The sequence below is a fragment of the Paracoccus binzhouensis genome, assembly GCF_016446475.1.
GTDB lineage: Bacteria > Pseudomonadota > Alphaproteobacteria > Rhodobacterales > Rhodobacteraceae > Paracoccus > Paracoccus binzhouensis.
On the sequence record NZ_JAEHFP010000021.1, the window covers coordinates 1 to 45256 of the forward strand.

47 protein-coding genes are annotated in these 45256 nt (G+C 69.6%); 22 read left to right on the forward strand and 25 right to left on the reverse strand.

The window, feature by feature from the left end; translation table 11 throughout:
• The 3 genes from I9P22_RS07415 to I9P22_RS07425 form a co-directional block, all read right to left on the reverse strand.
• The coding region (locus I9P22_RS07415) for a DNA translocase FtsK 4TM domain-containing protein (protein WP_199258724.1) at positions 1-729 on the reverse strand (729 nt) is incomplete at its 3' end.
• A 3-nt stretch (positions 730-732) separates the two neighbouring features.
• Positions 733-1926: an aminotransferase class I/II-fold pyridoxal phosphate-dependent enzyme gene (locus I9P22_RS07420; protein WP_199258726.1), complete on the reverse strand. Its 1194-nt coding sequence runs from the start codon at positions 1924-1926 to the stop codon at positions 733-735.
• A gap of 128 nt (positions 1927-2054) precedes the next feature.
• Positions 2055-3380 carry an amidase gene (locus tag I9P22_RS07425; protein WP_199258727.1) on the reverse strand — a complete coding sequence of 442 codons (1326 nt, stop codon included), beginning with the start codon at positions 3378-3380 and terminating at the stop codon, positions 2055-2057.
• Positions 3381-3509: 129 nt separating this feature from the next.
• Between I9P22_RS07425 and I9P22_RS07430 the strand changes: the two genes are divergently transcribed.
• Together I9P22_RS07430 and I9P22_RS07435 are read left to right on the forward strand one after the other, a co-directional pair.
• Complete coding sequence (locus I9P22_RS07430; RefSeq protein WP_233253274.1) at positions 3510-4733, forward strand: UbiH/UbiF/VisC/COQ6 family ubiquinone biosynthesis hydroxylase; 1224 nt, start codon at positions 3510-3512, stop codon at positions 4731-4733.
• Between the two features lie 138 nt (positions 4734-4871).
• On the forward strand, positions 4872-5468 hold the full coding sequence (locus I9P22_RS07435; RefSeq protein ID WP_199258731.1) for a LolA family protein: 597 nt from the start codon (positions 4872-4874) through the stop codon (positions 5466-5468).
• A gap of 139 nt (positions 5469-5607) precedes the next feature.
• On the opposite strand, the gene I9P22_RS07440 is transcribed toward I9P22_RS07435, so the two are convergent.
• The 5 genes from I9P22_RS07440 to I9P22_RS07460 form a co-directional block, all read right to left on the reverse strand.
• Positions 5608-6186 (reverse strand): transglycosylase SLT domain-containing protein, encoded by a 579-nt coding sequence (locus I9P22_RS07440; protein WP_199258733.1) that lies wholly within the window; start codon positions 6184-6186, stop codon positions 5608-5610.
• 75 nt (positions 6187-6261) lie between these two features.
• Complete coding sequence (gene modC / locus I9P22_RS07445) at positions 6262-7305, reverse strand: molybdenum ABC transporter ATP-binding protein (protein WP_199258808.1); 1044 nt, start codon at positions 7303-7305, stop codon at positions 6262-6264.
• Positions 7305-8009 (reverse strand): molybdate ABC transporter permease subunit, encoded by a 705-nt coding sequence (gene modB / locus I9P22_RS07450; RefSeq protein ID WP_199258735.1) that lies wholly within the window; start codon positions 8007-8009, stop codon positions 7305-7307. Before modB ends, modC begins: the two co-directional genes overlap by 1 nt.
• A complete protein-coding gene (gene modA / locus I9P22_RS07455) occupies positions 8006-8746 on the reverse strand; it encodes a molybdate ABC transporter substrate-binding protein (RefSeq protein WP_199258737.1) in 741 nt (246 codons plus the stop codon). The genes modB and modA overlap by 4 nt, the downstream gene beginning before the upstream one ends.
• Positions 8747-8812: 66 nt before the next feature.
• Entirely contained in the window at positions 8813-9169 is a 357-nt protein-coding gene (locus tag I9P22_RS07460) for a winged helix-turn-helix domain-containing protein (RefSeq protein WP_199258739.1), read from the reverse strand.
• 104 nt (positions 9170-9273) lie between these two features.
• Here I9P22_RS07460 and I9P22_RS07465 point away from each other — a divergent pair, with 104 nt between their 5' ends.
• Positions 9274-10455 (forward strand): acetyl-CoA C-acyltransferase family protein, encoded by a 1182-nt coding sequence (locus tag I9P22_RS07465; protein ID WP_199258741.1) that lies wholly within the window; start codon positions 9274-9276, stop codon positions 10453-10455.
• A 414-nt stretch (positions 10456-10869) separates the two neighbouring features.
• Here I9P22_RS07465 and I9P22_RS07470 read toward each other — a convergent pair whose 3' ends face one another.
• From I9P22_RS07470 to I9P22_RS07490, 5 genes are all read right to left on the reverse strand, one after another.
• Complete coding sequence (locus I9P22_RS07470; RefSeq protein ID WP_199258743.1) at positions 10870-11484, reverse strand: VUT family protein; 615 nt, start codon at positions 11482-11484, stop codon at positions 10870-10872.
• Positions 11485-11611: 127 nt separating this feature from the next.
• Positions 11612-12580 carry an esterase-like activity of phytase family protein gene (locus I9P22_RS07475; RefSeq protein ID WP_199258745.1) on the reverse strand — a complete coding sequence of 323 codons (969 nt, stop codon included), beginning with the start codon at positions 12578-12580 and terminating at the stop codon, positions 11612-11614.
• On the reverse strand, positions 12553-13425 hold the full coding sequence (mepA, locus tag I9P22_RS07480) for a penicillin-insensitive murein endopeptidase (RefSeq protein ID WP_199258746.1): 873 nt from the start codon (positions 13423-13425) through the stop codon (positions 12553-12555). The genes I9P22_RS07475 and mepA overlap by 28 nt, the downstream gene beginning before the upstream one ends.
• Positions 13422-14780, reverse strand: a complete 1359-nt coding sequence (locus I9P22_RS07485) for an MFS transporter (protein ID WP_199258748.1) — start codon at positions 14778-14780, stop codon at positions 13422-13424. The genes mepA and I9P22_RS07485 overlap by 4 nt, the downstream gene beginning before the upstream one ends.
• A gap of 51 nt (positions 14781-14831) precedes the next feature.
• A complete protein-coding gene (locus I9P22_RS07490; protein ID WP_199258750.1) occupies positions 14832-15404 on the reverse strand; it encodes an acyl-CoA thioesterase in 573 nt (190 codons plus the stop codon).
• A 145-nt stretch (positions 15405-15549) separates the two neighbouring features.
• Between I9P22_RS07490 and I9P22_RS07495 the strand changes: the two genes are divergently transcribed.
• Both I9P22_RS07495 and recQ read left to right on the forward strand, forming a co-directional pair.
• Positions 15550-15843, forward strand: a complete 294-nt coding sequence (locus I9P22_RS07495) for a YggT family protein (protein WP_028711586.1) — start codon at positions 15550-15552, stop codon at positions 15841-15843.
• Positions 15844-17877, forward strand: coding sequence for a DNA helicase RecQ (gene recQ / locus I9P22_RS07500; RefSeq protein WP_199258751.1), 2034 nt, complete (start codon positions 15844-15846; stop codon positions 17875-17877).
• Positions 17878-18361: 484 nt separating this feature from the next.
• Here recQ and I9P22_RS07505 read toward each other — a convergent pair whose 3' ends face one another.
• From I9P22_RS07505 to fliF, 7 genes are all read right to left on the reverse strand, one after another.
• Positions 18362-21457, reverse strand: coding sequence for an efflux RND transporter permease subunit (locus tag I9P22_RS07505; RefSeq protein WP_199258753.1), 3096 nt, complete (start codon positions 21455-21457; stop codon positions 18362-18364).
• Positions 21454-22551 (reverse strand): efflux RND transporter periplasmic adaptor subunit, encoded by a 1098-nt coding sequence (locus tag I9P22_RS07510; protein WP_233253271.1) that lies wholly within the window; start codon positions 22549-22551, stop codon positions 21454-21456. The genes I9P22_RS07505 and I9P22_RS07510 overlap by 4 nt, the downstream gene beginning before the upstream one ends.
• Complete coding sequence (locus I9P22_RS07515; RefSeq protein ID WP_199258757.1) at positions 22551-23615, reverse strand: efflux RND transporter periplasmic adaptor subunit; 1065 nt, start codon at positions 23613-23615, stop codon at positions 22551-22553. Before I9P22_RS07515 ends, I9P22_RS07510 begins: the two co-directional genes overlap by 1 nt.
• Positions 23616-23757: 142 nt before the next feature.
• Positions 23758-24492 carry a flagellar type III secretion system pore protein FliP gene (gene fliP / locus I9P22_RS07520; RefSeq protein ID WP_199258759.1) on the reverse strand — a complete coding sequence of 245 codons (735 nt, stop codon included), beginning with the start codon at positions 24490-24492 and terminating at the stop codon, positions 23758-23760.
• A complete protein-coding gene (locus tag I9P22_RS07525) occupies positions 24489-24746 on the reverse strand; it encodes a FliM/FliN family flagellar motor switch protein (protein ID WP_199258761.1) in 258 nt (85 codons plus the stop codon). The genes fliP and I9P22_RS07525 overlap by 4 nt, the downstream gene beginning before the upstream one ends.
• 2 nt (positions 24747-24748) lie before the next feature.
• Positions 24749-25246, reverse strand: a complete 498-nt coding sequence (locus tag I9P22_RS07530) for a hypothetical protein (RefSeq protein WP_233253272.1) — start codon at positions 25244-25246, stop codon at positions 24749-24751.
• Between the two features lie 59 nt (positions 25247-25305).
• Positions 25306-26886 carry a flagellar basal-body MS-ring/collar protein FliF gene (fliF, locus tag I9P22_RS07535; protein WP_199258765.1) on the reverse strand — a complete coding sequence of 527 codons (1581 nt, stop codon included), beginning with the start codon at positions 26884-26886 and terminating at the stop codon, positions 25306-25308.
• A gap of 117 nt (positions 26887-27003) precedes the next feature.
• Between fliF and I9P22_RS07540 the strand changes: the two genes are divergently transcribed.
• The 12 genes from I9P22_RS07540 (at position 27004) to I9P22_RS07595 (ending at position 36070) form a co-directional block, all read left to right on the forward strand.
• Entirely contained in the window at positions 27004-27489 is a 486-nt protein-coding gene (locus tag I9P22_RS07540; RefSeq protein WP_199258767.1) for a flagellar basal body-associated FliL family protein, read from the forward strand.
• Positions 27486-27833, forward strand: coding sequence for a hypothetical protein (locus I9P22_RS07545; protein WP_199258769.1), 348 nt, complete (start codon positions 27486-27488; stop codon positions 27831-27833). The genes I9P22_RS07540 and I9P22_RS07545 overlap by 4 nt, the downstream gene beginning before the upstream one ends.
• A complete protein-coding gene (locus I9P22_RS07550; RefSeq protein ID WP_199258771.1) occupies positions 27826-28365 on the forward strand; it encodes a MotE family protein in 540 nt (179 codons plus the stop codon). Before I9P22_RS07545 ends, I9P22_RS07550 begins: the two co-directional genes overlap by 8 nt.
• Positions 28366-28372: 7 nt before the next feature.
• Entirely contained in the window at positions 28373-29239 is an 867-nt protein-coding gene (motA, locus tag I9P22_RS07555; protein WP_199258772.1) for a flagellar motor stator protein MotA, read from the forward strand.
• A 5-nt stretch (positions 29240-29244) separates the two neighbouring features.
• Entirely contained in the window at positions 29245-29502 is a 258-nt protein-coding gene (locus I9P22_RS07560; protein ID WP_233253277.1) for a hypothetical protein, read from the forward strand.
• Positions 29499-31592 (forward strand): FHIPEP family type III secretion protein, encoded by a 2094-nt coding sequence (locus I9P22_RS07565; RefSeq protein WP_199258776.1) that lies wholly within the window; start codon positions 29499-29501, stop codon positions 31590-31592. The genes I9P22_RS07560 and I9P22_RS07565 overlap by 4 nt, the downstream gene beginning before the upstream one ends.
• Complete coding sequence (locus tag I9P22_RS07570) at positions 31589-32344, forward strand: flagellar biosynthetic protein FliR (protein WP_199258778.1); 756 nt, start codon at positions 31589-31591, stop codon at positions 32342-32344. The genes I9P22_RS07565 and I9P22_RS07570 overlap by 4 nt, the downstream gene beginning before the upstream one ends.
• Entirely contained in the window at positions 32344-33447 is a 1104-nt protein-coding gene (flhB, locus tag I9P22_RS07575) for a flagellar type III secretion system protein FlhB (protein WP_199258780.1), read from the forward strand. The genes I9P22_RS07570 and flhB overlap by 1 nt, the downstream gene beginning before the upstream one ends.
• Positions 33444-33833, forward strand: coding sequence for a hypothetical protein (locus tag I9P22_RS07580; RefSeq protein WP_199258782.1), 390 nt, complete (start codon positions 33444-33446; stop codon positions 33831-33833). The genes flhB and I9P22_RS07580 overlap by 4 nt, the downstream gene beginning before the upstream one ends.
• An 847-nt stretch (positions 33834-34680) precedes the next feature.
• The gene (locus I9P22_RS07585; protein WP_199258784.1) at positions 34681-35325 is read left to right on the forward strand and encodes a TetR/AcrR family transcriptional regulator; all 645 of its coding nucleotides are present in this window, start codon (positions 34681-34683) and stop codon (positions 35323-35325) included.
• 117 nt (positions 35326-35442) lie between these two features.
• Complete coding sequence (locus tag I9P22_RS07590) at positions 35443-35781, forward strand: hypothetical protein (protein ID WP_199258786.1); 339 nt, start codon at positions 35443-35445, stop codon at positions 35779-35781.
• 10 nt (positions 35782-35791) lie between these two features.
• Positions 35792-36070: an I78 family peptidase inhibitor gene (locus I9P22_RS07595; RefSeq protein WP_199258788.1), complete on the forward strand. Its 279-nt coding sequence runs from the start codon at positions 35792-35794 to the stop codon at positions 36068-36070.
• A 138-nt stretch (positions 36071-36208) separates the two neighbouring features.
• Here I9P22_RS07595 and I9P22_RS07600 read toward each other — a convergent pair whose 3' ends face one another.
• Positions 36209-36838 carry a ribonuclease T2 family protein gene (locus I9P22_RS07600; RefSeq protein ID WP_199258790.1) on the reverse strand — a complete coding sequence of 210 codons (630 nt, stop codon included), beginning with the start codon at positions 36836-36838 and terminating at the stop codon, positions 36209-36211.
• Positions 36839-36997: 159 nt separating this feature from the next.
• Between I9P22_RS07600 and I9P22_RS07605 the strand changes: the two genes are divergently transcribed.
• Positions 36998-37744 carry a DUF1013 domain-containing protein gene (locus tag I9P22_RS07605; RefSeq protein WP_199258792.1) on the forward strand — a complete coding sequence of 249 codons (747 nt, stop codon included), beginning with the start codon at positions 36998-37000 and terminating at the stop codon, positions 37742-37744.
• A 45-nt stretch (positions 37745-37789) separates the two neighbouring features.
• Here I9P22_RS07605 and I9P22_RS07610 read toward each other — a convergent pair whose 3' ends face one another.
• Both I9P22_RS07610 and I9P22_RS07615 read right to left on the reverse strand, forming a co-directional pair.
• Positions 37790-39262, reverse strand: a complete 1473-nt coding sequence (locus tag I9P22_RS07610) for an NAD-dependent succinate-semialdehyde dehydrogenase (protein ID WP_199258794.1) — start codon at positions 39260-39262, stop codon at positions 37790-37792.
• Between the two features lie 220 nt (positions 39263-39482).
• Positions 39483-40466: a P1 family peptidase gene (locus I9P22_RS07615; protein WP_199258796.1), complete on the reverse strand. Its 984-nt coding sequence runs from the start codon at positions 40464-40466 to the stop codon at positions 39483-39485.
• Between the two features lie 139 nt (positions 40467-40605).
• Here I9P22_RS07615 and msrA point away from each other — a divergent pair, with 139 nt between their 5' ends.
• Together msrA and I9P22_RS07625 are read left to right on the forward strand one after the other, a co-directional pair.
• Entirely contained in the window at positions 40606-41190 is a 585-nt protein-coding gene (gene msrA, locus I9P22_RS07620; protein WP_199258797.1) for a peptide-methionine (S)-S-oxide reductase MsrA, read from the forward strand.
• Complete coding sequence (locus I9P22_RS07625; protein WP_199258799.1) at positions 41191-42060, forward strand: 50S ribosomal protein L11 methyltransferase; 870 nt, start codon at positions 41191-41193, stop codon at positions 42058-42060.
• Positions 42061-42189: 129 nt separating this feature from the next.
• Here I9P22_RS07625 and I9P22_RS07630 read toward each other — a convergent pair whose 3' ends face one another.
• Positions 42190-42384, reverse strand: a complete 195-nt coding sequence (locus I9P22_RS07630; protein ID WP_199258801.1) for a DUF1127 domain-containing protein — start codon at positions 42382-42384, stop codon at positions 42190-42192.
• A 238-nt stretch (positions 42385-42622) separates the two neighbouring features.
• Positions 42623-43342, reverse strand: a complete 720-nt coding sequence (locus I9P22_RS07635) for a 16S rRNA (uracil(1498)-N(3))-methyltransferase (protein ID WP_199258803.1) — start codon at positions 43340-43342, stop codon at positions 42623-42625.
• Positions 43343-43358: 16 nt separating this feature from the next.
• Here I9P22_RS07635 and ubiA point away from each other — a divergent pair, with 16 nt between their 5' ends.
• Both ubiA and I9P22_RS07645 read left to right on the forward strand, forming a co-directional pair.
• The gene (gene ubiA, locus I9P22_RS07640) at positions 43359-44330 is read left to right on the forward strand and encodes a 4-hydroxybenzoate octaprenyltransferase (protein WP_199258810.1); all 972 of its coding nucleotides are present in this window, start codon (positions 43359-43361) and stop codon (positions 44328-44330) included.
• Positions 44331-44392: 62 nt separating this feature from the next.
• Positions 44393-45256: BON domain-containing protein (locus I9P22_RS07645; protein ID WP_233253273.1), on the forward strand; the 864-nt coding region annotated here is incomplete at its 3' end.

Sequence of the window (45256 nt, forward strand, 5' to 3'; positions counted from 1 at the left end):
GGCGGCGCCGGCGCGGCCGACGCGCTCGCGCCGGGCCTCGGCCCGGGTCTTGATCCCGCGCGCCGCGCCCGAGGACAGCCGCGCCCCGCGATCCACCGCATGCAGCGCCAGGATGCGGGCGGTGGCCAGCCCGTCGCGCAGGAAGCCGCGGATCGCGGTCAGTTCCTTGCGGTCGAAGCCCAGCACGAAGGCCAGGAAGGCCAGCGCGCCCGCCGCGGTCAGCAGCGCCAGCACCTTGATGGCGACGGATGCCTTCATCGGCATGGCCGAGAGCATGCCACCCATCAGCATGTCGCCCAGATGCCCGCCCAGGCCGAAGCTTTGCGTCCAGTCCGGGGGCGGGGTCATCGAGGTGGCATAGATCGACACCAGCACCATGGCGATGGGCAGGAAGATGCCGCGCATGATGCGTTCCTCGCCCCGGTGCAGCATCAGCCGCAGGCCCCAGCCCACGGCACCGACGACCAGCACCCAGGTGCCGTAGCCGGTGATCATGAACAGCGCCGAGGCGACATAGGCGCCGAAGCGGCCCAGGTAGTTCTGCGCCGGCTGGTCGGTCGCCGACATGAAGCTGGGATCGTCCGGGGAATAGCTGACCAGCATCATCGCGATCAGCACGCCCAGGATGACCAGGCCCGCGCCCAGCAGCTCCTTGCCGCGCCGTTCCAGCGCCGCCTGCGTGCTCTGGTCGAATAGCGGATCGCGGTGTTTCGCCTGCCAGCTCGCCATGCGTCAATCCCCTTGATACAAACAGTTTTTCAGGCGGTTCAGCGCCGCCTCGGTCTGGTCCGCCGGGGCGACCAGCGCCACGCGGATGAAATTCCGGCCCGGATTGCCGTCCTGGCCGTCGCGGGCCAGATAGGCGCCGGGCAGCACTTGGATGCCGGCCTCGGCCCAAAGCTTCCTGGCCGCCGCCTCGCCGTCGCCGACGCTTTCCGGCACCGGCAGCCACAGGAAGAAGCCGCCCGCGACCGGCTGATAGCCCGGCACATTGCCCAGCACCCGGTCGGCGATGGCGTATTTCTGCTGATAAAGCGCGCGGCTGGCCTCGACATGGCCCTCGTCGCCCCAGGCCATGGCGCTGACCCGCTGCACCGGCAGGGGCAGGGGGGCGCCGGCATAGCTGCGCAGCCGCCGCATCTGCGCGATCTGTGCCGCGCCGCCCGCCGCGAAACCCGAGCGCAGCCCCGGCAGGTTCGAGCGTTTCGACAGCGAGTTGAACATCACCACCCGGTCGGGCAGGCCCATGCGCGTCGCCACGGCCAAGGCGCCGGGCGGCGGCGCGTCGCGCCAGATCTCGGAATAGCATTCGTCGGAAAACACCAGGAAATCGTGCTTTTCGGCCAGCGCGATCAGCTCCTCGAGATAATCCTCGGAGGCGATGCTGCCCTGCGGATTGGCGGGCGAGCACAGATAGGCCACGGTGGCGCGGTCCAGCACTGCGGCGGGCAGGTCGGCAAAGCGCGGCAGGTGGCCGGTTTCCGGAGTGGCGGGCACGAAGACGGGCTCGGCGCCCACTGCCGCCGCGGCGACGGCATAGACCTGATAGAAGGGGTTCGGCACCAGGATCGCCGGGCGCTGGCCGTTCTTGCGTTCCGGCGCCAGCGCCAGGGCGGCGTTGAACAGCCCCTCGCGCGTGCCGTTCAGCGCCATGATCCGTTCGGGCGCGACATCCAGCCCGTGCCGGCGCTTCAGCCAGCCCGAGATCGCCGCCAGCAGCTCGGCCGTCCCCTCGTTTGAGGGGTATTTGCCGAAATCGGCGATGCTCTCGGCCATGACCGGGCCGACGAAATCCGGCAGCGCATGGCGCGGCTCGCCGATGGTCAGGATCAGGGGATCACCCCCGGGCTCGATGCCCGCGAGCAGTTTCCGCAGGCGCGGAAACGCGTAATCCGGCAGGTTCGAGAACCGCTCGGGAATTGCCATGACTGCCTCTCATTCGGGGTCGTTGCGCCCCGTTCGCCGGCAAGATTACCGGCAATCCCCCCATGCGTCCAGAGTTTCGCGGCCGCGCCCCATCGGTTTGCCGGGAATTTTCCCAAGAAATCCGGGGTTCAGCGCAGGGCGGCCTCGGCCGCGGCGGCGGCGGCCAGCAGGGCGCGGTCCTGGCCCGGGCGGCCCATCAGCATGATCCCGCAGCCCGGATGGCCGGTCGGCAGGCTGATCGAGGGCAGGTTCAGCAGGTTGCCGATGCGGGTGTTGCGCAAGGTCAGCAGGTTCTCGCGCGCGAAGAAATCCGGCTCGGTCAGCAGCCGGTCCACCGGCGGCGGCAGGATCGGCGCGGTCGGCAGGATCACCGCGTCGAAGCCGGCGACCAGCTGGCTCCAGCCGGCGCGCAGCCGGGCCAGCTCCTCCCAGCCGCCGACATAGGTGGCGGCCAGCACTTCCTTGCCGCTGCGGAAGCGGTCCAGGATCGGCGGATACATCAGCTCGGGCGCGTCCTCGATCTGGTCGCACCAGAGGCCATAGGCCTCGGGGGCGAACAGGATCGCGGCCAGCGCCATCGCCTCGGCCACGCAGGGCGGCGCGGCATGGGCGATGCGGGCGCCGGCGCGGGCCAGCCGGCCCACCGCATCCTCGAAGGCCGCGACCGGCGCCTCGCGCGCCTCGTCGAAGGGCACGCCGTCCAGCACCATCAGCCGCAACCCGGCCGGGCCGGTGTCGGAAAGGTCCGGCGCATTCTCGCCGCGCAGCACCGCGAAAAGCTCGGCGCAATCCTCGACCGTGCGGGCGATGGGGCCGGCCACGTCGAAGCGCGGGCACAGCGGCACGATGCCCTCGCCGCGCAAGGCGCCGGTGGTGGGCTTGAAGCCGACGAGGCCGTTCCAGGCCGCCGGCACCCGGATCGAGCCGCCGGTGTCGCTGCCGATCGCCGCCGCCGCCAGCCCCAGCGCCACCGACACCGCCGCGCCGGAACTGGACCCGCCGGGCGCCAGGGCCGGGTCGATGCTGTTCGGCGGCGTCGCGGTCATCGGGTTCACGCCCAGGCCGGAAAAGGCCAGCTCGGTCATGTGGGTCTTGCCCAGGCAGACCAGGCCGTCCAGCGTGGCGCCGGCCAGGATGGCGGCGTCGCGTTCCGGCACCCGCCCGGCCAGCAGGCGCGAGCCGGCCTCGGTCGCGATGCCGGCGCTGTCGATATTGTCCTTCCAGCTGATCGCCACCCCGTCCAGCAATCCGCGCCGCAGCCCGGCGCGGGCGCGGTCATGGGCGGCGACGGCTTCGGCGCGGGCGCGTTCCGGGGTCAGCCGGGCGTAGATGCGCTTGCCATAGGGGTGGCGCGCCGCGGCCTCGAGATAGGCTTCGGCCTGTTCGACCGGGCTGATCAGCCCGGCAAGGATCGCCCGCCCCTGTTCCGCCGCCGACGCCCTGAGCCAATCCATCTGCTTCCCCGACATTCCTGCACAGCCAGTCCGGGCTCAGGCTAGCCCGGCGCGGGGGCGCCCGCAATGGCGCATGGCGCGCGGCTTTGCTACATGGACATTGTTCAGGCGACAGGCATAGTGCGGGCCATGATGACGGATTTCGACGTGGTGATCGCCGGCGGCGGGCTGAACGGCCCGGCCCTGGCGCTGGCGCTGGCGGATGCCGGCCTGACCGTGGCCGTGGTGGACGCGCGCCCCGCCGACGCCCGCGCCGGCGAGATCTTCGACGGCCGCGCCTATGCGCTGGCCCTGGCCTCGCAGCGGCTGCTGGCGGCGCTGGGGCTGTGGCGCGATCTGGCGGACAACGCGCAGGAGATCCGCAGGGTCGAGGCCACGCAAGGCGCGCCCGGCGACGGCCCCGGTCCCTTCGGCCTGCATTTCGACGGCGCCGAGATCGAAGAGGGCCGGCTGGGCTACATGCTTGAAGACAGGTTCCTTTATCGGGCTCTGCTGGCCGCGATGCGGGACCGGGTGACGCACCTTCCGGGCGTTTCGGTCACCGCGCAGCAGGCCGAGGGCGCGGCCATGCGGGTGGCGCTGTCGGATGGCCGCGACCTGCGGGCCCGGCTGCTGGTGGGCGCCGACGGCCGGCAATCGGGCGTGGCCGAGCGCGCCAGCATCCGCCGCATCGGCCGCGACTATGGCCAGATCGCGCTGGTCGCGGCGGTCGATCACGACCTGCCGCATCACGGCACCGCGCATCAGTATTTCATGCCCACCGGCCCGCTGGCCATCCTGCCGCTACCGGGCAATCGCAGCTCGATCGTCTGGTCCGAGGCCGAGACCCAGGCCCGCGCCGTCATCGCCCTGCCGGACGCGGAATTCCTGGCGGCGCTGCGCCCGCGCTTCGGCGATTTCCTGGGCGAGATCCGGCTGGCCGGGCCCCGATTCTCCTATCCGCTGAACCTGACCCTGGCCGAGCGCTATGTCGATGCGCGCCTGGCGCTGGTCGGCGACGCGGCGCATGGCGTGCATCCGGTGGCGGGGCAGGGGCTGAACCTGGGCCTGCGCGACGTGGCGGCGCTGGCCGAGGTTCTGGTCGCCGCCCGCCGCCGCGGCGAGGATATCGGCGCCGAGCTGGTCCTGGCACGCTACCAGGACTGGCGGCGGCCGGACGCGACGGCGCTGGCGCTGGGTATGGACGGGGTGAACGCGCTGTTTTCCAACGCCAATCCGCTGCTGCGCGCCGCGCGAGAGATCGGCATGGGCCTGGTCGATGCCATCCCGCCGCTGCGGCGCGGCTTCATGCGCCAAGCGGCGGGGCTGAGCCTCGATCCGATGCCGCGGCTGCTGACCGGCCGGCGGCTGTAAGGCACCTCCCGCAGAATCGGGCGCCGGCTTGCGCCCGGGGATGCCCGAAGGAACGCTCACGCCGCCGTCAGCGTTGAAAGGCCGCGCATCCAGCGAACGTGATGTGCAAGACATCCAAGGATCGGTATCATTCCGCCCATGAAACTGAAAACGCTCGCCCTTGCGCCCGTCCTGTGCCTTGCCATGGCTTTCCCCGCCCTGGCTGAGAAGATCCCGCTGAACGAGATCTCGCGCTATCTCAACGGCCTGAAGACCGCCACGGCGGATTTCACCCAGGTGAATGCCGATGGCTCCATCTCGACCGGGGTGCTCTATATCCACCGCCCGAACCGGGTGCGGTTCGAATACAAGGGCGATCGCACCTTGGTGCTGGCCTCGGCCGGGCAGGTGGCGGTGTTCGACGGCAAGACCCGCAGTGCGCCGCAGCAATATCCGCTGTCCAAGACGCCGCTGTCGCTGATCCTGGCGCCGAACATCGACCTGGGCCAGGCGCGAATGGTGACCGGCTATGCCGAGAAGAAGAACACCACCGTGGTGACCGCGCAGGATCCGCAGCATCCCGAATATGGCAATATCCAGATGGTCTTCACCGCCAACCCGACGCAGCTGCGGCAATGGGTGGTGACCGACGATGCCGGCCGGCGCACCACGGTGATCCTGGGCGACATGAGGACCGGCCTGTCCTTCAAGCCCTCGACCTTCGTCATCGAGAACGAGATCGCCCGCCGCCGCTGAAGGCCGCGGGCGCCGCGCCCGTGAAACGGCCGGCATGGGTATTTGCAAAACGGAAAAGACGCCAGGGCGTCCGCGCGGGTCTTTCCGTTTCCCAAATACCCATTTGCAGCCGCGCCGCTGCGGGCGGCCGCCGGCCGGGTCAGCGGCAGGAGGCGAGCTGCATGCGGTAAAGCTCGGCCCGGGTCTGGACCTTGCCGGCCACGTTCATCAGCCAGGGCTTGGAACTGTGCGAGCCGCGGGCGAAGCCGTTGCGGCCCTCGTGATAAGCCAGGTATTGCGCGCCGGCATCCCATTTCGAGATGCCCAGCATCCGCGCCGAATCGTTCATGTACCAGCCCATGAAATCGGTGGCGTCGCGGATGTCGTCGCGTCGGGCGCGGCGGTTGCCGGTCTGCCGGCGGTAATCGTCCCAGGTGTCGTCCAGCGCCTGGCTGTAGCCATAGGCCGAGCTTTGCCGGCCCATCGGGATGATCCCCAGCGCATAGCGATGCGGCGTGCGCGCATCGCCGATGAATTTCGATTCCTGGTGGATGGTCGCCATCTGCACATGCACCGGCACGCCCCAGCGTCGCTCGGCCGCCTTCATCGCCCGCATATAGGCGGGGCGCTCTGCCGCCAGGGCGCAGGCGTTGTCCAGATTGCGCGGTGCCTTGTAGTTTCCGCCCCCTCCGCAAGAGGCCACCAGCCCGACAATGGCGAGCTTGAGAAACCTGTTCATACTGCCCTCATGTTTTTTGCAGGCAGCTTAAGCGAATTTTCGGGTGCGGCGCAAATGACAAAGCCTCGACCGCGCCTAGCTGGGCAGGACCGAGACCGATTTCACGATGGCATGGCAGGCGCTGCCGGGCTGCAATTCCAGTGCCTTGACCGAGCGCGGCGTGACTTGCGCGAGCATCCGCTCATTCCCCAGCGCCAGCTGCACCAGCCCGCCTTCGACCCGGGTCACCCTGACCGGCAGCACGTTCAGCGCCGAGAGGCCCTGCGGCGCCGCGCGCGCCAGGATCACCTCATGCGCCAGGATCCGCAGCCGCAGCACCCGGCCGGGCGGCAGGTCCGGTTCCGGCAGCAGCATCGGCCCGCCGGCGGTGGCAAGGCGGATCATGCCGTCGGGCTCCCGCCCCTCGACCGTGGCGCGGATCAGCGCCCCGGCCTCGCGCGCGCCCAGTTGCGGGGCCAGTTCCGGATCGGCCAGGATCTCGGCCAGCGGGCCGGAATGGGTGACGCGGCCCTGCCGCATCAGCACCACCGTGGTCGCCAGCCGCAGCACCTCGGGGACCGAATGGCTGACATAGAGGATCGGCAGCCGGATCTCGTCGCGCAGGCGCTCCAGCCAGGGCATGATCTCGGCCTTGCGGGCCTCGTCCAGCGCCGCCAGCGGTTCGTCCATCACCAGCAGCGCCGGGCCCGACAGCAGCGCCCGGCCGATGGCGACGCGCTGGCGCTCGCCCCCCGACAGTGTGCCGGGGCGGCGCGCAAGCAGCGGCCCCAGCGCCAGCATCTCGACGATGCGGTCGAAGTCGCGCGCCGCGCCGCGCCGCCAGCGCGAGGGATAGCGCAGGTTTGCCGCCGCCGTCATATGCGGAAACAGCCGCGCGTCCTGGAACACGCAGCCGATGCGCCGGGCCTGCGGCGAAAGGTTCGTCCTGCCGTCGAACAGCACCCGCCCTTCCAGCGCGATCCGGCCCTGGTCGGGGCGCAAGAGCCCGGCAATGGCGTTGATCGCCGTGCTTTTCCCGCAGCCCGAGGGACCGAACAGCGCCGTCACCCCGCCCGGCGCCTCGAAGGCGACATCCAGCGCCAGGCCGGGAAAGCGGTGGCGAAACGCGACCTCCAGCATCAGCGCCGCCCCGACATGCGCGCCGACATGCGCCATGCCAGCCATTCCGAGACCAGCACCGCCGCCATGGCGATCACCACCGAGACCAGCACCAGCCGCAGCGCCGCCGCATCGCCCGAGGGCACCTGCAGCAGCGCATAGATGGCCGAGGGCAGCGTCTGGGTCTGGCCGGGAATGTTCGAGACGAAGGTGATGGTGGCGCCGAACTCGCCCATCGCCTTGGCGAAGCCCAGCGTGGCGCCGGCCAGGATGGCCGGCAGGATCAGGGGCAGGGTCACGGTCAGGAAGATCCAGGCCCGCGGCGCGCCCAGCGTGGCGGCTGCCTGTTCCAGTTTGGGGTCCACCGCCTCGAAGCCCAGGCGGATGGCGCGCACCATCAAGGGAAAGCCCATGATGCCGCAGGCCAGCGCCGCGCCGGTCCAGCGAAAGGCGAAGATGATGCCCAAGGGCTTCAGCAGGCTGCCCACCGGCCCCTGCGTCCCGAAGGTGATCAGCAGCAGATAGCCGGTGACGACCGGCGGCAGGATCAGCGGCAGGTGCACGAGGCCGCTGACGAGGCCATGCCCGGGAAAGCGCCGCCGCGCCAGCAGCCAGGCGATGGCGACGGCAAAGGGCAGGCTGGCAAGCGTGGCGACGCCGGCCACCCGCAGGGACAGGCGCACGGCCTGCCATTCCTGAGGGCCAAGCCAGTCGGTCGGGATCATTGCGTGACGGTGAAGCCTTGCGATTCAAAGATCGACTTTGCCGGCGCCTGCGACAGGCTGTCAAGGAAGGCGCCCGCCTGCGGCGTGTCGGCGGCCCTGGTCACGGCGCCCGGATAGGTGATCTTGTCATGGCTGTCGGCGGGGAAGGTGGCGATCACGCCCACGCCCGGCTCGGCCACCGCGTCGCTGCCATAGACGATGCCCAACGGCGCCTCTCCGGTGGCGACCAGCTTCAGCGCGGCGCGGACGTTGTCGGCCTGCGCGACCTGGCCCTGGACCTGGTCCCAGAGGCCCAGCGAGGTCAGCGCCGCCTTGCCGTATTGCCCGGCAGGCACGGAATCGACCAGCGCCATGGCCAGCTTGCCGTCGCCCAGCAGGGCGGGCAGTTCGGTCACCGGCGCCTCGGCCGGCTTGCCGGTGCCGACCAGCACCAGCGTGTTGCCCAGCAGGTCCTTGCGCGTGGCGGGGTCGATGTCGCCCGATGCCTGCACCGCATCCATCCAGTCGGTCGAGGCCGAGATGAACAGGTCGGCCGGCGCACCCTGCTGGATCTGCTTGGCCAGCTGCGAGCTGCCGGCATAGGAGACCACCACGGTATCGTCATGATTCTTCTGCCAATCGGCAGCGATCGCGTCCAATGCGTCCTTGAGGCTGGCGGCGGCGAAGACGGTGATCTCGTCGGCCTGCGCGGCGGGGGAAAGCGCGATCAGGGCGGCGGCAAGGAAAGACAGGCGCATCGGGATGGTCCATTCGTTATGGTTCAATGGACATAACCAAGTGGCTGGACGTCTGGCAACCGTTATTTACGTTGAAACAGATCGCTGCCCGGCGCGCAGCCGCGCCAGTTGCCCGGCGCCCTGGTCGCGCAGCAGCGTCTCCAGCGCGCGGTAATCGGCCAGCACCTGCCGGCCCCGTTCGGTCAGCTGGGCGCCGCCGCCCTTGGCGCCGCCGCGGCTGCTGTCGACAAGGGGTGCGTCGAAATGCGCATTCATCTCCTCGACCAGCGACCAGGCGCGGCGATAGCTCATCTTCATGCGCCGCCCGGCGGCCGAGATCGAGCCTTCCTCGTCAATGCCTTGCAGCAGGTCGGCCTTGCCGCGCCCGAAGGTCAGGCCGGACTCGAAATGCAGGCGGAGGCTGAGCCGGGGATCGTTCGTCATGGCCGCATCTTGCCCGGTTTCCGCAACGTTGCAAGAGGCCGGGTCTTTTCCGTTCGCCGTGGCGCGGCTACGAGTCATAAAATTCCAGCATGACCGGAGGAATCATGTCCGAGAACGAAATCGTCATCCTGTCCGGGGCGCGCACGGCCATCGGCACCTTCGGCGGCAGCCTGGCGGGCGTGCCGCCGATCCAGCTGGCCGCGACCGTGACCCGCGCAGCGATCGAGCGCGCGGGCATCGGCGCCGATCGCATCGGCACCGTGGTCTTCGGCCATGTGCTGAACACCGAGCCGCGCGACATGTATCTGTCGCGCGTGGCGATGCTGGAAGCCGGGGTGCCCGACACCACGCCGGCGATGAACGTGAACCGGCTCTGCGGCTCGGGGGCGCAGGCCATCGTTTCGGCCGCGCAGGCGCTGATGCTGGGCGATGCGGATTTCGCCGTGGCGGGCGGCGCGGAATCGATGAGCCGCGCGCCCTATGCGGTGCCCGCGGCGCGCTTCGGCGCCAAGATGGGCGACGTGCAGATGCTCGACATGATGGTCGGGGCGCTGACCTGCCCGATGGGCACCGGCCATATGGGCGTGACGGCCGAGAACGTCGCGCGCGAGCACGACATCTCGCGCCGGGCGCAGGACGAATTCGCGCTGGAAAGCCAGAAGCGCGCCGCCGCCGCCATCGCCGAGGGCCGCTTCAAGGAACAGATCGTGCCCATCGAGATCAAGACCCGCAAGGGCATGGTGGCCTTCGATACCGACGAGCACCCGAAGGCGACGGATCTGGAGAAACTGGCCGGGCTGAAGGCGGTGTTCCAGAAGGACGGCACGGTCACCGCCGGCAATGCCTCGGGGATCAACGACGGCGCGGCGGCGCTGGTGCTGGCCCGGGCCGAGGCAGCGCAGACGGCGGGGGCCAGGCCGCTGTTCCGGGTGCTCGGCTATGCGGTGGCCGGCGTGCGGCCCGAGGTCATGGGCATCGGCCCGGTCCCGGCGGTTCAGGCGTTGCTGCAGCGCACCGGCCTGAAGGTGGGCGATTTCGACGTGATCGAATCGAACGAGGCTTTCGCGGCGCAGGCCTTGGCGGTGAACAAGGGGCTGGGCCTTGATCCCGCCCGCGTGAACCCGAACGGCGGCGCCATCGCGCTGGGCCATCCGGTCGGCGCGACCGGCGCCATCGTCACCGTCAAGGCCATGTACGAGCTGATGCGCACCGGCGGCCGCAAGGGCCTGATCACCATGTGCATCGGCGGCGGCCAGGGTATCGCGCTGGCCATCGAGCGTATCTGATTCCGTTTCGACCCGGCCTCCCATCGGGGCCGGGTTTCTGTCTGCCGCGCCGCATGAGTATTTATGGAACGAAGAAGCGCTGGTTTGGCTTCTTCGTTCCAGAAATACTCAAAGAGCCTCTCCAGCCTTACCAAGCGTCCCGGTCGTGAGCCGATCACAAGGACAGGCGACAAGGCATGCGGCTGAAATGGAACGGGCCGCTCTGCTGGAGAACGGCCCGCGAGATCCACGGAGATGGTCCGGTTAGGGTTGGTGCCCACCGTCCCAGCCAAGGTTTACGACCCTTGGGGCTGCCCTCAGGCCACGGCCCCCCTGACTGTCCCGACACCTCTCTCCAATATCACTCTCGACACTGGACCACCTCCTTTCAATAAGTTGCCGTATGGGTTCAGCCTGCCACAGAACCATTGACAGTCAATGAATTTGCGCGCGGCGCTGGATCAAATTTCCGACGACGATGCGGAACGGCACGAGCGCCACCACTGCCTGCGCAAGCTTCACCGAACAGTCCGCGACGGCCAGGGAAACCCAGAGCGGCTGCACCGGGCCATGACCCAGCAGCGGAACCAGCTCATTTGCCCAGGAAACATCGTCCCCGGGGAAGATCGGCGTCAGCTGCGCGGCAAAGGCGATGCTGAAGAAGACGGCAGTATCGAAGATCGAGCCGGCGACGCTGGCCGCCAGGGGTGGTAGCCACCAGTTGTATTTTCGCAACTGGTTGAAGACGGCAATGTCCATCAGCTGCGCCGAAAGGAAGGCCGCGCCCGAGGCGACGGCGATGCGCAGCGTGGTCTTGTCCATGCCGGCGGCGACCAGCGAGCACAGCACGCCGGTCACGAAGCCGGCATAGACCACCTTGCGCGCGGCCGCCGGGCCATAGACCCGGTTCATGATGTCGGTCACCAGGAAGGCGACCGGATAGGTCAGCGCCCCCCAGGTCAGCCAGGCGCCCAGCAGGTGCTGGACCAGGATGTTCGAGGCCACCACGACGATGGCCATGGCGATGACGCCGGGAAGGAGGCGGGGCATGTCTGGTTTTCCGTTTTGGCAAGGTCGCGGAGACTCGGCCCCGTCCGGGGCAAGGCCGCATAAGGCCGTCCGGGGCTTCTGTCAATGTTCTTCTGCAGGCCCGTGGTGCGGCCCGGGCCGGCAAAGCCTATTCCGCCACCCGGTATTCCACCAGTTCGGTGCGCTGCAGCCAGCCGAAATTGTCGTCCGAGATCAGGGTGATGCGGATGCCCTGCCCGTCGTGCCAGACCGAGATCCCCTCGAGGTTGTCATATTGCAGCGGCCGCGATTCCAGCAGCACCCTTTCGTTCGAGACGCCGCTGTCCGACAGGTCGAAGCGGCGGATGCGGGCGCGAAAGCCCAGGAGGCCCTTGAAGTCGCGCTCGAGCAGGTAGAAGCGCCCGTCCGGGCCGATATCGGCGCCGACCGCCAGCCAGTCGCCCGAGCGCGGGATCGAGAAGGGCTGGTCCCATTTGCCGTCCCGCCAGCGCCAGACCGGGAAGGGCCGGGTCAGCGCCCCGGACCGTTCGGGCAGGGTCAGGAGCGTGCCGTTGGGCAGGATCGCCAGCGCCTCCAGCGAGGAATTGCGCTGCATGGTCTTGAAGGCGGGCGGCCGGGGCAGGGGCTTGGCAGGGCTGTCGGGCGTGTCGTGACGGGCGATGCGGGTCAGCCCCTCGAAGCTGACCCAGATCGTGCCGTCGGGCGCGATGGCCAGCCCCTCGCTGTCGCCCTGCCAACCGGGTTTCAGCGGCTTGCCGGCGCTGTCGCGCAGCCGGGCGCGGCCGGCCAGCTCCAGCCCGCGGATGCGGCCCTGGGCGTCGCGTTCGACGCTGCCCCAGCGGATGGTGGCGCGGTCCGAGAGCGCGGTGAAGCGGCTGCCGTCGGCGCTGATCTCGATGCCCGAGAAGCCGCCAAAGCTTTCGTCCTGCAGCTGCCAGACATAGGTCGCGACGTAATCGACGCGCGGCGCCGGGGGGGCCGGATCGGCCGCGCAGGCCGAGGAGGCAGAGAGCAGCAGCAGCGACAGCGCAAGGCTCGGCAGGCGGCGGGGCCGCCCTCCTGCCAAGCCGCCGGCCGGGCCGCCGCGCCCTAGCGGGCGGTGGCGACGACCTGGCATTGACGGGGCATCTCGCTCAGCCGGAAGCTGCGGGGGTGGCGATAGTTCGGATCGGGCGGCACCGGCTTGACCCGGCTGGGATCGATGCGGTTCTTGATCCATTCTGCCGCCTCGGCGCAGCCGTCACCGGGGGGCGGCGCGTCCTGCTGTTGGCAGACCGAGCCCGCCGGGCAGGCCAGCCGGACGTGGAAGTGATAGTCGTGGCCGCCCAGCGGCCGGATCTTGCGCAGATAGCTGCGGTCGCCGGTCTCGGCCTGGCACATGGCCAGCTTGGCGACGGGATCGACGAAGATGCGCTCGACCCGCGGGTCGCGGGCGGCGGCGCGCATGATCGCCATGTGCCCGCCGCTCCACAGGGCCGAGGGCGCGGTGCCGGCCTTGTTCACCACCGATTGCGACGAGATCCTTTCGCGCTGCGCCGCGGTCAGGCGCAGGCTTTGCGGCGGCAGCATCCAGATGTCGGCGTCAAGCCCGGACTGGTGGCTGGCATGGCCCGAGGTCATCGGCCCGCCGCGAGGCTGGCCCATGTCGCCGATATAAAGCCCCTGCCAGCCGACCTGGCGCGCGGCCTGCGACAGGCCGATCAGGAAGCTGACCAGCTCGGGATGGCCCCAGTTGCGGTTCCGCGACAGGCGCATGGCCTGCCAGGTCGGGCCGGATTCCGGCAGCTGCACGGCGCCCGAGACGCAGCCCTTGGAATAGAACCCGATCGAGACCGGGGCGCCGCCGGTCGGGCCGGGGACGGCACCGAAGACGCTGCGGGCCAGCGGGTCGGCCCCGGCGGGCTGCGTCAGGCCAAGCCCGGTCAGCGCCAGCACGACGGCGGTCAGGAATTTGCGGATCACTGCTCGGCCCCTCCTTCTGCTTTGACCCAGCCTAGCAGAACCAGCGCCAGAAGGAACATCACGATGAGCGGAGAGATGCCGAGCCGTTGGCTTCCGGTCACATCCGTCACCACGGCGACCAGCAGCGGCGCCAGGAAGGCCGTCGCCTTGCCCGACAGCGCGTACAGGCCAAAGGCCTCGGTGGCGCGCTCGGGCGTGGTGTGGCGCACCATCATCGTGCGGCTGGCCGATTGCAGCGCGCCGCCGGCGCCGCCGATCAGTGCGCCGCACAGGAAGAACAGCGCATCGGGCAGGCGCGAGCCCTGGGCCAGCGGCAGGCCCAGGACCTGCTCGCGGCTCATGCCGGTCAGCAGGATGCAGACCAGGGTCAGCACCAGCGAGCAGGCGACGATGACTGGCTTCGGCCCCCAGCGGTGGTCGGCGCGGCCGCCGATCCAGCTGATGACGGCGGCCGAGACGGCGCTGACCACGCCAAAGACCCCGGCCAGGAAGACCGGCCAGCCCAGCACCGTGCCGGCATAGACGCCGCCGAAGGCGTAAAGCGCGTTCAGCGCATCGCGCGAGAACATCGACGAGGCCAGCCAGGCCGCCAGCGAATGCCGCCAGCGCAGGCTGGCAAGCAGCCGGCCCAGTTCCGCCACGGCCGCGCCAAGCCGCAGCGGCCGGCGCGGCCCCGGCGTCTCGGGCACCCAAAGCGCGAAGGGGAGCATGAAGACCAGATACCACAGCGCGGTGAAGGGCCCCGCTGCCCGCGTGCCCTCGCGCAGCGCCGGATCAAGGCCCAGCACCGGCGCGATGCCCAGCATGGTGTGGCCGGTCCGGGCGTTCTCGGCCAGAAGCAGCAGCACCACGGCCAGCGCGATCACCCCGCCGAGATAGCCGAAGGCGAAGCCCGATCCCGAGATGCGGCCGATGTCCCGATGCGGCGCCAGGCCCGGCAGCAGGGCATTGGTGAAGATGGTGGCGAATTCCATGCCGATCAGCCCGATCCCGAAGCTGACGATGGCCAGATGCAGGTTCGGCTGGTCCGGCACCAGGAACCACAGGCCCCAGGCGCCGGCCATGTAGAAGCCGGAAAAGATCCAGACCCAGACCAGCCGCCGGCCGGTATTGTCGGCGATGGCGCCCAGCACCGGCGCCAGCACCGCGATGATCACCCCGCAGATGCCCAGCCCGTAGCCCCAGAGCGACTGCGCCGCCGCCCCTGCCGCCTCGGGCGTCATGCCCTGCGCGGCATAGTGCTGGCGGGCGACCTCGGCGTAATAGACCGGGAAGATGAAGGTCATCAGCAGCGTCGCGAAGGGCTGGCTGGCCCAGTCGAAGAACCACCAGCCCCAGATGCGCCTGCGTTCCATGATGGTCCCCCGCCCCGTTTGCCGTTCGGGGCGCATAAGGCCCCAGCACGGTCAGGCTGGCAAGTCGGCATTCCGGTCGGCGGCCGCGATCGGCGGCAGCACCGGCGGCCAGGGCCGCTGGGCATCCGCCGCGATCCAGGCCTGCACCCAGCCCGGCAGTTCGGGGCTTTCCGGGTCGCGCCCGGCCGCCTGCATCAGCCGCGCCGGCGCGACGATGCCCTGGGCCGAGGTGATGGCGCCGCGCAGCAGCATGTGGTTGCAGCACTCGCCCGCCCGCCACATGCTTTGCTCCATGTAAAGGAAACGCGCGTCCCAGCCCAAGGTGCGCGAGACCATGGTGAAGCGCTGGAACCCCTTGATCCGCCGCCGGTAGCGCACGGTATTTCCGGCCACGGTGATGCCCCAGCCGTTTTCCCGCATCGTGTCGATGATGCCGGTGCGCACCGCCATGGGCAGCCGGCCGAGGTCGTAAAGCGTCAGCGTGCGGCCGTTGTTCAGCTCGATCCACGGGTCCAGGTCCCAGGGCCAGCAGCGATGGGTCGAGACATGCGCGTCCAGCACCCCGATCCGGGGGCTGCGGCGGAACTTCAGCATCTCCTTGGCAAAGCGGAGCATGGGATACATGGGCGGCGTCCTTCTGCCTTGGGCAACGCCGCGGGGCTAGCGGCGACCCGCCGGGGCGTCAATCGGAACGCTGCGGCCATGCTTGCGGCTTGCGCAAGGCGGATGCCTGCCTTACCTGTCCGGGGAACAGCCGGAAGGGAATGGAATGGGCACGCTCTACGAAGCCTTGATGCTGATACTCGACGTGGTCTGGTTCGTGATGATCGCCCATATCATCATGTCCTGGCTGATCAACTTCCAGGTGCTGAACCTGCGCCAGCCGCTGATCTGGCAGGTCTGGAACGGGCTCAATCGCCTGCTGGAGCCGATCTATGCCCCGGTGCGGTCGATCCTGCCCAATACCGGCGGGCTGGACCTGGCGCCGCTGGTGGTGTTCATCGCCATCATCATCCTGCAGCGCGCGCTCGCCAACAACGCCGGCTGGTTCTACGGCTTCTAGATGTCGGCCGCCCCCCTTCTGCGGCAGGTCTTCGGCTTCGACGCCTTCCGTCCGGGGCAGGAGGAGATCGTCGATGCCGTCGCCTCGGGGCGCGACGTGCTGGCGATCATGCCGACCGGCGGCGGCAAGTCGCTGTGCTACCAGCTGCCGGCGCTGATGCGGGACGGGCTGACGGTGGTGATCTCGCCGCTGATCGCGCTGATGCGCGACCAGGTGCGGGCGCTGACCGAGGCGGGCGTGGCGGCGGCGGCGCTCACCTCCGGCAATTCGGACGAGGAAAACAGCGAGGTCCTGCGGGCCCTCAATGCCCGCGAATTGCGGCTTTTGTATATGGCGCCCGAGAGGCTGGCCTCGGGCGCGACCATCCCGATGCTGCGCCGCGCCGGCGTGCAGGCCATCGCCGTGGACGAGGCGCATTGCGTCAGCCAATGGGGCCACGACTTCCGCCCCGACTACCTGCGCGTGGGCGAATTGCGCCGGGCGCTTTCCGTGCCGCTGGCCGCCTTCACCGCCACCGCCGATGCCGAGACGCGCGAGGAAATCGTCAAGCGCCTGTTCGACGGGGCGCCGCCGCAGATCTTCCTGCGCGGCTTCGACCGGCCGAACATCCACCTGGCCTTCCAGCCCAAGGACGGGCCGCGCCGGCAGATCCTCGACTTCGCCGCCGCGCGCCGGGGCCAGTCCGGCATCGTCTATTGCGGCACCCGCGCCAAGACCGAGACCCTGGCGGCGGCGCTGAACGACGCGGGCCTTGCCGCCGTCGCCTATCACGGCGGCATGGAGGCCGAGGCCCGGCGCGAGGTCGAGATCCGCTTCCAGCGCGAGGACGGGCTGATCGTCGTCGCTACCGTCGCCTTCGGCATGGGCATCGACAAGCCCGACATCCGCTGGGTCGCCCATGCCGACCTGCCGAAATCCATCGAGGCCTATTACCAGGAGATCGGCCGCGGCGGCCGCGACGGCGCCCCGGCCGAGACGCTGACGCTTTACGGCCCCGACGACATCCGCCTGCGCCGCGGCCAGATCGACGAGGGGCTGGCCCCGGCCGAGCGCAAGGCCGCCGACCATGCCCGGCTGAACGCGCTCCTGGGCCTGGCCGAGGCGACCGCCTGCCGCCGCGTCGCCCTGCTGGCCTATTTCGGCGAAACCGCATCGCCTTGCGGCAATTGCGACATCTGCGACAGCCCGCCGGAATGTTTCGACGCGACCGAGGCCGCGCAGAAGGTGCTGTCGGCGGTGCTGCGCACCGGCCAGACCTATGGCGCCGGCCATGTCATCGACGTGCTGACCGGCACCATGACCGACCGCATCCGCAGCCGCGGCCATGACCGGCTGCCGACCTTCGGCTGCGGTCGCGACCTGTCGAAGCCGCAATGGCAGGCGGTGATCCGGCAGATGCTGGGCCGCGACCTGATCCGCCCCGACCCGGAACGCCATGGCGGACTGGCGATCACCGTCGCCGCCCATCCGGTGCTGCGCGGCGAGGAGCGGATCACCCTGCGCCGCGATGCCATGACCCGCGCCCGTCCCGCCGTGGTGGTCCGCGCCTCGGTCGACGAGGAGGACGCGCCGCTGCTCTCGGCGCTGAAGGCCAAGCGCCGGGCCCTAGCCGAGGCGGCGCGGGTGCCGGCCTATGTCATCTTCCCCGACCGCACGCTGATCGAGATGGCGCAGAACCGTCCCAGGACGCTGGACGAGATGGCGCGGGTGAACGGCGTCGGCGCCAGGAAGCTGGAAAGCTATGGCGAGGAGTTCCTGCGCGTCATCGCCGGCGAGGTGGCGCCGATGCACCCGGCGCGCCGGGCGCTGGCCGGCCGGGCCTCGGGGGCATTGTTCGACCGGCTGGCCGCGGCCCAGGCCCGGCTGCTGCGCGGCGAGGATGGCACGGAAAAGCCGCTTTCGGTCGGCAATTCCGCCCTGCGCCGCATCGCCGAAGACCGGCCGCGCGATCTGACGCGCTATCTGGACCCGGCGCGGCTGGAGCGTTTCGGCGCCGCCTTCGCCGCCGAGATCGCCGCCGATCCCGAGGACTGAGCGGGACCAACGGCCGGGGGTTCGGCGCGCGCGGTGTATCGCCGGGACCGAAAGCGCTGGCGTGGCCAGGCGGCACCGCTCCGATGAAGAGCCCCCGCACGCCAGGCGATCTCGCTCTTGCCGCGATCCGCGGCCCGCCGGGGGATAAGCTTCCGGCAAGGGCGGCGGGGCTGTTCGGGGGCGGTCACGTTTCCGCCGCCACCGGGACGCAACGCGCGACATTTGCGAGAAGGTTCTTCGGCCTCCCTTGGCCCGATGGATCCTCGCATGGACATTTCCGGGGAAGGGCGACCATCGCTTCCGGCAATGCGTTCCGGTCAGGATGGAACTGCCGGAGGACTTCCACCAGCGCAGGCCGCCCTTCGTTTCCGGCAATGCCTTTCCCGGTCGGTTTCGGCATGGTCTCCGCCCCCCGCTTGGCGCCGATCCAAGCTCCGCACATGTGCCCGCCATGCCCGACGCAGGCCATCACAGGCCCCCTGCCTCATTCATGCGCGGCGGCGCGGGCGCGGTCCTCGGGGCTGGGCATCGGGTCGCCCTCGGGCGGGCGCACGCCGAACACCGCGCAGTAAAGCGCCGGCACGAAGATCAGCGTGACCAGCGTGCCGGCGATGATGCCGCCCATCATCGCGAAGGCCATTGGCCCCCAGAACACCTGCCGCGAGATCGGGATCAGCGCCAGGCTGGCCGCCGCCGCCGTCAGCAGGATCGGACGGGCGCGGCTGTCCGAGGCCTCGAACACGGCGTTCCAGCGGGAATGGCCCTGGGCGATCAGCTCCTGGATCTCGTGCACCAGGATCACCGAGTTGCGGATCAGGATGCCGATCAGCGCCAGGATGCCCAGGATGGCGACGAAGCCCATCGGCACGCCGAAGGGCAAAAGCGCCGCGACCACGCCGATCAGTCCCAGCGGCGCGGCGGCAAAGACGATGAAGGACAGCCGGAAGCCCTGCATCTGCACCATGACCAGCAGCGCCATGACCAGCAGCATCACGGGGACCACCGCCGCGATCGGTTCCTGGCTTTCGGCCGAGGTCTCGACCGTGCCGCCGACCACCACCTTGACGCCCGGCGGCAGGGTCTGCCGGAACGCCGCCACCCGCTCGGCCAGCGCCGCGACCAGCGTGGCGGGCTGGTCCTTGCTGGCGATGTCGGCCTTGACCGTCACCGTCGGCAAGCCGTCGCGCTGCATGATCAGCGGCTGCTCGGTGCCGTATTCCAGCTTGGCCAGCGAGGCCAGCGGGATCGGCGTGCCGGTCGGCGTCGCCAGCTGCAGGTTCTGGATCGATTCCAGCGATTCGCGATCGGCCTGCGCCCCGCGCGCGGTGACGTCGATCAGGAAGATGCCGTCGCGCAGCTGGGTGATGGTGCGGCCGGTGAAGGTGCCCGACAGCGCCCCCGAGATATCCTCGTTCGTCAGCCCCAACCGCCGGGCCTGGTCCTGGTTGACCTGCAGCCGCACCACCCGGGCGGGGTCGTTCCAGTCCAGCGCGATGTCGCGCAGCCGCGGCTCGGTCGCCAGCACCGCCGCCAGCGCGCGCGCCGCATCGCGGGCCTGGCCGGGATCGGCGGAGGAGACCCGGTATTGCACCGGCTTGCCGACCGGCGGCCCGATCTCGAGATTCTTCACATAGAGATCGGTGCCGATGAGCTGGTTGCGACCGAACGCCATCAGCCTGGCCTTCAGGCGGTCGCGCGCCGCAAGGTCGGGGGTCTGGATCACGATCTGGCCCATATAGGGCCCGGGCGTCGGCACGTCCATGGACAGCACGAAGCGCGGCGCGCCGCGGCCGACATAGGTGGTCCAGAACAGCGCATCCTTTTCGTCGGCCAGCATCGCCTCGATCTTCGCCATGTCGGCGTCGGTCTTGGCGATCGAGGCATTGGCGCGCTCGGTCACGTCCACGATGATCTCGGTCCGGTCCGAAGTCGGGAAGAACTGCTGCTCGACGAAGCGCATCCCGAAGACCGAGGCGCCGAAGACCGCCAGCGTCATGGCGATGGTCAGCCATTTGCAGCGCATGCCCCAGAGCAGCAGCCCGTGGAAGCGCCGCCGCAGCCAGCCCGGGCCATCGGCCGCGTGCTTCATGCGGGCGGGCAGCAGGGTCACGCCCAGAAGCGGCGCGAACAGCACGGCCACGATCCAGCTGACGATCAGCGAGACGGCGATGACCACGAACAGCGAGAAGGTGAACTCGCCCGCCGCCGAATTGTTGAGCCCGATGGGGATGAAGCCCGCGACCGTGACCAGCGTGCCGGTCAGCATCGGGAAGGCGATGGAGCTCCAGGCGTAGCTGGCGGCGCGCTCTAGGCTGTCGCCGACCTCGAGCCGCGAGATCATCGTCTCGATGGCAATCATCGCGTCGTCGACCAGCAGCCCCAGCGCGATGATCAGCGCCCCCAGCGAGATGCGCTGCAGGGTGATGCCGTAGATGTCCAGGATCACGAAGGTGATCGCCAGCACGAGGGGGATGGTCAGCGTCACCACCAGCCCGGCGCGCAGGCCCAGGCTGACGAAGCTGACCAGCAGCACGATGGAGACCGCCTCGACCAGGGCCTGGACGAAATGGCCGACCGCCTCGTCCACCACATGCGGCTGGTCGGCGAACTTGGCCATCTCGATGCCGATGGGCAGGCCGCGCGCCACCTCGGCCATCAGCGCGTCGACCTGCTTGCCGAATTCCAGGATGTTGCCGCCGTCGCGCATGCCGATCTGCAGGCCGATGGCCTCGCGGCCGTTATAGCGGAACAGCGCGCTCGGCGGGTCCTCGTAGCCGCGCCGGACGGTCGCCACGTCGCCGATGTTGAAGAAGCGGTCGCCGACCCGCAGGTTCACCGCCGCGATCGAGGCCGCGTCGTCGAACTGGCCGCCGACCCGCACCAGAACCTGTTCCGGCCCGGCCTGCACGATGCCCGAGGGGGTGATGGCATTCTGCACCGCCAGGGTCTGCACCACCTGATTATGGTTCAGACCCATCGCCGCCAGCCGCGCCGTGGAAAACTCCAGGTAGATCTGTTCCTTGCGCACCCCCAGAAGCGCGGTCTTGCCGGCCATGGGCAGGGCCTGCACCTGCTTGCGGATGTCCTCGACCCGGTCGCGCAGCTCGCGCTGGGTGAAGCCGTCCGAGGTGAAGGCATAGATGTTGCCGAACACGTCGCCGAAATCGTCGTTGAACTGGAAGCCTTGGAATTCCTGGGGAAATTCTGGGCGGATGTCCGACATCATGCTGCGGACCCGCTTCCAGACCTCGGGCACCTGCGGGCCGCGGATCGTGGGGTCCAGTTCCAGATAGACGATGGACTGACCGGGCATGGTGACCGAGCGGGTGAATTTCAGTTCGTCCAGTTCCTCGAGCTTGGTCTCGATGCGGGTGGTGACCTGGTCCAGCGTGTCCTCGATGGTGGCGCCGGGCAGCGAGGCGCTGATCACCATGATCTTGATGGTGAAATTCGGATCCTCCTCGCGCCCCAGGCGCAGATAACCGAGCGTGCCCGCCACCATCGAGACGATCAGCAGGAACCACACCAGCGAGCGGTGATGGAGCGCCCAGTCGGAGAGGTTGAAGCCGCGTTCCGTCATGGTGTCACGCCTGGTCCCACGGATTGGCCCTCGGTCAGGGAATGGATGCCGCGGATTACCACCTCCTCGCCCTCGTCAAGGCCGGATTCGACGGTGACGCGGCCGCCCCGCGCCGGACCCTGGACGGCGATCCCGCGCAGCGCGACCCGGGCGTCATTGCCGGTGCGGTCGACCACCCAGACATGCGGGGCGCCGTTGCGATCCAGGATGGCCGCCTGGGGCAGGACCAGCCGGGCCGTGGCGGCGCTGCCGGGGCGGGCGCGGACCAGCGCGCCCAGGCGCAGATCGGCATCCTCCGGAAGCGCCAGGTGGATCCGCCGGGTCCGGGTGACGGCATCGGCCACCGGCTCGATCTGCGAGACGGTGGCGGGCAGCAGGCGGTCGGGCTCGGTCTCGGACCAGACCTCGTAGGGGTCGCCGTGCCTGATCCGCGACAGCGCGATGTCGGGCAGGTCGATCACCGCCTCGATGCCGTCCTGGGCAGACAGCCGGACCACCGGCTCGCCCGCGCTGACCACCGCGCCGGCATTGGCGAAGACGGCGCTGATCACCCCGTCGAAAGGTGCCCGCATCTCGGCGAAACCCTCGGCATCGCGGGCGCGGATCAACTCGGATTCGGCCTGCTGCTCGGCGGCCCGGGCGGCGGCCAGCGCCCGCTCGACCTGTTCAAGCTGCGCGGCCGAGGCGACGTTGCGCCGCGCCAGGGCACGGGTGCGGTCGGCTGTGGCCTGGACGGTGCGCAGCTCGACCCTTGCGGCATCGACCGCGGCCTGCGCGGCGCGGACCTCGCCCCGCAGGTCCTCGGGGTTGAGCGTGGCCAGCACCTGGCCCTTGCCGACCGTATCGCCGATATCGACATTGCGCGCCGTCACCCGGCCCAGGGTCTGAAAACCCAGCGCCACCTCGATCCGGGCCGCGATCACCCCCGGCACCGAGGCGCCGGCGGTCATGTCGTCGCTGACCACGATGCTGACCACCGGGCGCGGCGGCGGCTCGGGCGCGGGCCGGGGCTTGCGCCAGGGCAGGTCGAAGGCCGGCGCACCCTGGGCCAGCACCAGCGAAAGCAGCAGGGCAAGGAGGGCGGGCCTGCGCATCATTCCCCCCCGGCCGCGGCGGCGGCGTCCGTGACCTTGCGGCCCGGATAGAGCATCTGCGCGCCGGCGCCGACGACGATCTGCCCCGGCCGGACCCCGTCCCTGAGGATCACCATGCCGCTGGTGAACCGCTCGATCTGCACCGGCGCCAGCGAGACGCGGTTCCCGCCATCCACCAGCCAGACCGCCGGCCGGCCATCGGCCGCGGTCAGCGCCGTCCAGGGCACGGCAATGCCGTTGCCGGCCGGGTAATGCACCGCGCCCCGGACCGCAGCGCCCAGCAGGCTGACGGTGGTGGGGGCGTCCTCGATCTCGGCGCGGACCGTGACCGAGCCGGTGGCGGGATCGACGAGCGGCGCGATCTCGGTGACATGGGCGGTCATGCGCAATTCGGGGAAGTCGATGCCGGAAAGCGAGACCGGAGCGCCGATCGCGCCGCGCAGAAGCGGCGTGTCGGCGGTCTGGAACACCGCCTCGCGCCCGGTGGCCGAGGCGAGCGAGAGCACTGCCTGGGCCGCGCCGACGATCTGCCCCGGCTCGGCCTTGCGCGCGGTCACGATCGCATCGGCGGGGGCGCGGATCACCGTATCCTCCAGCGCGCGCTGCGCCTGACCCAGGGCGGAACGCGCCTGCGCCAGCCCGCCGGTAGCGGCCGAAAGCCCCTGGCTGGCCGCGTCCAGGGCGGCGCGGGTGCCGACGCCGCGCCTCAGCATGGCCTCGGCGCGTTCCAGCGCCTGCCGCGCCTGGGCCTCGGTCGCCTCGGCCGCGGCGACCGAGGCCTCGGCCACGCGCAGCGCCTGTTCCTGCTGCAGCGGGTCGGTGCGGGCCAGCGCCTGGCCCTTGCTGACGCGGTCGCCCTCGCGCACCAGGACCTCGGTGATGCGGCCGCCCTGGCGAAAGCCCATGTCGACGCTGTCCCTGGCGGCGATGGTCCCGGTCAGGGCGGCGTCGAAGGTCAGTTCGGTGCGCTCGACCGCGACGAATTCCACCGGCAACGGCGCCTCTGCCCGAAGGGGGGAGGCGAGTGCCAGGAAAGCCAGGATCAGCATGGTCAGGCGCGGCATGTCAGCCCCGTCTCATGGGTTTGCAGAACTGATGCCCAAAATCCGGGCCTGAGGAAAGCCCCCGGGCCGGTTGACCTTACGGCCGCAGGGCGGTTCCCGCCAGAGTGCCCGTGACCTTGGCGGGCCGCATGACCGCTTCGGATCACTGGTAGCTGCGCACCAGCGCCGCCGCGACCATGCCCCAGCCGTCGACCACCAGGAAGAAGGCCAGCTTGAAGGGCAGGGCGACGACCGCCGGCGGCACCATCATCATCCCCATCGACATCAGCACCGCCGAGACCACCAAGTCGATGATCAGGAAGGGCAACGCCACCAGGAAGCCGATCTCGAAGGCGCGCTGGATCTCGCTGAGCATGAAGGCGGGGACCAGGACCGACAGCCGGTCGGGCGGCGCCTGCGGCTCGGGCGAGACCTCGGCCAGCGTGACCAGCATCTCGGGGTCGGTGCGCTGCTCCATGAAGCCGCGAAAGGGCACGATGCCGCGTTCGAAGGCCTGCTCGACGCTGATGCGGCCATCGCGCAGGGGGGCGCCGGCGACGGTCCAGGCCTCGGTCAGAACCGGGTTCATCACGAACCAGGTCAGGAACATGGCCAGGCTGACGATCAGCATGTTCGGCGGGGATTGCTGTAGCCCGATGGATTGGCGCAGGATCGACAGCACCGTCACGATGAACGGAAAGCAGGTCACCATGATGGCGATGCCCGGCGCCAGGGCCAGCGCGGTCATGACCGCAAGCAGGGTGATGGAATGCCGGCCGATGCCGCTTGCCACCGCCTCCAGCCCGGCGCCGTCCAGGGCCAGGTTCTGGCTCAGGTCCTGGGCCGCCGCGACATGCGGCAGCAACAGCCCGGCGGTGATGAGGACGAGGCGGATCACGCCGCGCCTGCCGGCCCGAGGATGCGGACGCAAAGCCGGTTGTCGGCTTCGTCGCCCGAAACCAGCTCGCCCTTGGCGATGACCTTGTCGCCGACGCAGATGTCCACGCCGTCCGACATGTCCTGGTCCAGGGTCAGGACGTCATCCGGGCGCAGGCGCGAAAGCTCGGCGACGGAAAGCTGCGTGCCGCCCAGCCGGATGGTGATTTCCACCTGGATCTGCTCGGTTGCAATCAGGCTGGCAAGATCGTCCATGATCACTCCTCGGTCATGATGTCGTCGATGATGGCTGTCAGGTCGGTCGCGACCCGCGCCGGATCGAAGGCGATCCGGCCCTGGCTGCAGAGCAGCTCGACCATGCGCGCCCCGGCCGGCAACTCCTCGACCCGCGCCCCGGCAAACCCGGCCCGGTCGAGACAATCCGCAAGGTCCGGCTGCAGATCGGCGGGGCAGCGCAGGATGAGCCGGCAGTCCGGCGCATGTTCGACCAGCCGGGCGATCTCTGCCGCCAGGGCATCCCGCAGCCGCTCGCGCTCGGAGCGCGGGGCGAGGAGCGCCACGATGGCCTGCAGGACCGGGGCCAGGCCGGCACTGATTTCCCGGCGCAGCGCCGCCTCGGCCTGCCGGGTGGCGAGCATGTCCTGCCGCATGTCTTCCAGCGCCCGGGTCAGGGCGTCGAGGCTGCGCTCCCGCCCCTCGGTCAGGCCCTGTTCATGGCCGCGGTGAAAGGCCGCCTCGACATCGGCGGCGGTCATCGGCCGTGCCGGCCGGGCCTGGGCCGCGGCGAAGGAATCAAGGCGCAATGCAGCGGGTCTCACAGCGCGTCCTCACGTTTCTCGATCCAGCCGGAGAGGATCTGCAGGCTTTCGTCCTTGCGCGATTTCATCAGTTCCTTGAGCCGGCCGACCGGATCGCCGCCGCCTGCGACCGGCGTGAAGTCGACCTCCGGCACGATTTCGGCAACCGCTGCGACGGCGGCGGCGGTCTCGGCCGCGGGCTTGCCGGCCTCGATGGATTTCACCCCGGCCGGGCCTGACTGGTCCAGCGCCGCCAGGGCGGGATGGCCGGCCGGCCGGGCCCGAAGCAGCGGCCGCAGCAGGAACGCCGCCAGCGCCAGGGCAAAGAAGCCGACCAGCAGGATGCGGATGAAGCCGTTCAGGTCCAGCCTCGACAGCAGCCCGCCCTGGCTGGCCAGCGTGCCCGCCTCGGACAGCGAGGCGAAGGGCAGGGACTTCACGGTGATCGCATCGCCACGGCCTTCGTCGAAACCCACCGCCGAGGCGACGAGTTCGCGAAGCGCCTGCAACTCGGCCTCCTCGCGCGGGACCAGCGTGGTCTCGCCATTCGCATCGGTGCGGGCGACGCCGTTGACCAGAACCGCGACCGTCAGGCGGCGGGTGGCGCCGGGCTGGCGCGTGACCTCGCGCGTGAGCGTGCTGACCTCGTAATTCGAGCGCTGGCGGGTGGCGGAGCGCGAGGATTTGCTTTGTTCGCCGCCGCTGTCCTGGCCCTCGGGCAGGTTCGAGGCGGCGGTGACCGCGCCCTGCTGCGCATTCGTGCTCTGATCCGCCGTCTCCTCGGTCTCCTGCGAGATCAGCGCCCGCTGCTGCGGGTCATAGCGCTGTTCGGTCAGCAGCTCGGATTCGTTCACCACGTCCAGATGCAGTTCGACGATGGCATTGCCGCTGCCGACATGCGCGGCCAGGATGCGCTCGACATTGCGCTTCATGTCGGCCTCGCGATCCTCGCCGGCGAATTCCTCGCCCGAGGACACCACGCCACGTTCGCTGTCGATTACCGCCACCCGGTCCGCCGACATGCCCGGAACACCAGAGGAAACCAGGAATTTCAGTGCTTTGGCCTGGCTGCGACTGATGGCGGTGCCGTCGGTGGTCAGCGTTACCGAAGCGGTCGCCTCGGCCTCGCGGCGGTAGCCTCGGCCGCTGGGAACCGCCAGGTGGACCCGGGCCGAGCGGACATTGGGCAGGGCCAGGATGGTGCGGGCCAGCTCGCCCTCCTTGGCGCGCCAATAGGCGGCGTCGAACATCTGCGAGGTGGTGCCGAAGCCCGACATGCCGTCCAGGATCTCGTAGCCGGTGCCGCCGTTTGAGGGCAGCCCCTCGCCGGCCAGCGCCATGCGCAGTTCGTCGCGGCGGCCTTCCTCGACCCAGATCGAATCGCCGCGGATCTCGTAGGGCACGCCGGATTTCTCGACCGCTGCCATTACCGCCCCCGATTGCTGCGGGTCGAGCCCGGAATAGAGCAGCGCCATGCCCGGCCGGCTGGCCATCCAGGACAGGCCGGCAATCGCCGCGAACGTGAACAGGAAGGCCGCGGCCAGGATGATCTTCTGCTTCGCGCTTCTCTCGCGCCAGTAGTCCTGCAGCTTCAGCAAAACCGCCCCCTTCCCGAATCGGCGTGATCTTCGTCGGGGCCCTTCTTGGCACAGGGGCGATTAAGAATTGGTTAGCCCGCGGGTGCTATCCAGACCGCAGACGGATGGAGAATCACCATGAGCGATGTCGCCGACATCAACACGGAAGAGAAATCCGGCAGGGGGCTTGGCCGCATCCTTCTGCCGCTGGGCCTGGCGCTGGGCCTGGGCGGGGCGGGCTTCGCCTCGACCTGGCTGGGCTTCTGGTCGCCGCTGTCGCTGCTGGCCCCGCAGCAGGAAACGCCGGCCGCCGAGGCGGCGCTGCCCGCCGTGGTCTTCGTCGACATTCCGCAGATCGTGCTGACCCTGGCCGGGCCGCGGGCGCGGATGCTGGTGATGACGGTCAAGATCGAGACCGACCAGGCGCATCGGGCCGAGGTGGATTACCTGACCCCGCGGCTTCTGGACACCTTCAACAGCTTCCTTGCGGATATCGACGCCTCGGCCTTCGAGAAGCGCGGGATACTGGACATCCTTCGCGACGAGATGGCGACCCGCGCCGTCTTTGTCCTGGGCAGGGAGGCATTCACCGACATCCTCATCACGGAGTTCCGGATCCAATGACGATTGCCCAGCTTTTGCAGGTGGTTCTGATTGCCTTCACTGTCGGATTGTCGGCCTTCTGCTTTGCCCTGGCGCGGCGGTTGCGCAAGCTCAACGATCTCGAGACCGGGCTGGGCGGCGCCATCGCGGTGATGACCAGCGAGATCGGCCGGCTGGAGAAATCCATCCTGCTGGCCAAGGCCGAGGCGATGGCGGCCACCCGCGCCCTGTCCGACGAGATCGAGCGCGCCAAGGAGGAGCGGGCCTTCTGGATGCTGCAGCAGAAATTCGCCGAGGCCGGCCCGGCCCGGCATGTCCGGCTGCAACGCCGCCGCCGGCGCGAGGGGGCGCATCTCGATGCGTAGGCCGGTCCTTTCCTTCCTGGGCGGCGTCCTGGTTCTGGCCGCCGCGGCGCAGGCCGTCATGCTGATGGACGGCACCGCGCGCCTGAAGGCCAATGCCGAACCGGCCGAACTGATGGCCGGCTGCACCGACGTCCCCGAGGCGGTGGCCCTGGCCGAGACGCTGCGCACGCGCGCGCTGCGCATCGACCGCTACATGCAGGAGATCGAGCGCCGCAAGGCCGAGATCGCCTTCGCCGAAAAGCAGCTGACGAAGAAGCTGGTCGAACTGCGCAAGCTCAAGCAGCAGATCGACCGCGACGACCAGGGCTATGCCCAGGCCCAGACCGAGGACATCGCGCAGCTGATCGCCGTCTACGACCAGATGAAGCCAGAGCAGGCGGCAATGGTGCTGTCGAACCTGCCGCCCGATTTCGCCGCCCAGATCCTCGCCCGTGTCCAGCCCGAGACCGGCGCGCGCATCATGGCCTCGGTCGAGCCGGGCCAGGCAGCGGTCCTGACCTCGTATATGGGCGCAATCCGTGCCAGAAAGTAGGTAGCCCATGATCGGCATGATCGGCATCGTCGTGACCTTCGCCATGGTCTTCGGCGGGTATATTATGGCGGGCGGCAAGCTGGGGGTGATCCTGCACTCGCTGCCCTTCGAGATGATGATGATCGGCGGCGCGGCCATCGGCTCGTTCCTGCTGTCGAACGAGACGGCGGTGATCAAGCAGGCCCTTGTCGGCATGGGCCGATCGCTGAAGGGGCCGCGCTGGCACGAATCCGACCTGCAGGACGTGCTGTGCCTGCTGTTCCAGCTCTTGCGGATCGCGCGCTCCAGTCCCGTCGAACTCGAGGAGCATATCGAGAACCCGGAGGCCTCGGCGATCTTCCAGGCCTATCCGCGCATCCTGGCGGACGAGCATGCGGTGACGCTGATCGCCGACACGCTGCGTTCGGCCAGCCTGAACTACGACGATCCCTATCAGGTCGAGGAGATGCTGTCCCAGCGCATCGGCCTGATGAACGAAGAGGCGATGCACGCGCCGCATGCACTGCAGAACATGGCCGATGCGCTGCCGGCGCTGGGTATCGTCGCGGCCGTCCTCGGCGTGATCAAGACCATGAGCGCCATCGACCAGCCGCCCGAGGTGCTGGGCAAGATGATCGGCGGCGCCCTGGTCGGAACCTTCCTGGGCGTGTTCCTGGCCTATGCGATCGTGGCGCCCTTTGCGCAGCGGCTCTCGGCGGTGATGAAGCAGGACCAGGCCTTCTACGACGTGATCAAGTCCGTGCTGGTCGCAGGCCTGCACCAGCATGCCACCAACCTCTGCGTCGAGGTCGGACGCCAGACCGCGCCCGACCATGTCCGCCCCTCCTTCGGCGAACTCGAGAACGCGCTGCGCGAACTGAAGAGGGCATCGTGATCGCCATGCTGATCCTGTCCACCGCGCTTGCGGCCGCTTCCCTCGAGGGGAGCTGGACCCGCGATGCCATGATCCGCGACGCCAAGGAGCGGCTGCTGAACGGCGAGGACCTGCCGCCGGAGCTTGACGAGCGGCTGATGCGCCTGCCGCCCGCCGACCGCATCGAGGTGTTGATCTTCCTGCGCCGCTCGGGGATGATGACCGGGCCGGGATGGACCGCCGAGCGCCTGCTGGCGCCAGCCAGAACCGGGGAAAGCCGATGAGCATCGCCGAAACCGGCCAGGGCGCGGCACTGGCCACGCGGCCGCTGATCATCACCGGCGTGCTGGTGCTGATCGTGCTGTCCATGGTCATCCCCATTCCGGCGACGCTGCTGGACATGGGGATCGCGCTGTCCATCGCCACCGCGACGCTGATCCTGGTCATGGCCTCGCTGGTCGAGAAGCCCACGGATTTCCAGGCCTTTCCGGTGCTGCTGCTGGTCTCGCTGCTGATCCGGCTGTCGCTGAACATCTCCTCGACGCGGCTGATCCTGACCCATGGGCAGAACGGCCCCTCTGCCGCGGGCCATGTCATCGAGGGCTTCGCCGAATTCGTCGCCGGAGGCTCGCTCCTGGTGGGGCTGACGGTCTTTGCCGTCATCTCGGTGGTGAATTTCATGGTGATCACCAAGGGGTCCGGGCGCATGGCCGAGGTCTCGGCCCGGTTCGCGCTGGATTCGCTGCCCGGCAAGCAGCTCGCCATCGACGGCGACCTCAATTCCGGCGCCATCGACCACGAGGAAGCCAAGCGCCGCCGCATCCGTGAACAGCGCGAGATCAGTTTCTTCGGCTCGCTGGACGGTGCCTCGAAATTCGTCAAGGGCGATGCCATCGCCGGCCTGATCATCACGATGATCAACCTGTTCGTCGGCCTGGCGGCAGGGGTGCTGGTACACGGCATGCCGGTGGGCGCGGCGATGACCACCTATTCCAAGCTGACCATCGGCGACGGGCTGGTCAGCCAGATCCCGGCGCTGATTACCTCGATGGCGGCGGCGCTGCTGCTGTCGCGCGGCGGCGCCACCGAGACCACGGCCGACCTGCTGTCCCAGCAGCTGCTGAGCAACTGGCAGGTGCCCTTCGTCTGCGCCGGCGGCATGGTCCTGATCGGCCTGGTGCCGGGCATGCCGATGCCGATCTTCTTCGGCCTGGCGGCGCTGCTTGGCGGCGCGGCCTGGTTCATCCGTTCCAGGAAGCTGCCGGTCCCGGCCGGGGAGGCGCCGGCGGCCGAGCCGGCGGCAACCGCGGCCATGGCGCAGCCCCGCATCGGCGACGTGCTGGACACCGACGAGATCTGTGTCGAGATCGGCGCCGGGCTCATTCTTGCCGCGCTCGATCCGGCGCGCGGCCTGGGCCAGCGCATCACCAACCTGCGGCTGCATATCGCCCGCAGCTACGGGCTGATCCTGCCCGACGTGCGGATCACCGACGGCATCGGCTTCAACGAGGGGGACTATGTCATCCGGCTGCAGGGCGTGGTGCGCGGCAAGGGCACGCTGCGGCCGCTGGGTATCCTGGCCCTGGGCTCCGAGGCCACGCTGGAGGGCCTGGCCGGGGAAAGCGTGCGCGAGCCGGTCTATGGCAGCGCCGCGCGCTGGATCCCGCCAGACTGGCAGGACGAGGCCGCCATCGCCGGCGCCACGGTGGTCACGCCGATGGAGATCTTGTCCACGCATCTGATGGAGGTGGTCAAGACCAACCTGCCGGCGCTGCTGACCCTGTCCTCGATGCAGCGCATGATCCGCGAGCTGTGCAGCGTCTCGGACGAGCATCGCGCCCAGCTGAACCAGCGCTTCTTCGACTGCATGGTGCCGGACAAGGTATCGCCCGAGATGCTGCTGGCGGTGCTGCGCGGCATGCTCGAGGAGCGGATCTCGATCCGCAACCTGGCGCTGATCACCGATGCGGTGCACGAGGCCCGCAACGCCCCCAGCCCCGAGGCGGTCTACGAACAGGTGCGCAAGCGCCTGCGCGGCCAGATCACCGAGCAGTTCCTGGACGAGGGCGGAACCCTCAGCATCCTGCAGCTGCACCCGCAATGGGAGGCCGAGATCACCCGCGCCGAGGCCGAGGCGGCGCGCAGCGGCGCCAGCATCGTGCCGCAGATCCAGAAGCGCCTGGCCGAGGCTGTGCAGGTCGCCCTGCGGGGCCTCCTGGACCCCGGGGTCGAGGCGGTGCTGGCAGTGCCCGATCACCGCCGCCGCCTGATCCGCATGATGCTGGCCTCGGCCGGGGTGGCGACGCCGGTCCTGGGGCTGGACGAGATCGATCCCTCGGCCCAGGTCCTGCTGCGCGGCACGGTCGCGGCATGAGCCAGCTCCTTGGCGATCCGCGCCTGGCCGCCAGCCTGACGGCGCTTCTGCTGGTCTATTGCCGGGTGCAGGCCTGTTTCCTGATGCTGCCGGTGTTTTCCGAACGCGGGCTGCCGGTGCGGGTCCGCGCAGCCCTGGCAATGGCGGTGACGCCGCTGTTGGCCGAACATGCCCAGCCGGTCGCCGCCGCCGATACGCTGCTGCGGCTGGCCGCGCTTGCCGGGGCCGAGATCCTGACCGGGCTGGCGCTGGGCGGGCTGGTGCGGCTTTTCGCCTTGGCGCTGGACGTGGCGGCGACGGCGATCGCCGCCACCGCCTCGCTGTCGCAGCTGGTCGGGGTGGCCAATGAATATTCGCCGCATCCGATCGGCAATCTGATGCACCTGGCGGGGCTTGCCGTGGTGATGGCGCTGGGATTCCCGGTGCTGGCCTGCGACCTCTTGCGGGAAAGCCTCAGCCTGCGGCCCTTGGGCGCCTGGCCGCAGGTCGCCGACATCCTGCCGCATGCGGTGGCGCTGGTTCGGCAAGGCTTCGTGCTGGCGATGCTGCTGGCCTCGCCCTTCATCCTGGGCGGATTCCTGTTCCAGGTCCTGTCGGGCATGATCAGCAAGGTGATGCCCAACCTGCCCGTCGTGTTCATCGCCGCCCCGGGGGCGATCCTGCTGGCGCTGCTGGCGCTGGCGGTGCTGACGCCCTCGATCCTGTCGGTCTGGGCCGAGGCGGTCCTGGACGTCATGCAGGACCTGCCCTGATGAGCGAGGATGACGACGACAAGCAATACGACGCCTCGGAAAGCAAGCTGCGCAAGGCCCGCGAGGAAGGCGACGTGCCGCGCTCGGCCGAGCTGCAATCGGCGCTGATGTATCTGGGCTTCTGGTTTGCGGTGATCTTTGCCGCGGCCTGGGCGGTGCCGGCCTGGGTCAGGATGGCTGCCAGGGCCCTGGGCAGCGAGCCCTGGCCGGATGCCGCCGGCCGCTCGGTCATGGATCTGGCGCGGGCCCTGGCCTTGCAGGCGGGCGGGGCCACGCTGGCGGCGGTGGCGATCATGGCCCTGCCGATCCTGCTGGGGATCGTGGTGCAGCGCTCGCTGGTGCTGACGCCCAAGAAGCTGCTGCCCGATCCCAAGCGGATCAACCCGTTCCGGAATGCCGGCCAGAAATTCGGCAAGAGCGGCCTGGTCTCCTTTGCCATCTCGCTGGGCAAGGCGCTGCTGGTCGGCGCCGGCGGCTGGTTTCTTTACGGCGCGCTGCTGTCCTGGCTGATGCGCTCGGAAAGCATGGCGGAGCTGCAATGGGTCGAGGCGCTGGGGCTGATCCTGCGCCGCGCCATCTGGCTGGCGCTGGGCATCGGCATCGCCTTTGCCGGCATCGACCTGCTGTGGAAGCGGCTGGAATACCTCAAGCGCCACCGCATGACCCGCCGCGAGATGCAGGACGAGCACAAGGAAAGCGAGGGCGACCCGCATCTTAAGGCCGCGCGCCGGCAGAAGGGCGTGGACATCGTGCTGAGCTCGATGCTGGCCGATGTGGAAAAGGCCGATGTGATCATCGTCAACCCGACGCATTACGCCGTGGCGCTGGAATGGAAGCGCGGCAGCGGCCGTGCGCCGGTCTGCCTGGCGAAGGGGGTGGACGAGGTCGCCCGGCGCATCCGCGAGCGCGCGAACGACCATCGCGTGCCGATCTGGTCGGACCCGCCCTGCGCCCGGGCGCTGCATGCCACGGTCGAGATCGGCGCCGAGATCCGGCCCGAGCATTTCGCCCCGGTGGCCGCGGCGATCCGTTTTGCCGAGGCGATGCGCAAGAAGGCGCGCGAGGGCTGGGGGGCGCCGATGCGGCGCAAGGAGGGCGGATGAGTCGCGAGAAACAGGCATTGGCCGGGCTGGAGCGCATCGCTCGCTTGAAGGCCGATCTGGAGTTGCGGCGCTTCGCGGCCTTCCGGGCCCATGTCGATGCGGCGCGACAGCGGATTGACCAGCTTGGCCAGGCGCTCGAGACGCTTTACGGCGCCGAGACCGGCTTCTCGATCGCCGAGGCGCGGCTGGCCAACCTGCTGGCCGGCGAGCGCAGCCGGGCCCTGCTGTCCGCCGAGCGCGATCTGGAACGCATGCTGCCCGGCTATGAGGCGGCGCGCCAGGCTGCCGCCCGGGAATTCGGCCGCGCCGAGGCCGTCCAGGCGCTGCGCGAGACCCTGGCCGCGCGGGCCAGGCAGGACCGGATGCGGCGGAGCGGCGCGCCATGAGCGGCCTTGGTTTTGCCATCGCCCCGCGCCTCGGCCCCGGTGGACGCGCGGATCGCCGTCCCGTCGTCGGGATGGCCGCGGAGACGGGGCTTGCGATGCGCTATCCGTGCGGAAGGCCGCGCTCCGGCCGAACCACCTGTGCCGGACCGACATCTCGGATGGTCGGCCTGCGCCGCTGCCACCTGTGCCGGTGCGGGCGGCTTGCCGTGCGGCCGCGCCCATCCCGGCCGGAGCGGGCGGCATCGGCCGTGTCACGGCAAGTCGTGTCACGCCAAGCCATGCTGCGCCCGGCCATCGAACCATGCCGGATCATGCCGCTATTGGGCCGCGCTGCCTCACCCGACGCCGTGCCGGGACGCGCCGCCGACCCTACGGCGGCGGGGTTCCCGATGGCCGCCGAATCACATTGGAGGGGTGCGTTGCGCTGGCGCCGCCGTTGCGGCAATCCGGCGCGGCCGGTCGGGGCCGGGGTTTTCCCATCGGGCCCCGCGCCGGAAGGGGATTATGCGCAATTCGACGAAACTCGCCCTGTGGATGAATTGCGAAATCGGGCACTTCGCAGCCGTCCTGCGGGATTCTGGGCGGAAAAATGCCCATTTTCCCTTTGCTTCGGCGCTATCCGGTGCGGTATCGGGACGGGCCGTGGATTGGCTATTGATCCATGGCGGTGCTTGGGCCATCCATTGCAGACGATTTGTACATAATGGCGCCACGGCGCAGAAGCTTTGCAAGAATCCGGCTCCTCCTTTATGAAGGAAGGACCCGGCCAGGGTTGCGTTTGCGGTGTCTGAGTAGGTGTTCCGCCGGTTTCGCGGGGCAGGGTTAAGGAGTAGGAGGGTTGTCGAGGATGCCCAGGGCACTTCCCGTGGCACGCGGCCGCAAATTCGCGCAGGTGCTGGAAGGCGCCCGGAAAGTCTTTCTTCGCGACGGTTTCGAGGGGGCGAGCGTGGACGAGATCGCCCGCGAGGCCAGCGTCTCCAAGGCGACGCTCTACAGCTATTTCCCCGACAAGCGCGTCATGTTCATGGAGGTCTTCCGCAACGAGCTGGCGCGCGAGGCCGCCGATGCCAGCGCCCTGATCGAGGTTGACCTGCCGGTCAAACAGGTGCTGCCCTTCATCGTGCAGATCATCTCGGCGCACATGATCTCGGAATTCGGGCTGCGCATCTATCGCGTCTCGGTGGCCGAGGCCGAGCGCTTCCCCTCGCTGGCCCGGGAATATTACGAGGCCGGCCCGACGCTGCTGCGCCAGCAGCTGGTGCGCTATTTCGATCGCTGCATCCAGCGCGGCGAGCTGCGCATCCCCGACCTGGAACTGGCGGCGGACCAGCTGATCGAGCTGTCCAGCGTCCGCATCCATGATCGTGCCCTGTTCCTGGGCCCGCAATCGGTGGACAAGGACCTGCTGCGCAAGGTCAGCCGCAGCGCCGTCGCCATGTTCCTGGCCTGCTATGGCTGCGGCAGCGACTCGCTGGCCGCAGCGGCGGAATAGCGGCCGGATGCGGTCGCCATGCAACGCCCGGCGCCACCTTGGGGCGGGCTGCTTCTCATTTCCGCGCGCAAGGCCTATGATGCGGCGACAGAAATTCTCGCACTGGATGACTGCCTGATGACTCGAGCCCTGATCGCCCTTCTTGCCCTTGCCCCCCTGGCGGCCTGCGCGCCGGCCTATCAAACCGCGCCCGAGCCGGTGCCGGCCGTCGCGCCGCTGCCGCCGGTGCCCGTCGCCAACGTCAGCGGGCTGGAATCGCGCGAACCCGACGCCTGCCATGCCAAGGACTATGTTTCGGCCCTGGGCCAGCCCGGCACCATCATCCCGTCGCTGGGGGTGACGCGCGACTATCGGGTGGTCGAATATCGCGGCATCGAGCCGCAGGAATACGATCCGCTGCGCATCGTCTTCCGCCTGGACGCGGCGGGCAACATCTACAACATCGACTGCGGCTGAGGACAGCGGGATGAGAAGGCTTTTCCTGCTGGCGCCGCTTTGCGCCTTGGCCGCCTGCGTCCCGGCCGAGCCCCCGGCACCAGCGCCGCAGCCCGCGCCCGACAGTTGCAAGGCGGCGCAGTTCCGCGGCCTGATCGGCCAACCGCGGGCGGTGCTCGGGGCGATGACGCTGCCGCAGGGCAGCCGCATCATCGGCCCCCGCGATCCGGTGACGGCGGATTTCCGCGCCGAGCGGATCAATTTCGAGATCGGCAAGGACGGCCGGATCGCCAAGATCGGCTGCTATTGAGACCGGAAGGGCGCCCATGCGGCGCCCTTTCAGCATTGCCAGGCCCTATCGGCATTGCCGTGCCCGCCCCTCGCCCGACAGGGCAAACCCCGATTCGCCGGGGCCGCCGATCCCAAGGCCCGCTCGCCGGTCGCTTGATCAGCGCGGCGCGGGCGTCAGGAAGCTGCCCGAGCAATCGCGCCGTGCATCCACCCCGCAGGCGCGGGGTTCCAGCTCGCGGGTCAGGCAGATGCGGACCTCCTGCAGGGCGCGGTCGCGGCAGGTGACGGTGATGCCGTCGCGGGTCAGCGCCGGATTGGCCTCGATGAAGGCCGCCTCGACCACCTGCGCGGGCAGGGTCACGTCGCGATCGAGCCGGCGCAGCGGCTCGGGGATCGCGATGGCCCCGGCCGCCTTGCGGGTCAGCGCGAAATAGTCCCGCGCCGGCAGGCCCGAGCAGCGGCCGTGCTTCTTCCACTGATACCAGGCCAGCCCGCCCGAGCCCATGACATCCGCCATGGCCCGGGTCTCGCGCCGCGAGGGGTCGCGGGCGCCGGTCCGGCAATCCTCGGGCCAGCCGCGCTCGTATTGCGGCCAGAGGCCGTGCACGACGAAGCCGATGCGGCGGCCGGCATCGCATTGCGCGGCGTCCTCGGCATCGCCCTCGGCCCGGCACCAGCTGGGCGACCAGCTGAGCGACAGGATGTAATAGTCGAAGCGCCCGGCGACGTCCTGGGCCAGGGCGGCGGGGGCAAGCAGCAGGGCGGCGGTTGCGGCAAGGGCTTTCATGGCGCCGAACCTAGCGCCGGCCCCGGCGCCGCGCCACGAAATTCAGGCTTTATTTCGGCCTTTTCTGGCCCTATATAGCGCGTCAATCCCCCGAAAATGGAATGGCAGCCGCCGAAAGCCGTTTTCCCCGGCCGGAAGAGATATGTTAAGGAGAAGGTCATGAACAAGCCGCTGATGGCCAAGGCCACCGCCGTCTGGCTGGTCGACAACACGACGCTGAGCTTCAAGCAGATCGCCGATTTCTGCGGTATGCACGAGCTGGAGGTGCAGGGCATCGCCGATGGCGACGTGGCCGCCGGCGTCAAGGGATTCGACCCGATCGCCTCGAACCAGCTCGACGCCGCCGAGATCGAGAAGGGCCAGAAGAATCCGCTCTACAAGCTGAAGCTCAAGCACAATCCTGCCGCCGAGGGCGAGGAGAAGCGCCGCGGCCCGCGCTACACGCCGCTGTCCAAGCGCCAGGACCGGCCCGCCGCCATCCTGTGGCTGGTCAAGTTCCATCCCGAGCTGGCCGATGCGCAGATCTCGAAGCTGGTCGGCACCACCAAGCCGACCATCGCCTCGATCCGCGACCGCACGCATTGGAACATCCAGAACATCCAGCCCATCGACCCGGTGGCGCTGGGGCTGTGCCGCCAGTCCGAGCTGGACGCCGCCGTGCAGAAGGCCGCCAAGCGCAAGGCCGCCGAGGGCGGGGCGATGACCGATGACGAGCGCCGCAAGCTTCTGTCCACGGAAACCTCGCTGGCCATGCCGGACGAGCCGCGCCTGCCCAGTTCGATCGCCGGGCTGGAGAATTTCAGCCTCAGCAAGAACGACGACAAGCCCGACCAGGACGACGGCCTGGATGCGGACAGCTTCTTCAACCTGCCCGACGCGGACGACGACGAGGACGACCGCCGCTGATCGCGAAAACCCCGGAGCCAGGCTCCGGGGTTTCTTCCTGGCCGGTCAGATCGACAGGCAGATGTATTTCATCTCGAGGTAGTCCTCGATGCCGTGGCGCGAGCCCTCGCGGCCGAGGCCGGATTGCTTGACGCCGCCGAAGGGCGCCACCTCGGTCGAGATGATGCCGGTGTTCACCCCGACGATGCCGTATTCCAGCGCCTCCTGCACGCGGGTGATGCGGCCGATGTCGCGGGCATAGAAATAGGAGGCGAGGCCGAAGATCGTGGCATTGGCGCGCGCGACCGCCTCCTCTTCGGTCTCGAACTTGAACAGCGGCGCCAGCGGGCCGAAGGTCTCTTCGGTCGCCACCTTCATCTTGTCGGTGATGCCGGTCACGACCGTCGGGTCGAAGAACAGCCCGTCGCGCGGCTTGCCGCCGGTGACGACGGTGGCGCCACCCTCCACCGCGTCCTGGATATGTTCCCGGACCTTTTCGACCGCGTCCCGGTTGATCAGCGGGCCGGTGGTCACGCCTTCCTCCAGCCCGTCGCCGACGCGCAGCTTGTCCACCGCCGCCGCCAGCCTTCTGGCGAATTCGTCATAAACGCCGGCCTGGACATAGATGCGGTTGGCGCAGACGCAGGTCTGGCCGTTGTTGCGGAATTTCGAGGCCATGGCGCCCTCGACCGCCGCGTCCAGGTCGGCATCGTCGAAGACGATGAAGGGCGCGTTGCCGCCCAGCTCCATCGAGCATTTCAGCACCTGGTCGGCGGCCTGGCGCAGCAGGATGCGGCCGACCTCGGTCGAGCCGGTGAAGGTCAGCTTGCGGATCAGCGGGTTCTCGCAGAACTCCTTGCCGATGTCCGAGGCGCGCGACGAGGTGACGATGCTGAACAGTCCCTTGGGCACGCCCGCGCGCTCGGCCAGCACCGCCAGCGCCAGCGCCGAAAGCGGCGTTTCGGCGGCGGGGCGGCCGACGAAGCCGCAGCCGGCGGCGATGGCCGGGCCGCATTTGCGGGTGATCATGGCGTTGGGGAAGTTCCAGGGCGTGATCGAGCCGACCACGCCGATCGGCTGGCGGATCACCGTCAGGCGCTTGTCGGGCTGGTGGCCGGGAATGGTCTCGCCATAGATGCGCTTGGCCTCCTCGCCGAACCATTCGATGAAGCTGGCGCCATAGGCGATCTCGCCCTTGGCCTCGGGCAGCGGCTTGCCCTGTTCGGCGGTCAGGATGCGGCCCAGGTCGTCCTGGTTCTCGATCATCAGGTCGAACCATTTGCGCATGACCTGGGCGCGCTCCTTGGCGGTGCGGGCGGCCCAGCCCTTCATCGCCTCGGCCGCGGCGGCGATGGCGCGGGCGACCTCGGCCCGGGACAGGTCCGCGACCTCGGCGATCACGTCGCCGCGGGCCGGGTTCACCACCGGGAAGGTCTTGCCGTCGTCGGCGTTCACCCACTCGCCGGCGACATAGGCGCGGGTCTCCAGCAGCGAGGGGTCTTTCAGCAGCATCTTCAGCTCGGTCGCAGGCTTGTTCATGGCGGGGCTCCTTCCAGTCCGGTCGCGTTGCAGGCTTGCGCTTTTGCCCGGGCAACGCAAGCCACAGCTTCGCCGCCGCCCAGAGTCGAGAAATCGTGATGAACCCGCCCGGGTTTTCCGGCGTTGCCTCCTTATCGTCAGGTTTTCCCTCTTGGCGTGTGTGACCGGGACGGCGCCTCTCTCTCTCGAGCGCCGTCCCATTTTCGGCCCCGGCAATTCCTCAGCCCGCGCCCCAGCAGGGCTGCAGGTCGCCCGGCCGCGGGCGGGCCGCGTGGACGCCGCGCGCGATGGCGCGGGCCAGCGTGCAGGCGGCGGCGTGGCCCAGCTGGAAGGGCGTCAGCGCCGGATCGGGCAGCGGCTTCGCGCCGGTCGAGGCGGCAAAGACCAGATCGCCGTCGAAGGGCGTATGGCTGGGCACGATGGCGCGGGCCATGCCGTCCTGCGCCGCCGTGGCCAGCCGGGTCAGCCCGGCCTTGTCGAGCGCCGCGTCGGTCGCGACGATGGCGATGGTCGTCGCCTCGCCCAGCCGCTTCATGGGGCTCGGCTCATGCGCGGCGGGGTAGGGACCGGACAGGCCCAGCCCGCCGAACTCGCCCCCAAGCTCCCACGGTGCGGCCCAGAACTGCCGGGACTCGCCCGCCGTCACCGATCCCAGCGCGTTCACCACCACCAGCGCCCCCAGGGTGATGCCGCTTTCCAGCACCGCCGAGGCCGAACCCAGCCCGCCCTTCCAGTGCCGTGTCATGACGCCGGTGCCCGCTCCCTCGCTGCCAAGCGCGAAATCCGCCGATGCGGCGTCCAGCGCCGCACGGCCGAGCGCAGGATAGGGGTTCGTCTGCCAATCCTTGTCGCCGCCGTTCAGCAGGTCGAAGACGATGGCGCCGGGCACGATGGGCACGCGCACCGGGCCGACCGGAAAGCCCCGGCCCATGGCGCGCAACCCGTCCGAGACGCCGTCGCAGGCGGCAAGCCCGAAGGCCGAGCCGCCCGACAGCACCAGCGCATCCACCCCGCCGACCAGCTTGTCGGGGGCCAGCAGCTCGGTCTCGCGCGTGCCGGGGGCGCCACCCATGACGTTGACGCCGCAGGCGAAGGCGGCCTCGCCCAGCAGCACCGTCGTGCCCGAGCGCAGTGCGTCGTCGCGGGCATTGCCGACCCGCAGGCCGGAAACATCGGTGATCAGGTTTCGCGGTCCGGGACGCATCGGGGCCTCATGCAAGCGGGGTCGGCCCGCAGTCTGCACGACGCCCCCCGTTGCCCGCAACCCGCGGCCGCATTCCGGCGTTGCAGGACGGGACCGCCGCGCCTACCTAAGGCGGCAGGACATGCGAAAGGACGCAACCATGAATGCCCCCATCCACAGGATATTCGGCCGGCCGCTGGATGCCGAAATACCGAAAGGCTACGATCAGGCGATCTTCGGCATGGGCTGTTACTGGGGCGTCGAGCGGCTGTTCTGGCAGCAGGAGGGCGTCTGGCTGACCGAGGTCGGCTTTGCCGGCGGCACCGCCGAAAATCCCAGCTACAAGCAGGTCTGCGCCGGCGGCACCGGCCATGCCGAGGTGGTGCGCGTGGTCTATGACAGCTCGCGCGTCAGCTATGAGCGGCTGTTGCAGATCTTCTGGGAAAACCACGATCCGACGCAGGGCAACCGCCAGGGGAACGATGTCGGCTCGCAATACCGCTCGCTCATCATGGTGTTCAACGACAGCCAGAAGGCGGCGGCAGAGCTCAGCAAGGCCGATTACGGCAACCGGCTGGCGGTGCAGGGCTATCCCGACATCACCACGCAGATCATCCCCGCCGCGCCGTTCTGGCGGGCCGAGGACGACCACCAGCAATATCTCGACCGCTATCCCGATGGCTATTGCGGCTTGCGCGGCACGGGTGTCAAAGCCCCCCTGACCGATACAGCCGAGGGATACTGAATGCCGACCTGGACCGCGCTGACCCATACCACCGGCCACGAGGCGGCCGAGGCGCTTGCCGAGGCGGGCGAGGAACTGACCCCCGAGCCCGTCGGCACCGGCGTTTTCGAGATCGAGGACGGCTCGAACCGCTGGGAGGTGGGGCTCTACTTCACCGAGGCCCCCGACGATGTGGCCCTGGCGCTGCTGGCCGCGGCCTGGGGCGCCGAGCCTTTCGCGGTCTCGGAACTGCCCGAGGTGGACTGGGTGGCCCATGTCCGGCGCGAGCTTTCGCCGGTCGAGGCCGGGCGCTTCTTCGTCCATGGCGGCCATGACGCCGACAAGGTGCCCGAAGGCGCCGAGGCGCTGCTGATCGAGGCGGCCATGGCCTTCGGCACCGGCCATCACGCCACGACCAAGGGTTGCCTGCTGGCGCTGGACCGGATGATCGCCGAGGGCGCCGAGCCGCAGCGCATCGTCGATATCGGCTGCGGCACCGCGGTGCTGGCCATGGCGGCGGCGCGGTCCTTCCCGGTGATGGTGCTGGCCGGCGACATCGACCCGCAGGCGGTGGACGTGGCGCGCGCCAATGTCATCGCCAACGGGCTGGACGGCCGCGTCGAATGCGTCGAGGCGGTGGGATTCGACCATCCGCTGATCGAGAACGCGGCGCCCTTCGACCTGGTCTTCGCCAATATCCTGAAGCAGCCGCTGATCGACCTGGTGCCGGACATGGTGCGCCACGTCGCGCCGGGCGGCAGGGCGATCCTGTCGGGCATCCTGGCCACCCAGGCCGAGGAGGTGATCGCGGCCTATGCGGCGGGCGGGCTGGCGCTGGAGCGGCGCGACGACTTCGGCGAATGGTCGACCCTGGTCGTCAGGCGCGGCTGAGTGCCGGAAGCACCCGCGGAAAATACTGAAGGCGGCCTTGCGGGCCGCCTGGTCGTCTTGCCCCTCCGGGCCGGGAAAAGGTCTGCCTCGGGGTTTCCGCGCAGCCGTTTTCGCGTCTTCAACCGCTGTTTAGCGGGCGCGCGCAATCCGTTCGATATCGCCGCGGCACAGACCGATATCGTCCAGCTCGCGATCCGAAAGACGGCTCAGCGCGTTTTTCGTCACGCGCGCATCGTTCCAGGCCGACAGGGCCGCCCAGATCTTCGAGCCAATACCGAGAGAGCCCGCCCCGCCATGGATGCGGTTCGTGTCAATCGCCGACATAGTTTTTCACCTTGAGATCATTGCCCGCTCATCGGGCGCTTCGTTGATGCACAGCATATAGGCTGGGCATTTTGCGAAAACCACGGACAAACCAGCATCTCTGCCATGCAGCGCGTGCATAAGGCGTAGGAATACTTAACTTTTTGCGGCAAGACGTCCTAACCGATGCTGCGGCGCAATATTCTCCTGCCGTGGGTCGGTTTGCTGCAGGAAGATTGCGCGATTCAGCCCGGTTCGCTCAACGCCAGTCGCCCAGTGCCGCCTGCCACAGCGCCAGTGACGCCACGGCAGCCGTGTCGGCGCGCAGGATCCGCGGCCCCAGCGCGATGCGCGTGACGCAATCCATGGCCGAAAGCCGCTTGCGTTCCGATTCGGACCAGCCGCCCTCGGGACCGATCAGAATCGCCCAGGGACCGCGCGGCAGGCCGGACAGAACCTGCGCCGGCCCCGCCAGCGCCTCGTCGGCCCAGAGGATGCACCGCCCGGCATCCCAGCCGTCCAGCAGCCGCGACAGCGGCACCAGCGCGGCGACCTCGGGGACGAAGGTGCCGCCGCATTGCTCGGCCGCCTCGACGGCATGGGCCTGCAGGCGGTCCTGGCGGATGCGCTCGGAATTGGTGTGGTCGGTCTGCACCGGCAGGATGCGGGCGGCGCCCATCTCGGCCGCCTTTTCCACGATGAAATCGGTGCGCGCCTTCTTGATCGGGGCAAAGACCAGCCACAGGTCCGGCGGGTCCAGCTGCGGCGCGGTCCGGCGCAGCGCCTCCAGCGCGCCGCCCCGCTTGGCGATGCGCTCGATCCGCGCCAGCCATTCGCCGTCGCGGCCGTTGAAGACCAGGATCTCGTCCCCGACACCCTGCCGCATGACCGAGGACAGGTAATGCGCCTGGTCGGGATTCAGCTCGACGCCTTGTCCCTCGGCCAGCGGGTGATCTATGAACAGTCTGATTTTCGCCATGATGGGGCGCAGCCTAATGCAGACCGACCGTCAGACGCCAGAGGGGCCGACGCCAGAGGGCCACAGCACCGTTGCCGACGCGCCGCCCGACAATTGGGTGGACCGCTACGCGCCGCCCGGCTGGAGGCCGTGGCTGCGCCTGTCCCGCGCCGACCGGCCGATCGGCACCTGGCTTCTGCTGCTGCCCTGCTGGTGGGGCATCGGGCTGGCGATGATCGCCGACCGGCCGGAATGGCGCGACCTGTGGATCGCGGTGGCCTGCGGCGTGGGCGCGGTGCTGATGCGCGGCGCCGGCTGCACCTGGAACGACATCACCGACCGCGACATCGACGACAAGGTGGCGCGCACCCGCTCGCGTCCCATCCCCTCGGGGCAGGTGACAGTCCGGGGCGCGATGGTCTGGCTGGTGGCGCAGGCGCTGGCCGGCTTCGCCATCCTGCTGACGCTGGGGGGCGCGGCCATCGCGCTGGGGGTCGCGTCGCTGGCGCTGGTCGCGATCTATCCCTTCGCCAAGCGGTTCACCTGGTGGCCGCAGGTCTTCCTGGGCCTGGCCTTCAACTGGGGCGCGCTGCTGGCCTGGGCGGCGCATATGGGCAACCTGGCCCCGGCGCCGGTGCTGGCCTATCTGGCGGGCATCGCCTGGACGGTCTTCTACGACACGATCTATGCCCACCAGGATGCCGAGGACGACGCGCTGATCGGCGTCAAGTCCACCGCCCGGCTGTTCGGGGCCGACACGCCGCGCTGGCTGGCGGGCTTCGGCATCGGCGCGGTGCTGCTCTTGGGGCTGGCGGTGCTGGCGGCGGCGCCGCAGGGCCTGGCGCTAATGCTGGGCCTGCTGGGCGTCGTCGGTTTTGCCGCGCATCTGGCCTGGCAGCTCTGGCGTTTCGACAGGACCGACAGCGCCGGTTGCCTGCGGCTGTTTCGCAGCAACCGCGATGCCGGGCTGGTGGTTGCGCTGTTTCTTGCCTTGGCCGGCCTGGTCTGATTGCGAAAATCCGCCGCAGGCATTACATGCGGCGGGTCGGAAACAGCCCGAAGGTTCCCCTGATGGCCAATCCCCAGCGATCCGCAGGGCGCCCCGCGCGCCGGGGTTCCCTTGTCGCAGCCAGCCTGATCGCCCTTGTCGCGGCCGGCGGCCTGTCCCTGTGGGGCGCCACCGCCGCCGCCGATTTCGTCGAGAGCCGGGCCGAGCGGGACGTCTCGGCGGCACTGGCCGATTACGACTGGGTGACGGTGCAGACCGACGGGCTGCAGGTGCAGCTGGGCGGCGTCGCCCCGGACGAGGTGCAGCGCTTCCGCGCCCGGGCCCGGGCGGAAACGGTGGTCGGTCCCGGCCGGGTGGTGGACGAGATGCAGGTGGCCGCCGCCGCCGCCCTGGCCACCCCGGCCTTCCAGGTCGAATTGCTGCGCAATGACGAGGGGATCTCGATCATCGGCTTGGTCCCGGCTGATCTGGACCGGGCAGCGCTGGTCGAGCGGCTGAAGCGCCAGACCGGCGTGACCCAGGTCGCCGACCTGATGGAGACCGCCGATTACCCGGTGCCCGAGGGCTGGGAGGAAGCCTTCGCCTTCGGCCTCAGGGCTGCGCAGCTGGCGGAGCAGGCCAAGGTCTCGGTGGCGGCGGGCAAGGTCTCGGTCCGCGCCGTCACCGGCAATCCCCGCGAAAAGCTGTCGCTGGAGGCGGCGCTGCAGCGCGCCCGGCCGGCAAGCGTGACGCTGCAGGCCGATATCACGGCGCCGCGGCCAGTGATCGCGCCCTTCACCCTGCGCTTCGTCAAGGATGCGGCCGGTGCGCGCTTCGACGCCTGCGCCGCCGATACCGGCAGCGCCCGCGACCGCATCCTGGCCGCCGGACGCGCGGCCGGGGTGCCCGGCGAGCCGCCTTGCCCGCTGGGCCTGGGCGCGCCCTCG

What these genes read in the sequence shown, in the direction of transcription:
- I9P22_RS07600 (WP_199258790.1), bottom strand. Translation starts at nt 36,838, where the DNA reads ATGAAAGCCCTTGCCGCAACCGCCGCCCTGCTGCTTGCCCCCGCCGCC.
- modB (WP_199258735.1), bottom strand. Translation starts at nt 8,009, where the DNA reads ATGATCCCGACCGACTGGCTTGGCCCTCAGGAATGGCAGGCCGTGCGC.
- I9P22_RS07465 (WP_199258741.1), top strand. Translation starts at nt 9,274, where the DNA reads ATGTCCGAGAACGAAATCGTCATCCTGTCCGGGGCGCGCACGGCCATC.
- I9P22_RS07440 (WP_199258733.1), bottom strand. Translation starts at nt 6,186, where the DNA reads ATGAACAGGTTTCTCAAGCTCGCCATTGTCGGGCTGGTGGCCTCTTGC.
- I9P22_RS07525 (WP_199258761.1), bottom strand. Translation starts at nt 24,746, where the DNA reads ATGGACGATCTTGCCAGCCTGATTGCAACCGAGCAGATCCAGGTGGAA.
- I9P22_RS07540 (WP_199258767.1), top strand. Translation starts at nt 27,004, where the DNA reads ATGAGCGATGTCGCCGACATCAACACGGAAGAGAAATCCGGCAGGGGG.
- I9P22_RS07585 (WP_199258784.1), top strand. Translation starts at nt 34,681, where the DNA reads ATGCCCAGGGCACTTCCCGTGGCACGCGGCCGCAAATTCGCGCAGGTG.
- I9P22_RS07595 (WP_199258788.1), top strand. Translation starts at nt 35,792, where the DNA reads ATGAGAAGGCTTTTCCTGCTGGCGCCGCTTTGCGCCTTGGCCGCCTGC.
- I9P22_RS07570 (WP_199258778.1), top strand. Translation starts at nt 31,589, where the DNA reads ATGAGCCAGCTCCTTGGCGATCCGCGCCTGGCCGCCAGCCTGACGGCG.
- I9P22_RS07545 (WP_199258769.1), top strand. Translation starts at nt 27,486, where the DNA reads ATGACGATTGCCCAGCTTTTGCAGGTGGTTCTGATTGCCTTCACTGTC.
- I9P22_RS07510 (WP_233253271.1), bottom strand. Translation starts at nt 22,551, where the DNA reads ATGCGCAGGCCCGCCCTCCTTGCCCTGCTGCTTTCGCTGGTGCTGGCC.
- I9P22_RS07625 (WP_199258799.1), top strand. Translation starts at nt 41,191, where the DNA reads ATGCCGACCTGGACCGCGCTGACCCATACCACCGGCCACGAGGCGGCC.
- I9P22_RS07590 (WP_199258786.1), top strand. Translation starts at nt 35,443, where the DNA reads ATGACTCGAGCCCTGATCGCCCTTCTTGCCCTTGCCCCCCTGGCGGCC.
- I9P22_RS07635 (WP_199258803.1), bottom strand. Translation starts at nt 43,342, where the DNA reads ATGGCGAAAATCAGACTGTTCATAGATCACCCGCTGGCCGAGGGACAA.
- I9P22_RS07580 (WP_199258782.1), top strand. Translation starts at nt 33,444, where the DNA reads ATGAGTCGCGAGAAACAGGCATTGGCCGGGCTGGAGCGCATCGCTCGC.
- I9P22_RS07630 (WP_199258801.1), bottom strand. Translation starts at nt 42,384, where the DNA reads ATGTCGGCGATTGACACGAACCGCATCCATGGCGGGGCGGGCTCTCTC.
- I9P22_RS07460 (WP_199258739.1), bottom strand. Translation starts at nt 9,169, where the DNA reads ATGACGAACGATCCCCGGCTCAGCCTCCGCCTGCATTTCGAGTCCGGC.
- I9P22_RS07505 (WP_199258753.1), bottom strand. Translation starts at nt 21,457, where the DNA reads ATGACGGAACGCGGCTTCAACCTCTCCGACTGGGCGCTCCATCACCGC.
- msrA (WP_199258797.1), top strand. Translation starts at nt 40,606, where the DNA reads ATGAATGCCCCCATCCACAGGATATTCGGCCGGCCGCTGGATGCCGAA.
- ubiA (WP_199258810.1), top strand. Translation starts at nt 43,359, where the DNA reads ATGCAGACCGACCGTCAGACGCCAGAGGGGCCGACGCCAGAGGGCCAC.
- I9P22_RS07610 (WP_199258794.1), bottom strand. Translation starts at nt 39,262, where the DNA reads ATGAACAAGCCTGCGACCGAGCTGAAGATGCTGCTGAAAGACCCCTCG.
- I9P22_RS07490 (WP_199258750.1), bottom strand. Translation starts at nt 15,404, where the DNA reads ATGTATCCCATGCTCCGCTTTGCCAAGGAGATGCTGAAGTTCCGCCGC.
- motA (WP_199258772.1), top strand. Translation starts at nt 28,373, where the DNA reads ATGATCGGCATGATCGGCATCGTCGTGACCTTCGCCATGGTCTTCGGC.
- I9P22_RS07565 (WP_199258776.1), top strand. Translation starts at nt 29,499, where the DNA reads ATGAGCATCGCCGAAACCGGCCAGGGCGCGGCACTGGCCACGCGGCCG.
- I9P22_RS07420 (WP_199258726.1), bottom strand. Translation starts at nt 1,926, where the DNA reads ATGGCAATTCCCGAGCGGTTCTCGAACCTGCCGGATTACGCGTTTCCG.
- I9P22_RS07550 (WP_199258771.1), top strand. Translation starts at nt 27,826, where the DNA reads ATGCGTAGGCCGGTCCTTTCCTTCCTGGGCGGCGTCCTGGTTCTGGCC.
- I9P22_RS07495 (WP_028711586.1), top strand. Translation starts at nt 15,550, where the DNA reads ATGGGCACGCTCTACGAAGCCTTGATGCTGATACTCGACGTGGTCTGG.
- modA (WP_199258737.1), bottom strand. Translation starts at nt 8,746, where the DNA reads ATGCGCCTGTCTTTCCTTGCCGCCGCCCTGATCGCGCTTTCCCCCGCC.
- I9P22_RS07515 (WP_199258757.1), bottom strand. Translation starts at nt 23,615, where the DNA reads ATGCCGCGCCTGACCATGCTGATCCTGGCTTTCCTGGCACTCGCCTCC.
- I9P22_RS07605 (WP_199258792.1), top strand. Translation starts at nt 36,998, where the DNA reads ATGAACAAGCCGCTGATGGCCAAGGCCACCGCCGTCTGGCTGGTCGAC.
- I9P22_RS07530 (WP_233253272.1), bottom strand. Translation starts at nt 25,246, where the DNA reads ATGACCGCCGCCGATGTCGAGGCGGCCTTTCACCGCGGCCATGAACAG.
- recQ (WP_199258751.1), top strand. Translation starts at nt 15,844, where the DNA reads ATGTCGGCCGCCCCCCTTCTGCGGCAGGTCTTCGGCTTCGACGCCTTC.
- I9P22_RS07470 (WP_199258743.1), bottom strand. Translation starts at nt 11,484, where the DNA reads ATGCCCCGCCTCCTTCCCGGCGTCATCGCCATGGCCATCGTCGTGGTG.
- I9P22_RS07430 (WP_233253274.1), top strand. Translation starts at nt 3,510, where the DNA reads ATGATGACGGATTTCGACGTGGTGATCGCCGGCGGCGGGCTGAACGGC.
- I9P22_RS07615 (WP_199258796.1), bottom strand. Translation starts at nt 40,466, where the DNA reads ATGCGTCCCGGACCGCGAAACCTGATCACCGATGTTTCCGGCCTGCGG.
- modC (WP_199258808.1), bottom strand. Translation starts at nt 7,305, where the DNA reads ATGCTGGAGGTCGCGTTTCGCCACCGCTTTCCCGGCCTGGCGCTGGAT.
- I9P22_RS07475 (WP_199258745.1), bottom strand. Translation starts at nt 12,580, where the DNA reads ATGCCAGGTCGTCGCCACCGCCCGCTAGGGCGCGGCGGCCCGGCCGGC.
- I9P22_RS07560 (WP_233253277.1), top strand. Translation starts at nt 29,245, where the DNA reads ATGCTGATCCTGTCCACCGCGCTTGCGGCCGCTTCCCTCGAGGGGAGC.
- I9P22_RS07435 (WP_199258731.1), top strand. Translation starts at nt 4,872, where the DNA reads ATGAAACTGAAAACGCTCGCCCTTGCGCCCGTCCTGTGCCTTGCCATG.
- I9P22_RS07485 (WP_199258748.1), bottom strand. Translation starts at nt 14,780, where the DNA reads ATGGAACGCAGGCGCATCTGGGGCTGGTGGTTCTTCGACTGGGCCAGC.
- I9P22_RS07425 (WP_199258727.1), bottom strand. Translation starts at nt 3,380, where the DNA reads ATGGATTGGCTCAGGGCGTCGGCGGCGGAACAGGGGCGGGCGATCCTT.
- flhB (WP_199258780.1), top strand. Translation starts at nt 32,344, where the DNA reads ATGAGCGAGGATGACGACGACAAGCAATACGACGCCTCGGAAAGCAAG.